The sequence below is a fragment of the Serratia liquefaciens ATCC 27592 genome (genome assembly GCF_000422085.1).
Lineage (GTDB): Bacteria > Pseudomonadota > Gammaproteobacteria > Enterobacterales > Enterobacteriaceae > Serratia > Serratia liquefaciens.
On record NC_021741.1, the window covers coordinates 1,093,444 to 1,148,949 of the forward strand.

The following is a 55,506-nucleotide window of genomic DNA, read 5'->3' on the forward strand; positions in this document are numbered from 1 at the left end:
GCGACGTCAGGAGTTGGTGGTGTATCGCACGCTGGGCGCAGGCAAGCGTCTGTTGCGCAGTACGCTGTGGTGTGAATTTGCCCTGCTGGGGCTGGTGGCGGGCATCGCCGCTGCGGTGGGCGCTGAGGCGGCACTGTGGCTGTTGCAAAGCCAGGTGTTTGACTTCCCGTGGGCACCGACACCGGTGCTGTGGTGGGCACTGCCGTTGCTCAGCGCGCTGTTGCTGTCGCTGTGTGGCGGTTGGCTGGGCGTGCGTTTGCTACGTGGTCAGGCGCTGTTCCGCAGCTACGACGGCTAGTTCATTCAGGTTATCGACCGGCCCATTGTCAGGGGCCGGTCGACATTACTCTCCGCACGACCCGTTTCTCGTTAACACTACCGCTTTCAATCCCTGCCTCTATCTGTCGGCCATTCTCTTGGCCGAATCCTGTGTGAAATCGGTTACACTTTGACTTCGAGTTACTCAATTTATTGGAAGCGGCCAAGGTAAAATGATATTGCTGTCACCGCCATATTAGGGCATGAATGCTTATGTTTAGCCTTTAAAATCAGTGGTGAGTGTTGGTTTTAAGGTTGTGTTTCTGTTTTTATCTAAACAAATAATAAATGTAATCGTTTCCACTAATGTGATCACACTCACTTCTCTCTGGCGAATTGCCTCCTATCATACGGGCAACTTAAGCACGTTATCGTTTGGAGGCTGTATGAGTACTACCGTCAAAGTGTCGGCGGCTGAAAAGAGCCAGAGCAATGCAGGGATGACTTTTTTCGTCTGTTTTCTGGCCGCACTGGCTGGGTTGCTATTCGGTCTGGATATCGGGGTTATTGCGGGTGCTCTGCCGTTTATCACCGACTCGTTTAACATCACCAGCTCCCAGCAGGAGTGGGTGGTCAGCTCAATGATGTTTGGGGCGGCGGTTGGCGCCGTGGGGAGTGGCTGGATGAACTTCCGTATCGGGCGTAAATACAGCCTGATGATTGGCGCCGTGTTGTTTGTCGTTGGTTCACTGTGCTCAGCTGCGGCTCCCAACGTGGAAATCTTGCTGATTTCTCGCGTGCTGCTTGGGCTGGCGGTGGGGGTGGCTTCTTATACCGCGCCGATTTATCTGTCTGAAATTGCCCCGGAGAAAATTCGCGGCAGCATGATCTCGATGTATCAGTTGATGATTACCATCGGCATTCTGGCGGCCTACCTGTCGGATACCGCATTCAGCTATACCGGCGCCTGGCGCTGGATGCTGGGCGTGATCACCATCCCTGCGGTATTGCTGTTGATCGGCGTGTTCTTCTTGCCGGATAGCCCGCGCTGGCTGGCTTCGCGCAATCGCCATGAGCAGGCGCGCCAGGTATTGGAAAAGCTGCGTGACACCAGCGCTCAGGCGCAGCACGAACTGAATGAAATTCGCGAAAGCCTTAAGCTGAAACAGAGCGGCTGGGCGCTGTTTAAAGACAATAAAAACTTCCGCCGTGCCGTGTTCCTTGGCGTCCTGCTGCAGGTGATGCAACAGTTCACCGGAATGAACGTCATCATGTACTACGCACCGAAAATTTTTGGCCTGGCGGGCTTTGCCAGTACCGCACAGCAGATGTGGGGGACGGTGATTGTCGGCCTGGTTAACGTGCTGGCGACCTTTATTGCCATCGGGTTGGTTGACCGCTGGGGGCGCAAACCGACGCTGACGCTGGGCTTTGTCGTCATGGCGGTGGGCATGGGCGCGCTGGGGACCATGATGAATGTGGGCATGACCTCGCCGGCCGAGCAATACTTTGCCATCATTATGCTGCTGATGTTTATTGTCGGTTTTGCCATGAGCGCCGGCCCGCTGATTTGGGTGCTGTGTTCAGAGATCCAGCCGCTGAAAGGCCGCGATTTTGGCATAACCTGTTCTACCGCCACCAACTGGATTGCCAACATGATCGTCGGGGCGACGTTCCTGACCATGCTCAATTCGCTGGGTAGCGCGCACACTTTCTGGGTGTACGCAGCGCTTAACCTGGTATTTATCTTCATCACGCTGGCGTTGATTCCGGAAACCAAAAATATCTCGCTGGAGCATATCGAACGCAATCTGATGGCCGGTAAACCGTTACGCAACATTGGTTCGCGCTAGCCGACAGGCTGGGCATAGGATATTCGTTCAGGCATCTGGCGTTAACGCCAGATGCTGACGACAGGAGGATATTATGGCGATTTTGGTGACCGGCGGTGCCGGATACATTGGTTCGCACACCGTATTGGCGCTGCTGGAACGGGGTGAAGATGTGGTGGTGCTGGACAATTTGGTCAATGCGTCTGAAGAGTCCTTGCGACGCGTAGCCCAGCTGACGGGCAAAGCCGCAAAGTTCTATCGGGGTGATATACAGGACGCAGGCTGCTTGCAGCGGATCTTTAACGAGCAGCAGATTGCTTCGGTGATCCACTTCGCCGGTCTGAAGGCGGTAGGGGAGTCGACCCAGAAGCCCCTGGAGTATTATCAAAACAACGTGACGGGCACGTTGGTCCTGCTGGAAGCGATGCGTCAGGCCGGCGTTCACCGGTTTATCTTTAGCTCCTCCGCCACGGTGTACGGTGAAAATGCGCCGGTGCCTTATCGCGAGGATATGCCGATTGGCGGCACTACCAGCCCTTACGGTACCTCAAAATGGATGGTGGAGCAGATCCTGCAAGATTTTGCCAAGGCCGAACCGACATTTTCGATTATCGCGCTACGCTACTTCAACCCGGTAGGCGCCCATGAGTCGGGGCTGATTGGTGAAGATCCCAGCGGCATTCCCAATAACCTGCTGCCGTATATCGCGCAGGTCGCTATTGGCCAGCGTGAAAGCCTGAGCGTGTTCGGCGGCGATTACCCGACCAAAGACGGCACCGGCGTGCGTGATTACATTCACGTGATGGATGTTGCTCAGGGTCACCTGGCGGCGATGGACCACTTAAAACAGATCGCCGGTTTCAAAGCCTATAATTTGGGCTCGGGGGTAGGGTATTCGGTGTTGGAAATGGTGCAGGCGTTTGAGAAAGCCTCGGGGGTAACCATTCCCTACCAGATTTTACCGCGCCGTGCGGGCGATCTGCCTGCCTTCTGGGCCGATGCCAGCCTGGCGAAACAGGAGCTGGGCTGGCAAGTGCAACGCGGCCTTGATCTGATGATGCGTGATACCTGGAACTGGCAAAGTAAAAACCCGCAGGGCTACCGCCAATAGTTTTTCATCGACAGTAAAAAAGGGTTCAGCTTGCTGAACCCTTTGTTTTTAGTGCGGCGTAACGCTTAAGCCAGCTTTTGTTGCGCCCAGGCCAAACCGCTTTGGTATTCGGCCGGTAACAGCGGCGCCAAAGCCTGCAATGCCTGTTGCAACGCACCGGCGTCGGGATCGTTCAGGTTGAGATGCCCAACCTTGCGGCCCTCGCGCACCTCTTTCTCGTACCAGTGCAGATGCACCAGCGGTAACGCCAGCCACTGCTGATTTACCGCGGTACCGATCAGGTTGACCATCACCGACGGGGTGCTCACGACCGGCTTCGGCAGCGGCAGGGCGAGAATGGCACGCAGGTGCAGTTCGAACTGGCTGATAGACGCGCCGTTTTGCGTCCAGTGGCCGCTGTTGTGGACCCGAGGCGCCAGTTCGTTAATCAGCAGACGATCGCCAACGATAAAACACTCCATCGCCATGACGCCGACGTAGTTCAGTTCATCAAGGATCGCCGTCAGCATCTGTTCAGCTTGCTGTTGCAGCGCAGGATTGGGCTGCGGCAACGCCACGCTGGTGCGCAGAATGCCTTCTTCATGCAGGTTATGGGTCAGCGGATAGAACACCGATTTACCGTCGTGTCCGCGTGCGCCGACCAATGAGACCTCGCCGGAGAAGTTAATCCCCTGTTCGACGATGCATTCGCCATAGGCATCGGCCGGCAGTTCGGCTTCCTGACCTGGGCGCAGGCGCCACTGGCCCCGGCCGTCGTAACCGCCGACGCGACGTTTAACGATAGCCAGTTCGCCCAGGGTCGCGAAAACCTGCGGCCACTCGGCGACGTCGGTCAGCAACTGCCAGGGGGCAGTGGCCAGGCCGAGCTGATCGAGTAACTGTTTTTGCGTCAGGCGGTCCGCCAGACGGGGGAAAATATCGCGGTTAACGAAGCTGTTGTGGGTCGCCAGCTCACGCGTCAGCGCGGTTTCCGGCCAACGCTCGATTTCGGCGGTGATCACGCTGTTTTGATAAGGTACCGCTTCCGGCTCAGCGTCGAGGCCAACCGGATAGACGGCGATCCCCAGCGGCTCACCGGCCTGACGCAGCATACGCCCCAATTGACCGTTACCCAGTACGCAAACCGGCTTCATGCTTCCTCCCGCGGGTCCGGGTTATTCAGCACCTCGTCAGTCTGCGCCTGACGCCAATCGGCCAGGCGTTGCGCCAACTCAGCGTCATGCAACGCCAGAATTTGCGCTGCCAGCAGTGCAGCATTGGCGGCGCCGGCCTTGCCGATCGCCAGGGTGCCTACCGGAATACCGCGCGGCATTTGCACGATGGAATACAGGCTGTCCACGCCGCTCAAGGCAGCGCTTTGCACCGGCACACCCAGCACCGGCACCAGGGTTTTCGCCGCCAGCATACCCGGCAGGTGCGCAGCACCGCCCGCACCGGCAATGATCACGTCGATACCCTTGGCGCTTGCCTGTTCGGCAAAGCTGAACAGCTTGTCTGGCGTGCGATGAGCGGAAACGACTTCGACATGGAACGGGACGTCGAGTGAGGTCAGGACTTCGGCCGCAAACTGCATGGTGGCCCAGTCACTTTTCGATCCCATTACAATTGCGATTTTAACCTCAGCGTGAGTGGCTGAAGCGGCGTTGGCTCCCATGGGTGTAAGGCTCCTGTAATTGTACAAACGACGGCCGATTGCCTGCGGCGGGAGGCCGAATGAGGGCGTAGAGCATACCATGAGCGAACGGCAAGGAAAACGGTTGCGTCGCCGGTTTTGATCGTCAAAAGCGCGAATTTTTATACCCGCGCGTTAAGTCAGAAGCTTAGAAAGGGAATTGGATCAGTTCGACGGCGTCGGCGCTGACTTTGATCATCGAGCCTTCTTCATGCCAGGCACCCAGCACTAAACGGTGAGCTTTACCGTTGCTCAGCGTCAGCTCATGCACGGCCGGACGATGCGTGTGGCCATGGATCATCCAGTGAACCTGGTGGTTCAGCATGGTTTGCTCAACCGCCTGCGGGTTGACGTCCATGATGGCGTCCGATTTGTATTGGTTGCTTTGCCGGCTGCGGGCACGCATTTTAGCGGCGATCTTAAGGCGCCAGCGTAAAGGCATTGCCAGGAACAATTTTTGAATCAGTGGGTTGTGTACTTTTCGGCGGAACTGTTGGTAGGCCCGATCGTCGGTACACAGCGTGTCACCGTGCAGGATCAGGATTTTGCGGCCATACAGGTCCAGCACCTTTTCTTCCGGCAGCAGTTGCATGCCGCTGGCACGGGCAAAGCGCTTGCCCACCAGAAAATCACGGTTGCCGTGGATAAAGTAGCAGGGCACGCCTGCCTGTTGCAGCGTTTTCAGCGCCGCAGCGATTTCAGCATGCAGCGGTTCGGGATCGTCATCGCCGATCCAGGCTTCGAACAGATCGCCGAGTATGTACAGGGCTTCGGCGTGTATGGCATCTTGCCGCAAAAAACGCAGAAAACCGGCAGTAATTGCCGGTTCCTGTGCGCTTAAATGCAGATCTGCAATGAACAGCGTGTTCATTCAGCTGCGATTACTCGCTGACGGTAACGCTGGTGACGATCACGTCTTCTACCGGTACGTCCTGGTGCATGCCGCTGCGGCCAGTTTTCACGGCTTTGATCTTGTTAACCACGTCCATGCCTTCAACCACTTCAGCAAATACGCAGTAGCCCCAACCCTGGGCGTTTTCGCCGCGGAAGTTCAGGAAGTCGTTGTCTGCAACGTTGATGAAGAACTGTGCGGTCGCGGAGTGTGGATCGTTGGTACGCGCCATTGCCAGGGTACCGATGGTGTTTTTCAGACCGTTGTTGGCTTCGTTCTTGATGGTGGCTTTGGTGTCTTTCTGGCTCATACCTGGCTCAAAACCGCCGCCCTGAATCATGAAGCCATTGATAACACGGTGGAAAATGGTGTTGTTGTAGAAACCGTCACGGCAGTAGTTCAGGAAGTTTTCAACGGTAACCGGTGCTTTGTCCGCGAAGGTGTTGATAACGATGTCGCCGTGATTAGTGTGGAAAGTAACCATAGTTTTAGTCCTAACAAGATGAAGTGAGATGTCACATGGAGCGAGTGAACTATCAGACCGCCGTTATAACATATCTCCTGTAATGAGTCAGCAGCGGCTAAACCGCGCTCAGGCTGTGGTAAATGGCAATTTGTTATATTATAACATCTGTGGCAATCGCTGATTTATCACCGTTTTCCACCTCTGAGCTCAGCAAAGCGCGGCCTTAACCTTGCATTAGATCAGGCTTCGGGTTTCAATACGCTGCTGGGTGAACAACCTTAACCCTGGTTATCATTTTTGTTATCACGCACACCACGGAATGTCCCGATGCTAAAGATTTTTAATACCCTGAGTCGTCAAAAAGAGGAATTTAAACCCATTCATGCCGGTAAAGTGGGCATGTACGTGTGCGGGGTAACCATCTATGACCTGTGTCATATCGGACATGGGCGTACCTTCGTTGCTTTCGATGTGGTGGCACGTTATCTGCGCTATCTCGGCTACTCGCTGAACTATGTGCGTAACGTCACCGACGTTGACGACAAAATTATCCGCCGCGCGACTGAAAATGGCGAAAGCTGCGATCAACTGACCGCACGCATGCTGGCGGAGATGCACGCCGACTTCGATTCTCTGCTGATCGAACGACCGGACATTGAACCGCGTGCGACCCAGCATATCGCCGAGATTATTGAGATCACCCAGCGCCTGATCGATCGCGATCACGCGTATGTGGCCAGCAACGGCGACGTGATGTTCTCCATCGACAGCGATCCGCAATACGGTTTGCTGTCACGCCAGGATCTGGATCAGCTGCAGGCCGGTGCGCGCGTAGAAATCGACGACGTGAAACGCAACCCGATGGACTTCGTGCTGTGGAAGATGTCCAAGCCGGGCGAACCGAGCTGGGCGTCGCCTTGGGGCGCAGGGCGTCCGGGTTGGCACATTGAATGTTCTGCCATGAACTGCAAGCAGCTTGGCACCCATTTTGATATCCACGGTGGCGGTTCCGATCTGATGTTCCCGCACCACGAGAACGAAATTGCCCAGTCGAGCTGCGCCCACGACGGCCCGTACGTCAATTACTGGATGCACTCCGGCATGGTAATGATCGACAAAGAAAAAATGTCGAAATCCCTGGATAACTTCTTCACTATTCGCGACGTGCTGGGTTACTACGACGCTGAAACCGTGCGTTACTTCCTGATGTCCGGCCACTATCGCAGCCAGTTGAACTACAGCGAAGAGAATCTGAAGCAGGCCCGTACCGCTCTGGAACGCCTGTACACTGCGCTGCGTGGCACTGATGCCAACGCCCAACCGGCCGGCGGCGACGTGTTTGAAGCCCGTTTCCGTGAAGCCATGGACGACGACTTCAACACGCCGGAAGCTTACTCGGCGCTGTTTGATTTGGCGCGTGAGGTTAACCGTCTGAAAGCTGAAGACATGACGGCGGCGAACGGCATGGCTGCAGAGCTGCGCAAGCTGGCGAAGGTGCTCGGTCTGCTGCAGCAGGAACCTGAACAGTTCCTGCAGAGCGGCGCACAGGTCGATGATAGTGAAGTGGCGGAGATCGAAGCCTTGATCAAGCAGCGTAACGATGCGCGTAAAGCCAAAGATTGGGCGTTGGCGGATGCCGCGCGCGATCGCTTGAATGAGATGAACATCGTGCTGGAAGATGGCCCGCAGGGAACCACCTGGCGCCGTAAGTAATCCGCTTTAGGCTACAAACAAAAAAGGCGCTGAGTTAATCTTCAGCGCCTTTTCTATGGAGCGGGGTTTACGGCTTAACTACAACCTTACCGCCGTTAAACTCCACGACCTGATCGGCAACGATTTTGCAGCGTTTGCGCGTTTCGACTTTGCCGTTCACTTTCACCTGCCCATCGGCGATGACTTCTTTGGCGGCACCGCCGCTTTCACACCAGCCCTGGAATTTGAGCAGGTCGCACAGTTCGACGTGCGGGTGATTATCCAGATTAAAAGTTTCCATACTGCCTTACTTATTTAGGTTGAACGTCGTGATATTCCTCGCAGGCCTGCAAGGTATTTTGGATCAGTGTAGCAACGGTCATTGGACCCACGCCACCCGGAACCGGAGTTATGTAGGCGGCGCGTTCGCTTGCGGCGTCAAAATCCACGTCGCCGACCACTTTACCACTTTCCAGACGGTTAATGCCGACGTCCACCACGATAGCGCCAGGTTTTATCCAGTCGCCCGGAATAAAGCCTGGTTTGCCGACCGCGACGACCAGCAGATCGGCGTTTTCAACGTGGTGGCGCAGGTTCTTGGTGAAACGGTGGGTTACGGTGGTGGTGCACCCGGCCAGCAGCAGCTCCATGCTCATTGGGCGGCCGACGATGTTGGACGCGCCAACCACTACGGCATTCAGGCCATAGGTATCGATGTTGTAACGCTCAAGCAGGGTGACGATACCGCGTGGGGTGCAAGGCCGCAGTTTTGGCGCACGTTGGCACAGGCGACCAACGTTGTACGGATGGAAACCGTCGACGTCTTTATCCGGATGAATACGCTCCAGCACTTTGACGTTGTCGATACCGGCCGGCAGCGGTAGCTGCACTAAAATGCCGTCGATCTCACCGTCGGCGTTCAGCCGATCGATCAGCGCCAGCAGTTCAGCCTCACTGGTGGTGGCAGGCAGATCGTAAGAGCGGGAGAGGAAGCCCACTTCATCACAGGCGCGGCGCTTGCTGGCGACGTAAATCTGTGAGGCGGGGTTCTCGCCAACCAATACGACAGCCAGGCCCGGAGCGCGTTTTCCGGCGGCCAGACGTTGTTTAACTTGCTCAGCCACTTCGTTTCTAACCTGCTGCGCAATCGTTTTACCATCAATAATCTTTGCTGACATCAGTGAGGAAATCCATCAATTAAGAAAAGCGGGGGATGACGCTATTTTGTCAGAAGCGGAGCGCGCTGTCAGGCGCTGAATCGCGATCGGCGGTGTTTGCCAGGTGTGATTTACGCTTTTTTTATGCCAACGACAGGATCCTCTACGCCTTTTTTACCGCTCGCTGCGTAAGCTGTGGCTATTCACACTGAGGACGGGAGTCAAAATCATGATGCTCATTACCCGGTTGCACTTTTTACACCTGCCTGTTGATAGCCAGGCATGCCAACCAAGACACGTGGGGGAAACGGTATTCGATTCGTCCTTGCATCCGGCTGACGTTGCGCAGCTGATTGCCCTGCATCAGCTTGCCGCACACAAAACGCCGCCTTCATGGAGAACGCGCCTGGGCGCATTGTGCCGGAGGTTGCGTGCATGAGAAACATCAAAGGGATGGGTTTTATGCTGCTGGTATGGGGGCCAATGGCGCAGGCTTCGTTAAATGCCGCACCGGTTAGCGCAGCCTTACTGCAGCCGTTATCGGCGGCTTGCAACCTGTTGGCGGCTCAGCATGCCGATTGGGGAAACATCAACGCGATGGTGCGCTCGGCTCGAGTTTGCCTGCAGCGTCCGGCAGAACAGCAACAGTCGGATCGTATGCCAGAACAGGCTGATGCCGGCCTGGTACAGCGTAACAGCAGCCTGTTACCGGACTTAACCCAAGGGAAATGACGCGGTTAACTCAATGCGGGGCGGCGGTAATGACTGAAAATTCATCATAAAGCACGGCTGCTGACGTAACGTCATGAAAAGGCATTGACTCAATGATCTCTGACCGTATAATCCAACCCGCAACTCCCGGTTGCCGCATCCCAATGCGCCCTTAGCTCAGTTGGATAGAGCAACGGCCTTCTAAGCCGTAGGTCACAGGTTCGAGCCCTGTAGGGCGTACCATTTAAAATCAATCACTTACGCTTATTCTCCAATAGCTACATTTTCCCAAAGTGCCAGATTAGTGACATTGCCCGCCAAGACTTCGTCAATTTTTCTCGCATGTTCGGTTAAATGGGAAGGGGAAAGGTGAGCGTAACGCTGTACCATCTCTATGCTCTCCCAACCCCCCATTTCTTGTAGTGCTGAAAGTGGTACCCCTGCCTGAACTAACCAGCTTGCCCAGGTATGCCTCAAGTCATGGAAACGGAAATCAGTAATGCCTGCACGTCTTTTTCCTGTGTTCCACGCTGAGTTATCGTCAACGCGCATTTTTCTGACAGCTGGTGTCATACCTCCGTCAGGACGTTTGCGTGCCGTCGTATGCACAAACACATATCGGGGGTGACGACCGATCTGATCCCTTAGCGTTTTGCATGCGGTATCATTTAGAGCAACACCTATGGCTTTACCGGCTTTGGCGTTCTCTGGGTGTATCCAGGCAACCTTTCTTTGCATATCAACTTGCGACCACTCCAGATCAATGATGTTAGAGCGACGAAGCCCTGTTGCCAGTGCGAACACGACAACAGGACGGAATTGCTCAGGCATGCATTTGAGCAGGGTGGCCGCTTCATCCTTGGTGAGCCACCTCACACGTTTACTTGTTGGCTTTCTGACTTTGATGACCGGGGCCTGGCGTAACCACTTCCATTCATCCGCGGCAATCTTCATCAGACCGCGCATAAATGATAGGTGCTGGCTACGAGTTGCTGCTGATACTGGTTTGGGCTCATAGGCCGGTACAGGTTTCCCTCGAAGTTCCGCTGCGGCTTTCCTTAACTCCCAACGCTGCTGGTGCTTCCTGTTCGGCATTTTGGCGACCGCTGCCATAATCCTATCTTCCGTGATCCATGAGAGATTTTTCCCAGCGAAATACTGAAGGAAAAACTCTATTTTCGTGCGGTCATCGTCCAAAGAGCGTTTTTCTTCTTTCTCTGTAAGCCAGCGTAGGCAGGCTTCATCAAAAGTATGCTCCGCAATTTCCCCTAACTTGTTAACCCGCCAGGCTTCGGCTCTTAACTGATCGTAGAGTTCTTGCGCTTGTTTCCTGTCTGCCGTATTAAGGCAGCGTCTAATTCTTTTGCAACTGCCCGGTTCGACATAGTCGCAGTACCAATTGCCGTAACGTTGTTTAAGGGCCATCCGTTGTTACCTTTTTGTTGATGGCCGTCTGCATTCACGGCCTGATTCTGTGTCTCCCTGCCGTAATAGGCAAGGCATTCTGATTTGAGAATTTCATAACGTCCCTTTCCATGTGGGCCACTTTTGTTTGCGGTTAGCAGTCCAGACTTGATTAGGGTTCTTACAGTTCGCGGTGACTTTTTCAGGAAGGCAGATGCCTCCGGTAAGGTGAATGGCACATCATCAATGTTTATCTCTGCCATGGTGGGTCTCTACTTTTTATTCGTATCAATCCGCATACAGGCGCAACTTAGACGCATCCAGGCTGGCGGTTTGGCCGGCCAATACGGCGCGATCTTTGCTGCGTGTTTGTCGAGGATCTCACGGTAGGAAAATTTATTGGTGGGGGAGCGGTATTCGGTCAGGGCTTCTACGGCGGTGCTGCGTAGTAGGTCATCTCTGAGCGCCACGGTACTCACCCAGCAAGCGGTCAAACAATTGACGCCGTAGGATGGCGTTTATGGTTTCCTGATGCTCCCCATTGAGGTAAGTCCATCTTGGTTTGGTTGTCTCTTTTCCAAAACCTGCCGCAGATTTAGAGTAATTGGCGAATTTTGGTGAGACGGATACGACCTTGATCCCCATATGGATTACTGCCGTAGCGCAGCCAGTGAGGTGTCCTGCGACGCGTGTAACGATGGCTTCATTGATGCCGAGGTATTCACGAACAAAGTTCACACGCCATTCCCAGCCAAAGAAATTGTTAAAGCTTCGCGGCAGTGGGGCGTAGAAGGATTTAGACCGTCTGAGTATGAAGTTCATCGTGAATTGAGAGAGCGGGTGAGGGTGCTTTGCCCGAAATGCAACGGCAAGCGAGTAATCAAGACGTCGTGCAATGACTGTCGTGGCCGGTGCGAGGTAATTGATAGAGAAGAGTCAGAGCGGCAGGGCGTGCCTGTGAAGAGGCCGTGCAAGCGTTGCTCTGGTCGGGGTTATGAGCGTATCCCATCAACTGATGCTTTCAGAGCGATAGGCGGCATTACCGAAAGCATATCGTTGGATACTTGGAAGAAATCTGTGAAGCCGTTCTATGACGAATTGATAATCCATTTGGAAGTGGAAGAGTCGATAGCTGATGCAGCGCTAAGGATGACAACTGAATAGTGCGCTAAAAAATAGTGAGCAATTTTATCGCAAGCTATTTACTTTTCCCGAAACTGTGGTAGTTTTCTTCTAACGATGGGTGTTGTGTGCCTGACGTTGATTAGCCCGCCGATGTGCGGGCTTTTTCACATCTAATGGTTGCGTTATGAGCTGATTCAGTTATCTTGTACATGTACAAGTGAGAGGTCATTATGAAAACTATTAGCTACACAAAAATGAGAGAAGAACTTGCCGATATTCTGGATGCGCTCCGTAACGGAGAGAGCATCACTGTTACTCAGCGCGGACGTCCTGATATTACAATAGCTGCCGCACAAGAGCCGCGCCGCTACATGGGCAAGGAAAGTAAAAGCCTAATTAGCATGGTGTTCAAATCTAACAGTAAACGTGTCAGTTTTGATGAGGCCAAGGAAAAGACTAAAAAGAAACACGCTGGCATCATCAAAGCGCTGGAGGATAAGTGATGGCGATTGACTTTCTTACCACGGAGCAGGTTATTGAGATTCAGTCGTCTACCTTACCTAACAGTGGCCCACCTAATATGGACCTCCTGGAAGGTGCGTTGAATCGCATTCATACATTGCATCAATATGAAGAGTGCGACGATGTTTTTATGTTGGCGGCTATGTACTTGGTTGCTATCGCTAAGGCTCACGCATTTAACGATGCAAACAAGCGTACAGCGTTTCAGGCTGCTTCTATCTTTTTAATGATGAATGGTTTTGAGCTAGGAACATCGTTTAGGTTAGTTAAGCTTACAGTTATGGCTGCAATGGATAATGCAAACATGCGTGACGTTGCGTTTTCCTTAATGCTTCTTTCTGACTATGAAGATCATCTGATGGCTGATTATCCGGAAGAATATATCTAGTACGAACAGCAGAAGGGCGCATTTAGTTTTGATACGCACTATCGAACCCTTTGGTGGGGGCTAAGAGCGTCCCTCGATGTGAAGTGACGATAGGGCAAGACCTGTAACCATTCGAACCCTGGCCTAATCGCCGGGGTTTTTTACTGATAGGTAAAACCTTCTTGCTAGCTGAATATCACAGGTGTACTGTATGTTTATACAGCTATATTGAGTTGTATATAAATCCAGTACGCAGAGTGTGTGTTTTTTTATTATCATCCTCTGACATTGATAAGAAATCATGAAGGTTGATATGGAAAGCAAAACTGTAAAATGCGTAGGATGCGGGCGAGAAAATGATTCAGCTGATGATGCATGCGTATGTGGGTATGATGAGTCCCTAGAGCAAGAGGAGATCGTCTATAAACCGCATAATGCTATAACAGCGAGGTTAGACCTAGTCCCTGGCGCTGCAGGTACAGAATTCAAGGCGACGACTGGTGAAATCTGGGGATTGGACGCGGAGGATGTTAAATCTTTCATACTGCAGGCTGAGAGAAAATTCAGATTAAAGCGGAAAAATCATGGATTTATTACAAAAAATGACCTGCCAAACAGCACTGCATCAGCGTTACGAAGATATATCAATGGAACCATAGATTTTAAGTCATTTGTAAATGCATTTATGCAGAATATAAAAATTGAAGCGGCTCTTAATAAGCGACGCCCTGCTGGTGGCTCGATAATTTTCATACATTATCACACAGACAATGAAGTTGAAAGTTTAGGTCGACTTTTTATTATTATGGTTGATAATAGTAGTGTGTTTAAATTTAATGAGCAGTTGGTACCAGAAGTATTACCTTCTATAGATATGGATGCTCTACGCCAAGCAGTATTAACTGATTTGACCCTTTTTGATTCTATATACTCAGAAAATAATGGGGAACCATATCTGCAGTTTATAGCTGGGAAGTCAAGTAGCAATTTTTTCAAGAAAGCTATAGGATGCGAGGAAGACCTAGATAATAACCGCAGTGTTGAAGAGGCTGATAGGGCTGTTAAAGATTTCATTGTGCATATGAAATTAAAAACAGTTGAGAAAATGAAGGTCTTAGATGCAGTCAAACAATTAATGCATGAAAAGCTTAAAAGTAAAACAAATAATAAAATATCAACATTAGACATCGAAGCGACTATTGATAAGGTTTTAGATGAGCAGTCTCCTGCCAAGGGTAAGTTCGCAAAATTTGCAGCTATTGGTGAATATAAAATTAATGAGTATTTTGAACCAAGCATAAACTCTGAAAAAAAATTCGGAAAGGTTGCTCTTGCTGATGAAGAAAATGACTATACTTGTAGTATTTCTGTAAATGCTATAAGTACTGATGATACAACTAAAGCTAAAGCTATTTATAAAAAAGGCGATGGGTTATTAGTCATTAGATTATCTGAACCAGATATTGTTAAAATGGATCAAATATTCCAAGACGAGAAAAAATAACTTGAGGAGGGAGAGTGGATACTAACAATGAATTTGACAGTTTTGTTGCAACATTTCTCTCCTCAACTGTTGTGATAAAGGATGGCTATGCTTGTATTGAAATTAATGATGACGTTGCACCAGACATTTTTTTAAGTTGGTTGAGAAAATTTGGTATAAGTGCCGATACAGATATAAATGTGAATGAGAAAGAGTTTGCTTTTTCTATTGGCGTATCTAGTTTTCGTGATAATTCCTTCATATATCCATCAATGAATTCTTTGTGGCGAGAGTCTTGCGCATTATTAAAAGTACCAACTAGCTTTCTTGTCTTAAAGGAGCAGGTTTCATCGCTGTTTGAATGTGAAGAAATTAGCTCCATCAGACAGTTTGTTACATGGCGGGCTGTTTTAAAAGAAATTCAAAGCTATGAGTTTAGCAATAAAATAATATGGTATCTTCCAGGTGATGATGGTGGGAAAGAAATCGTTGTTGGTGTACATGAAAACTATGCTCGGGCTAAAGATATTGCCTTCAGTCAAAGTTCATTAAGTAGTGCCAATAAACTATTAAGCGTGATGGAGTTGAAGGATGCTCAAGAGGGGGAAAGAAAGTTAATTCTAAAAAAAGCTGTTAGTGATTTTGTTGGTGACAATGGTTCAATTGATGATGTTATCTCTGCTGGAGAGAGAGTATACAATCGTTATAATGACCTGCTTGACTTATACACTAAGCGGTTTTCAGTAAATAAAATTCTTTCTGAAATAGAATCGAAAAATCTTGAATATACAACAAAAATAAATGATTTTATTTCATCAAGTCAAAGTAAAGCGTTCACGATCCCTGGTGCTCTAATTGCTGTTGGAGCACTGGCAAAAACTAGTGGCTTTTGGGAGGGAACATTGGTACTGATTGGTTTGTGGATGATTCATTACATAACAAGAACTTCAAATGATGTTCATAGGGAATCATATGAAAATCTTAAGCTAGGTCTTGGTGAAGCCTTTGATAGATATAATCAGTTTGATGAAGGGGCTGAGGTTAGAAAAGCCGCAAAGAGAACACTTAAATCCTTAAACTCAAAAATTGATACGGCTGGTACCAGGTTAAATAATATTGATAACCTTGGCAGGGCAATGATAGTTATAGGTCTGTTGTATCTTGTTTTAAAATAACATTATTTATGTTTAAGTGTTTTATTTCTTATTTGTTTAATGTTTTGCATTGAATATTACTTTAATCGAATAATCTTAATTTAAATTTTAGAGCTGCGCTTATGCGCGGCTTTTTTTATGTCTCACGCCCGGCGTTCGCTGAGCGAAGCGAGCAAAGGAGCAAAAAATGACTGAGCCGGTAGGGACTGGTGCAGCGACAGCCACATTAACTAGTGTGACTGTGGCGGGGCTGCTATGAGTCACGTTCTGGGGTAAAGCTTCAGTATGTTGGCTTTGACGGCCACAAAATCCCGATCACAGAGGATGAGGCTGAGCTATTCGCGGCCCGGTTGGATAAATACGTGGAAGAGACTGGCGCTTATTTCGGCTTCATTGAGCAAGGGTTTATCCTGGGAAGCTTTTACGACGAAACAAAACCTCCGCCAGCATTCGTTACTTTCAGAAGGGAACCGCGCATCTGATATTCAAACGTCTGGATCTGGTGGAGAAGATGAACGACATCATCGCAAAGCACTATCCGGGGATGTTGGCAGCGCGGTAGTTCATCGTTACAATCACCGGGCTCGAAATCGCTGATGTTTTCAGCGAAGTACGATTGGGGGCCTAATTGGGGGCTCCGGTGTTTTTCGAACAGAGAAAAGTTCTGTAATAACAAGGGTTGTGTGGTCTGTATTCGAATCCTGTAGGGACCATTAAGAAACAATGACTTACAGCCATCACCCAAGCTTCTCAATTTCAATATGGGACAGTTTTGGGACTAAGCCTCCAAAAATCGCATCGATCTGCCTCACATGTTCAGTTAAATGATTGAGTGCCAAATGCGCGTTACGCTGAACCATTTCTATGCTCTCCCAACCCCCCATTTCTTGTAGCGCTGAGAGTGGTACCCCTGCCTGAACTAACCAGCTTGCCCATGTATGGCGAAGGTCATGAAATCGAAAATCAGTTATTCCAGTCCGCTGCTTACCTGTATTCCATGCTGAGTTATCGTCAACGCGCATTTGCTGGTGCCATACCTCCGTCAGGACGTTTGCGTGCTGTAATATGTACAAAAACATACCCCTAGTAGCGACCAATCTGATCCCGCACGTTTGTAAGCAGTATCATTAGGAGCTGTACCAATGGTTTTCATCGACTCGTTTACGTCTGGGGCGGAACCCTATTGTCATGGCATTATGATCTTGTTTTTGTATCAGAGAGGGCACAACTCAACTAAATGGTAGGAAGACTAGGGTTTGTTTAACTTAAAAATGCAAGTTAACAATGAATTATCAAACATAGTTTATTAACTAATCCTAGTGAGGCTCAACATGAATAATATCTTTTCTGGCTTTGACGCTAAAATCTTGGCCGAGGCATTTGGTGTAAGCCGCGAAACAGCAGTGAAACTCCAACTGGAAAGCACCAAGCAAGGTAATTTGCTGACAGTTGTGCAGGCGTTGGTTCTTCAGAATCCGATTGGGCTGTAAGCAACCAAGAGTCAGGGGGCTGCGTGCAAATGAAGGAAGAATGCATAAAATTTCCCAAAACATAATTCAAGGCCGCATAAGCGGCCTTTTTCATTTCTATCACCCTGCATCGGGGCAGAGTCCCGGGAGGGGAAGTTATGGAAATGCCAAATGGTCACCATAGCTGGGATGACATCAGTGACATTCTCGCAGCTTTCTCACCGGCGGGAACTGGCTTGGTAACAAAACGCCGAGCAGGGAAATATGCTTGTGCAGCAGTCAGGACCGATCACCATCTTGCACACGGAAGACACCCGAAATTGCGCAATCATGGCAAAACATCAGCAGAGAGAGCAGCCATTACATCAGGAGAGTGAAATCTATCAGCGGAAATCAGGATGCGATCAAAAACAATAAATGCGCTGCTGAGCGCATCCCTGATGAATGAGTGGAACGGATATAAACGTCGCCAGCGCCAATCGTCTTTCTGCTCCCTGAATTACTATTCAGCCTTACGAACAATCAGCGTTGCAAGGTGATATCAGGGTAATATCGGCAGTTATACGTTGGAATTGATACCAGCTTTATAAATCTCACCAACCCAGTATCCAGTCTGATCCAATGGTGTGAGAATCGCACACATTGAAAAGAGCGTTCTATTAAATTGCAATATGATTTCTCTGCACTTGCCAATATGAATTATACGAATATGAATAATTAGCTTCTGTAAGGAGGGGGTCGTGGGATGCATTGTTTGTGAACTAAAGAGCTCAAATAACTATGAAGTGAAAACAGAAGAGGATTATAGGTTAGCTCTATCTCTTGCATCGGCAGGGTTGATCACTCTTTCATTTGGTGGGGAAGGGGCTTCGTGTTTAAAAATAAAAAATAAGCTCATCCCTGTATATATTTGTTCGGCGACTTATAAGTTAAAGATGATTTTGGGAAAAGACTTGATTTAGCGTTTAAATTTAGCATAAACAATTACTTGCATTTGGACGACGTTCTGCGATTAGCCTGATGGTATTGCAGGGGCATTCAGTGCGTGTCATCGACAATGCTGACGTATAATCCTCCTCAATAGTAGGATCCTATGTCATACAATCTCGGAAATTAACCAAAAGAAGAATATGGACAAGGTGAACCTGGATCTTACGGCGCCAGGTTTAGCGAACAAAGAGCGTATTAACCAGCCAGTGATAGCTATTAGGTGGAGAGAGCAGCCTAGAGATCTGCATGAATACTTTCTTGAGCGTGTGGCACATTGGACTACCTAGAGGTGAGTATAAGGCTATCAATAGGATCCGAGCCGATTTATCAGAAAATGGCAGAAGCCAACCATAATAAATAACAGAACCCGCTACGGCGGGTTTTTAAATGGGAGCAATTCATGGAAAAAAAGAAAAGGATGAAAGCCATGAAAGGGCCATATCCGCCACTGCAGTTTATTTAAGGCCATCAGCTTACTCCATATATCGGCCAGATTTCTACGAACAAGGTGCGTGAGTGGGGGCAACGATAATTCTTCAGCGATAGTTGAGCCGTTGTTCAGTCGTGGTTAGTGGTCGGTTACGAACGGAACTGCGTAATACGTTGCTGTATTTTTCACCGGGGCTTTATGTACAAATAACCATATATGATGATTGCCAACCTGTCGCCGCAGAATTGCGCGATAGGTGTCGTTGAGAGCGACAACTATCGCGCGGCCAGATTTGCTACCCTCTGAGCACCAGCCTTGGCAGCATGAACCTTGCTGCAAGTGTTCAGTCCCCTAGACTTCTCGCACGAGCGCTAGCCAATACGATCCACAGAAAATGAATCTATAATGGCCCCCTGAGCGGCTCATGATGTGTTAGTGCATTCAGACGCTTGCCTGCGGTTTGCCGGAGAATACTGACTAAGGGTTTTTTCTATTATCCAGACTAAACCCGCCAGCCCCTAAGAGAAACAGGGCGATAAAACCACCGGACATCGTGATGTTTTTCATCAGCATCAACTGACTTTGTAGGTCGGGACCACTGTGAAAAATCAGTCCTGAGATGATACAGAATCCGAAGAACAGAATGGCGACAATCCTCGTCTGAAAGCCCAGTAAAAGAGCCACACCGCCGCCTAGCTCGGTTAATATCACCAAAGGCAATAATATTGCTGGTACGCCCATCGACGCCATATACTCAGCTGTCGCGTTATAAGCCGAAATTTTGCCTATTCCAGCAATAATGAATACAGATGAAAGAAGTACTCTCATTAAAACTGACACCAAACCGAAGAATAATTTGTTGTCGATGATATTGTCAATTTTGCCTTTTATAGACATTAACGCTTCCTCAAAATATCAAATAATATAGAAGTTGAAAATTAACGACCGGTTTGTAATTACACACCGGGCCGCGTATTCAATGGCTCGCTGATGGTGGTGGCTAAACCCTGGGCTGGGGGAGTAATGGTTGTGGCCTGAATAAAAGTAAAGAGTGCTTAAACAGCAAACTAACGACGTTATTATCCCCCCGCATTACGCTCACATCTTCTTATTCTCATTGCCCGCCTGCTTATTCATGATATCGTGCTCAGCGGGAGGGTTGCCATATAATTGACGTAAGGATTTTGGTATATGCCCATTGTTATCGATTATATTATAATGCTCACCCACTTCAGCCGTCAGTAATGTACTGCCGGATAAGGCCTTTAAGTTAGGGTCGCTAAATAGCGCCCAAACCACGCGTCCACAGAATTCAGGGCTCTCAAATCCCAATGTGTCACGGAGAGCGCGCGTTTTCGGGTCGGAGTTGGCAAGCTCAACCATCGTCTCTGTGGCTACGAAACCTGGCCATAGGGATACGGCGGAAACGTTAAAGGGGGCGAAGTACTCGGCGTAGGAAGCGGCCAATTTATCCAGGCCTGCCTTTGAAGCGTAATAGGCTGGATCATGCACCTTCGCATCGGCATAGAAAGATACGTTGACGATTAACCCGCGCCCACCGGCAAGCAACAAGCGCGCCGCATGCCAAGTCGCAACATGATGAGAACGTAAGCCAACATCCAGTATATCGGCAAGATGGATGGTGGCTTCCCAAAAGGGTTTCACTCCCATTTGGCTGTTAAGCGTGGTGGCATTATTGACGAGGATATTGAGATAACCGTGCTTCTGCTCCACCTGTTTAAATAGGCGTGCTATCTGTGCATCGTCAGACATATCGCAAACAACCGCTACTCCTTGCCCCCCCGCGTGGGTTATTTCACTGACCACCTTTTCGACTGACTCCTGGTCACGACCCGTAACATAGACAATCGCACCTTGCCGTCCCAGTTCCTTTGCTATTCCCTTACCTATTCCCTTGCTTGATCCTGTAATAACGGCGATGACATCTTTTTCTGTTTGCATTATTTGCTCCTGATGACAAGGGCCAGGGCCTTCATCTTCGCTTAAACGGTGACAACAATTTTGCCTAGCTGGGCGTTCGCTTCTAGATATTGATGTGCCGCAACTATCTGATCAAACACAAAGGATTTCGCTATAACCGGCTTTAATTCGCCACGACTAAGCGCCGCCAAAATAAAGGTTTTAGCGTTGGCGAGGCGCGCCGCATTTCCTACAATTTCGCTGTAAGCAAATCCCCTGATCGTCAGGCCTTTCGGGATCGCCAAACTTGCCGGGAAAGGGGTGTTTTCACCGCTCAGATTGCCGTACTCTATCAGCGTGCCTCCGGGCGCCAAGATCTCGCATAGCGTGGGCACACCTTCCCCCCCAATACAATCGAAGATAACTCGCGGCGGCCTATCGCCGGTGATTTCTTTAACTTCAGCTACGCTTTTCTCACCCTGGGAAGTGACAACCCATGATGCACCGATATCGAGTAACGCCTGGCGTTTGGATTCGGTTCTTGAGGTTGCTATCACCCGAGCGCCAAGCATGTTGGCAATTTGAATCGCGGCGATACCAACGCTACTGGAAGCGGCAGTGACCATGACATAGTCGTCAGAGGTCACTTCTGCAACGTCAACCAGTGCCCCATATGCCGTGATGTACTGCATCCACGCCGAGGCCGCTTGCTCCCAGGATAAATTTTCCGGATGCTTAACCACGTAACGGGCTGGGTAGTGAATAGTTTCACCATAGGTAGGCCACCGATCCATAGCCAGTGAAGGGATAACACTCACCGCGTCGCCAGGGATAAGGCCTTGCACTTGTGCACCAACGGCGTCGATAATCCCGGCCGCTTCATACCCCATTCGCTGCGGAAATACCGGAGGAAATGCATACTTACCGCGACGCAGTAGCGCCTCCGCCCGATTTAAACCTATAGCTTTCACCTTAATACTGACCTCATCGGCGGCTAAGGCAGGGAGATCCACGTCCACAATTTTTAATACATCTGGTTCACCGACACGATCAAACTGGATAACCCGCGCCATTTTGTTCCCCTTTATATAAAACACGTAAACTAATACGAATTTATGACTGGAGTTTTTGACACAAAAATAAGTGTAATTTTATGCCTGTTCCATTATTTCATGCGTATGACGGTTTTCCCCCGGTATCCTCCGCTCTTGACGGAGTCCAGCGCTAACGAAGTATCCTTTAAATAAAATACTCGCGGAGGCGTGAAGGGAATCTCACCTTTGGCAATCTCTTTCGCAATAGAATTCAATTTGGCAGGGTCAAATTTCATTTGAAAAAATGTCCCTTTTCCTGGTTGGCTGTCAGGTGTTTTTTCTGCGATATCAACGGCAACTGAACTTACAATTCGGCCGTTTGGTGCCAGAGTGTTCCAGAGTGCTGCCAGGGAGCGTCCACCGACCAAGTCAAGAACGAGGTCAACTCCCTTTATCATCGATAAGGCATGAGCGTCGTTATAGTCAACGACATCTGTGGCACCCAATGACTTGACATAATCTCTGTTTTTTTGCGAAGCCGTAGCGATGACCTTTGCCCCTGCGCGATGAGCCAAAGGAATAGCCAAAGAGCCTACTCCACCAGCCGCGCCCTGGATCAAAACGGTTTGCCCAGCCGTTAATTCCCCGATATCAAATAACCCCGTCCACGCCGTCGAGCCGGCAACCGGCAGGGTTGCTGCGACGGTTTCGTCCAGATCATCGGGGATGGGGATTAACAGATCCGGCTCAATTTCTATCGTTTCGGCAAATGCCCTGCGGTTCACAGGCTTCCCTATCACGCGATCGCCGACGTTGAAGGTGGTGACGCCAGCCCCCACTTCAACAATCTTTCCTGCGAACTCGCCACCCAAAATACAGGGAAAAGTTAATGGGAATATATGCTTAAGCAGGCCATCACGCAGTTTCCAGTCTAATGGATTAACCCCTGCGGCGGCGATCTCCACAATGACCTTGCCCGGTGAGACCTGGGGCCTGTTGATGGGCTGAATTTTGATCGTGCCCTCAGCGCCATAACTATACATAACTGCTGCTAATTGCTGATTCATGTTGATCTCCTAAGCTATTTTTTCACTATATCTGTACCAATAATAATTAATAAGATGCTAAATTATGGACGCCGCGGACCAAAAATGAGACAGCTCATGAATATGAATGCATTGCAGGACTTCATAAGTGTGATTACACACGGCAGCTTCAGCGCGGCAAGTCGCGCAACGATGACGCCTAAAGCCTCTATTTCACGACGGATCCGTCAGTTGGAAGATGAACTGCAAACGCGCTTGTTTGAACGTACGAATACCGGTTTTACCTTGACCGCCGAAGGAACCCTGCTATTCGAGCGAATAAAGCCTTTGGTTAACGAGCTCAACGACATCAAAACTGACATGATGGAACAGACCGGTAGCCCCTCAGGAAAATTACGGATTAGCGTTCCTCCCGTTATCGCATTTGATACCTTGGGTAAACTGGCTGCTCGTTATAGAGCGCTTTACCCATTGGTCGAACTTGAACTTATTGCTGACAGCAGATTGGTTGATCCTATTAGAGAAGGTTTCGATGCCGTTATTCGTGTAAATCCGATGGCGGATGAAGAGATGATAGGTATAAAAATATTCAAAGAGACATTAATATTTGTTGCGTCACCGCAATATAGGGAACAACTGGCCTTGGGAGACCCGCTCACGGAACTTCCTTTCATCAGTATTGGAACGCAGTGGAAACCGAATCAAATTAGTACCGTTTTGGAGGGGGAACCACGACATTTCAATGTGAACACGGAGTTATATATCTCCTCTCCGTTTATCACCCGTTCCACCCTCATTTCGGGAGTCGGTTCCGCACTGCTACCGGAAGCTTTGGTCGCCGATGACATCAAAGCCGGCAGGTTGCTTCACCTGGGGGTAAGTGAACAGCCAGAGCTGATTTTATGGTGCCTTTATCCGAGTAGGCGCTATGTCACCGGAAGATTAAGAGCCTTTATTGATTTATTGAAGGAAACATTTTCACAGGAAAGCAGTATTCATCATTAACGGTTCGAAAAACAAAACCGGCGATCCTGTCGGGTAAGCAGTGAATGATGGCTGCACTTAAGCGTGCAAGCAGCCATTGAACCGCCTGCAACGCTGTCCTCCAGTCCCTGGCTCGAAAATCCATTTAATTACCCGGCTAACGACTATGTTGGCTGCCGACGCTGTGCTAGTTTCTGTAGCAAATCATCAGAATGCAGGACATAACATGTTGAGTTTGTTTGTTTACGGGACGTTAGGGCCAGGGCGGCCAAACGCGCACATCATGGAAAGCATCGGCGGAAGTTGGGAAGAGGGCAGTGTGGGGGGAACGCTGCTGAATGCAGGGTGGGGCGCCGAAATGGGCTATCCGGGCATCGTGCTGGATAACAGCGGCAGCCGGGTTCAGGGTTTTCTGTTTCGTTCCGACAATCTTGCCGCCCACTGGCAAACCCTCGATGAATTTGAGGGAGAAGGTTATGAGCGGGTGGCCGTCAGTGTGACTACGGCAAGTGGCGACGTCGTCGATTCGTTTATCTACATGCTGAAGCAATAACGCCGCTGCCGTTGCCGGTGTTTAGCTCGGGAACGAGCCATCTCGTTCCCGAAATGCGGCGATTACCGGTTCGGCAAACAGAAAAACGACTGCGCGTTCTCACCCAAAATCTGACGCTTACTTTTCTCCGGCAAGGCAGAGCTGCTGACCAAATGGCCAATCTGTTGTTCCCCCAGCGGGAAGGGAGCATCGGAGCCCAGCATGACCCGTTCCGCACCCAGGGTATCCACCAGAAGCTCTAGCGCCCGTGGATCGAACACCGCGGAGTCGACGGAGAAGCGATCCAGATAGCTTGACGGTTTATGCGGGCAATCTTCACGCACGATATCGCGCTGCTCCCAGGCGTTATCGACCCTCCCCATCAGGTAAGCAAAGCTGCCGCCCCCGTGGGCAAAGCAGAGTTTCAGGCTGCGCGGCAAGCGTTCGAAGGCGCCTGAGAGGATCAAAGAGAGGATCGCCAATTGCGTTTCCGCCGGCATTGCCACCAGCCAGGGCAGCATCCATTTCTTCATACGCTCCGCGCCGCCCATCATATCCCAGGGATGTACCAGCACCGGGATACCCTCGTGGGCGCAGTGGGTCAGAAAGACGATCAGCGATTCATGATCCAGATCCTTTGCCCCCACGTGATTACCTATTTGCACGCCAATATGACCACACTCTTTTGCTCGGCTGGCTTCGCGGCAGGCGGCCTCGCTGTCCTGCAGGGGAACCTGCGCCAGCACCTTCAGCCGTCGCGGGTTGGCAGACGCCATCTCCAGCGCCCGATCGTTCATCAATTGGACCCAGGGCAGGGCGCGATCGAGAGCGACGTCATAGGCAAACATGACCGGCGTGGCGCACATGATCTGAATATCGATCTGCTGTTCATCCAGCTGTTCCAGGCGGCGTTCGGCATCCCACAGGGCGTCATAGACCGGCCGGAAAGGCTTATCATTGAGCATGATCTGGCCTTCGCGCCCGTGGGTTGCCAACCAGGGAGCCCGCTCAACATCCAGCCTGGCAGCCTCTTGTTGGCTGATTTTAGGGAAAAAATGCGAGTGGATATCTATTTTCATCGGTTTTCTGTTGCCTTCAGTGTGCGATGCCAGGTTTGTGCATCGCGGCTTGGGTGGATCTCGCCGCACTGGCTGCAGCGGCGTTCTTCATCGCTGGTTGCATAAAATTGTTCATAAACCGGGGGGAGATCCGCCACGATGCTCTTGAGGTTCATTTCATATCTTTTGATCAGGTTGCCGCAGGCCGCGCATGACCACTGTATGGCGTCCGGCTCATTTTCCGGGCGCATCCGTTCCAGCACCAGGCAAAGGCTGCCCTCTTCCGGGCGTTGAGGAGAATGAAGCACATGGGGTGCCATCAGGAAAATGTCCCCTTCACGCAGGTCGATGCGGTCGTAACGGCCGTCATCCCAGATGTTCAGATAGGCATTCCCTTTAAACTGGTAGAAGAACTCCTCTACCGGGTTATCGTGAAAATCGGTGCGCTGGTTCGGCCCGCCGACGACGGTGACCATGTAATCGCTGTCCTGCCAGATCTGTTGGTTATTGACCGGGGGCTTGAGCCGATGCGCGTTACTGTCTAGCCAAGTATTGAAGTTGAGCGGAAATCCATATTTGAAGTTAGACATTGTTATTCTCCGATTCGTAGGGCAGAGGATATGCACAGGTTATTTTTGGGGCTTATAGGCGATGGCCTTGATTTCAATTAACAAGTGCGGGTGGGGCAGTTGATGGACCGCCACGGTGGTGCGGGTCGGACCGTCGTAGTCAAAATAGTCGGCATAAACCGCGTTATAGCCAGCAAAATCGTTCATATTGACGAGAAAAGCACTGATCTCGACAACATCATTCAGGTCGGCTCCGACACTACGCAGGATGTCGCGAATATTATCGAGCACCGCGCGAGTCTGAACGTCGATAGCCAGGCGGGTTGCACCCATGGCATCGGCTTCGGCCCCGGCAATACTGTTGTCCGGCAATCTGGCACTGGTGCCGGAGACAAACAGAAAGTCGCCGGCCCGTTTCACGTGTGGAAAACGTCCGCGCGGGGCGGCTTTTCCTTTAACAACCACAGCCTGGTTAGTCATAGCTGACCCTCGGTATGAAATGCCGTTCGCCCAAAACCGGAAATATCGACGCTGACGTGTAGCCCGGGGCGTAAAGCTTCTGCTGCGGTTGCCGCACCAGCGAGGATCACCGAACCGGCAGGCAGTACGCGTTCTTGTTGATGCAGCAGGCTGGCGATCTGTACCAGTGCACGCAATGGATGCCCAAGAATAGCTGCGGTGCTGCCAACCTGCACCGGACGCCCATGAAAGTTCATCACCACACCAAGGTTATCGATGGCGCGCTGCGGGTTCTGCAAGGCCCCCACGACGAATTTGGCGGATGAGCAGTTGTCGGCAATCACGTCTTCAAGGGTGAAGCGGAAATCGCGGTAACGGGAATCGATAATCTCCAGCGCAGGGCATACCCCTTCAAGCACCCGGCCGGCTTCGGCCAGGGACAGCGGGCCATTGATCTCTTTGCCGGTGATAAAACAGAGTTCAGGTTCCACGCGCGGGTGGATCAACTCGCGCAGATCCAGTGTTCCTCCTTCTTCAATCTGCATGGCATCGGTCAGTTCTCCCCAAATAAGATGGTCAACGCCCATTTGCTGCATTTTGGCGCGGCTGGTGAAACCCAGCTTCAGGCCGACGCGACGCTCTCCACGCTGCTCGCGCAGCCGGATCCCTTCAGCCTGAATCCGATAGGCCGTGGGAAGATCCAGAGCCTGCTGTCCGGTTAACTGTGCGGTGGCTTGCTGGCTGAGTGTGGCCTGGTCTAGCTGAGTGGCCAGTGCGGTAAGATCCATGATTTTGCTCATGCAATGTTCTCCTGAAGCCTGTTTCGCTGGGCCAGCAAATCCAGGGCGACGTCAACGATCATATCTTCCTGGCCGCCGACCATACGCCGACGGCCGACCTCCAATAAGATATCGGCGGTTTTAAGTTGATACTGCTCCGCCGCCTTTTCGGCATGGCGCAGAAAACTGGAGTAGACGCCGGCATACCCCAGCGACAGGCTCTCTCGATCGACGCGTACCGGACGATCCTGCAATGGACGCACCAGATCGTCTGCCGCGTCCATCAGTTGCAGTAGGTCGCAACCGTGGTTCCAGCCCAAACGTTCGGCGGTGGCGATAAAGACCTCAAGCGGCGCATTGCCGGCACCGGCGCCCTGACCGGCCAGCGAAGCGTCGACCCGCTGACAGCCTTCCTCCACTGCGACAATCGAGTTGGCGACCCCAAGCGCTAAATTATGGTGAGCGTGCATGCCGATTTCCGTGTTTTCATCGAGCACCTCGCGCAGAGCGCGGAAGCGATCGCGGATATCCTGCATCAGCATGGTGCCGCCAGAATCGACCACGTACACGCAGGTGGCCCCGTAGGACTCCATCAGTTTCGCCTGCTGTGCCAGATGTTTGGGTTCAGCCATGTGGGACATCATCAGAAAACCGACGGTGTCCATCCCCAGCTCACGCGCATAGCTAATGTGTTGGCGCGAAATATCCGCTTCGATGCAGTGAGTGGCGACGCGCACTACCCGTGCGCCGGCATCATAGGCATTACGCAAATCGTGAACGGTACCGATACCCGGCAACAGCAGCGTCGCGATCCGGGCATGGCTGACCGACTCTGCGGCAGCGGCAATCCACTCGACGTCGCTGTGCGCGCCGAAGCCGTAGTTGAAGCTGGAGCCGGATAGCCCATCACCGTGGGCCACTTCGATCGAGTCGACCCCAGCGCGATCCAACGCGGTGGCGATTTGTCTGACCTGTGGCAGCGAGTAACGGTGGCGTACCGCGTGGGAACCGTCACGCAGAGTGACGTCGGAGATATAGAGTTTTTTCATCTTCATGCTCCCTGACCTTGCAGCAAACGCCTTGCGATATGCTCACCGCAGGCCAGTGCGGCTGACGTCATGATGTCGAGGTTGCCGGCGTAGGCCGGTAAATAGTGAGCGGCCCCTTCGACCTCCAGGAAGATGGAGACTTTCAGGCCACCCTGCGGACCCAGATCCGGGTAAAGGTGCGCATCGGCCGGGGCGATGGTTTCAAACTGGACTTCCTGCTTGAGTCGATAGCCGGGAACGTACTCTTGCACTTTGGCGACCATGGCAACCACCGCCTCGGTGATTGCTTGCCGATCGCTCGGTGGCGTCAGGCAGAAAACGGTATCGCGCATCATCAAGGGCGGTTCGGCCGGGTTGAGGATAATGATGGCCTTGCCGCGCCTTGCGCCGCCTACGCTTTGCAGTGCCAGCGCGGTGGTTTCGGTAAATTCGTCGATGTTTGCGCGAGTGCCGGGCCCGGCAGAACGGCTGGAGACCGAAGCGACGATCTCGGCATAGTAAACATCGGTGACGCCGGCGACGGCGGCCACCATCGGAATGGTGGCCTGTCCGCCGCAGGTGACCATATTCAGATTGGGGGCGTCGCCCAGAGTTGCCAGATTGACTACCGGTACCACGTAGGGGCCGATGGCTGCTGGGGTCAGGTCGATTACCCGTACACCGTACTGTTGCAACAACTTATTGTGGTGCGCGTGCGCCCCGGCCGAAGTGGCGTCAAAAACCACTTTGATTTCGCTGAAATCGGGCAGCGCGAGCAGGCCATCAATGCCTTCGGACGTCGTCGCCACGCCCAGCCGATTCGCACGAGCCAGGCCGTCGGAGGCAGGATCGATTCCGACCATCGCAGCCATTTTCAAGTGCTGACCGTGGCGCAGGATCTTAATCATCAGATCGGTGCCGATGTTGCCCGAACCGATGATTGCAGTGGCAATTTGCGCTGAGTTGCTCATTGATCACCTCCTGCGGCAGGGGCGAAGCGGCCGCTGACCTGACCGAGGCCCTCAATGCGGGCGCTAAACACATCCCCAGCGCAGGCCGCTACCATCGGCCCCAATGCGCCAGTGAGGATGATATCGCCGGCACGCAAAGCGTTGCCGCGTTGCGCCAGCGTGTCCGCCAACCACAAGGCGGCAAGCAGCGGATTGCCCAGACAGGCGGCTCCGGCACCCACCGAAACCGGTTCGCCAGCCCGCTCCAGCACCATGCCGCAGCCCAGCAGATCGACGTCCTTCAACAGCACCGGGCGGTTGCCCAGCACGAACAGTCCGCAGGAGGCGTTATCGGCAATGGTGTCCGCCAGCGAGATATCCCAGCCGGCGATGCGGCTATCAACCACTTCGAGAGCGGGCAGCAGATAGGCGGTGGCGCGGATCAGGTCGGCGAGCGTGTTTTTTTCATGGGGCAGATCCCGTTCAAGTACCAAGGCGATCTCGGCTTCCACCTTGGGCTGTATCAGCCGACCGGCGGCAATCTCTTCACCGTCACACAGCGCCATGTCGGCGAACAGCTGGCCGAAATCCGGTTGATTGACCCCCAGTTGGCGCTGTACCGCCGCCGACGTCAGCCCGATTTTGCTGCCCACCGGCCGGTGTCCCTTTTGGATCCGCTCTTGGTTATTGACCCGCTGTATGGCATAGGCGGCATCGATATCCTGTGAACCCACCAGGTGGCGAACCGGCGCGCAGGGGCAGCCACTCTCGGCGGCCTGCCTGAGCATTTTGGCCGCTTCATGGTGTTCAGGCTTCAGTGAATTTGACACATGACTCTCCTGTTATGCGCCACGCGTGAACGTGGCCGTTTTCCCTGCGGCTGGGTATTGTCGTGAGTCATGCCCTTGAAGAAAGAGAGCGTTGGCGACCACGATTTAGCCAGCCAGCGAGAGTGGATACAGGGCAGTCTAATCAGATGGCCAATAAGCGAAAAATGAATAAAGTGGCTTTTGCTATTCCTTAAAGTTATGCCATAGTCGCCAGACTTGGTGCCTGGGCCAGACGATTTTTGGGAGTAAACGACAATGAATGAACGTTCCCCTTTTAACGTGAGCGATATGATCCTGAACCGGCTCAAGCTGCGTCCACTGCTGATTTTTGACCGGGTATTACGCAATCAGTCGATTGCGCGTGCGGCTCGGGAACTGAATCTGACCCAGCCCGCCGTGACCAAAGCGATCCGCGAACTGGAACAACAGCTGGATACCCTCCTGTTCGATCGTAATAATCGGGGCGTGACCCCAACGGACTGTGGTGTCTTGCTGGGAGAGCGGGTTAAATCGGTGATTGCCGAGCTGCGCTACCTGACCGATGAGCTGAACACCTTCAAGGGCGGCGTTACCGGCCATGTTGTGGTGGGAACGCAGATCTCGGCCAGCGCCCGTTTGTTGCCGCGCGCCATCTTGTTGCTGAAAGAACGAGCACCCAAAATTCTGGTCACCGTACGGGAAGGGCCGCAGGATTACTTATTTCCTGCATTAGCAACCGGTGAGCTGGATGTGGTGGTAGGGCGTTTGCCCGAGCCCGATGCGCCTCTGACTGCACGCATGGCGCTGAGTCACCGGGCATTATATTGCAACAGCCTTTGCGTGGTGGCCGGCAGCCGCCATCCGCTGGTGCAAGAAGCCAATCTTAACCTTCAACACCTTGCGTCATGGCCGTGGATCCTGCCGCCGCTCGACTCGCCGGCCCGGCGTGTGGCCGATCAATTCTTCAAGGAGTCCGGGCTGCCGGCCCCTGAAAATATCGTGGAGTCATTGTCGCTGCTGACCAACGTCAACCTGCTGGTGGATTCTTCATTCCTTGGCCTGATGCCGACCGCCGCGGCGCGGCGCTTTATTGCGGCCGGTCTGCTGTTCCAACTGCCGCTTGGCGACGTGGGCCCTTCCACCGAGGTCGGGTTTTCCATCCGTGAAGATAAGCCTTTGACGCCGGCGAGCAGGCAACTGATTGAATGCCTGAAATTGGCGGTTCAGGAAGACAATGCGTTGCCTGGCTATAACCAAACGGCATAGCAAAGCCCGCTTTATTCATTTTCACCTTATTTCTACGGCTCCCTACACTGCGTAACGATACCCGGACGAAGCTCCCTTCCAACGGCGTTGTTTTCAGACGCCAATGACAGGTTTCTTCGTGCCGTTTTGTGACTCAGGAGGAACAGTGCCGTGGCAATTTATCAATCCGCGCCGGATTTACCCTTGTATATCGACGGCCAGTTTGTCGATGGGATCCGGCAGTTCGACAATATCAGCCCCGTTGATGGACACCTCGTTTCGCGAGTTGCCGAAGCGGGGGAAGCGCAGGTAGCGGCAGCGGTCAAAGCCGCCCATGCCGCACTCTCCGGGCCTTGGGGGCAACTGAGCGTGCCGGAACGTGTGGCGCTATTGCACCGGGTGGCCGAGGGTATCGAAGCCCGTTTTGACGAATTTGTCGCGGCAGAAGTGGCGGACACTGGACGCCCCGAGAGTCTGGCGCGTACGCTGGACGTTCCCCGCGCCATTGCCAACTTCCGTACCTTCGCCGATCTGGCTGCAACCTCGGTCAATGAATGCTGCGAAACGCCGCAGGCCGATGGTGGCCTGCTGTTCAACTATACGGTCCGCAAACCGCTTGGGGTGGTGGCCGTGATTTCTCCCTGGAATTTGCCGCTGCTGCTGCTGACCTGGAAACTCGGGCCAGCGTTGGCCATGGGTAACACCGTGGTGTGCAAACCGTCGGAAGAAACGCCCTCTTCAGCAACGCTGCTGGCGCATGTAATGCATGAGGCCGGTTTGCCTGCCGGGGTATTTAACCTGATCCACGGTTTCGGACCGGGTTCCGCAGGCGAGTACCTTACCCGCCAGCCGGAGATTGCCGCCGTTTCCTTTACCGGCGAATCTCGTACGGGCAGCGCCATCATGAAAGCGGTGGCGGATGGCGTAAAAGAGATCTCTTTCGAATTAGGCGGGAAAAATGCTGCGGTGGTGTTTGCCGATGCTGACTTTGAGGCGGCGGTCGCTGGCGTAACACGCTCCTCATTTTTCAACACTGGGCAAGTGTGTTTGTGCTCTGAACGGGTTTATGTCGAGCGCCCGATCTTCGATCGTTTCGTCGCGGCATTAAAAGAACGGGCCGAAGCCTTGAAAATAGGTTATCCCGATGAGGAGGGCGTGGATCTCGGCCCGCTGGTGTCGCAAAAGCATCGGGATAAAGTGCTTTTCTATTTCGCGCTGGCGCGTAGCGAAGGAGCCACCCTGATCACCGGCGGTGAGGTACCGGTATTCGGTGACGAGCGCGATAACGGCTCCTGGATCCGCCCAACCATTTGGACCGGCCTGGGCGACGACGCACGCTGCGTGCGCGAAGAGATTTTTGGACCGGTATGTCACATATCGCCTTTCGATAACGAAGAGGAAGTGCTGGCGCGGGTCAACGACAGCCAATATGGTCTGGCCTGCGCGTTATGGACCAGTCAGGTCGGGCGGGCGCATCGCCTGGCTCGGCGTGTTCATACCGGCATCGTCTGGGTTAACAGCTGGTATGCCCGCGATCTGCGCACCCCGTTTGGCGGCAGCAAACTGTCCGGCATGGGGCGCGAGGGCGGGCGTCACTCTTTGGACTTTTACTCTGAAATCAGCAATGTCTGCATAAAACTATAATCGCTCACCGGCTGCCGCCAGCCCGTGGCAGCCCGCAGAGTCCCTCTATTCGCTGACAGGAGCCTGACCTCATGTCTCATGGTGCATCTCTGGATATTGAAGCCTTTATCGATCAATCGCCATTTTCCCCGTTCCAATGGCTACTGCTTCTGCTGTGTTTTTTGGTGATTTTCATGGACGGTTACGATATGGCTGCGATTGCCTACGTGGCCCCTTCACTGCTGGACGAATGGGGAGTGCAGAAAGCCGAACTGGGGCCCGCCATGAGCGCGGCGTTGTTTGGCCTGGCGTTTGGTTCGCTGCTGTCCGGGCCGCTGGCAGACAGGGTGGGCCGCAAACCGGCGGTGATCTATTCCGTATTGTTGTTTGGGGTGTTCAGTCTGGCAACCGCCTGGTCAACTTCGATAGGATCATTGACCCTGCTGCGTTTTATTACCGGATTAGGGTTAGGGGCTGCGATGCCCAATAGCATCACGCTGCTGTCCGAATATTGCCCCAGTAAGCGGCGCACCATGATAGTCAGCGCCATGCTGTGCGGTTTCCCGCTGGGGGCGGCTGTCGGTGGCCTGCTGGCCGGTTACCTTATCCCTTCATTTGGCTGGCGTTCAGTGTTGGTGGTAGGGGGCGTGGTGCCTATCCTGCTGTGTGTAGCACTGCCGTGGCTACTGCCGGAGTCGGTACGCTATATGGTGCTTAAGGGCTATCCCAGCGCCCGTATTCGCGCCGTTTTACAGCGCATAAAGAAGGAAGGGGTCGAGCGGGCTGAGCACTTCGTCATTGCGGAAAAAATAGCCGACGGACATTCCGCTATCCGTGCCATTCTGACTTCTCCGCATCGCACCGTCACAGGGTTGCTGTGGCTGAGCTGTTTTATGAGCATGCTGGTGTTTTATATGATTGTTAGCTGGATGCCGCTGTTGCTAAAAGAGGCGGGGCTGTCGGTGCTGCAATTTTCCCATATCAGTGCGCTGTTCCCGTTAGGCGGTGGGGTGGGGTCAATAGTGATAGGTTGGGTGATGGATCGCCGTGAACCCAATAAGGTCCTGGCGCTGACCTATCTGGCCGCCGGGGTATTGGCCTATGGCGTGGGCCTGGCGGTTGGTAACGTCACTCATACACTGCTGTTGGGTTCACTGGTGTTCTTTATGGGATTTGCTTCCGGTGGCGGGCAATCTGCGCTGGCGTCACTGTCTGCTTCGTATTATCCCACCAGCTGCCGCGCCACCGGGGTGGGCAGCATGTATGGAGTAGGGCGTTTTGGCGCTATATTCGGCGTGCTCGCCGGTGCGGAACTGCTGCGTTACCAGTATCCCGCCGCGGCCATTTTTAGCCTGTTGCTGATCCCTGCCTGGTTGGTTTGCCTGGCGCTGATGCTGAAGTATTTCAGCGGACGGCGGCGAGAACTGCTGTTGGCTCGCTTGCCGGATAAACAGTGACGTTACGCTTGCGTTTGCGTTTGACACTGCAGCAGAGAAAGAGAAAGGCGTTACTTGTCGTCAGGAAGGAAATAGTGCCCGCATTTAGGGCAGATCATGGTGATGTTTTTACGCATTTTGCGACTGTTTTGTTCAGATACGTGAGCGCATTTCGGGCAGGTCACTTTTACTGATGAGTCGCTGAACATCTTAAGGGCATCAAAGATAGACATATCTTTCACCGGGTAGATGTAAGGAGCCTCAGTTTAGCATTGCTCGGGGTTAATAGCCCTTTATTGATTGTTTATTAATCATTTCTGCGAGGGCGGTGCCGGGACTTTGGCGCCGATGAACAAGCGGCGCCGCAGTAAAAATGTCACATTTCCATCCGAGGTTACATCTGTCGGAGCAACCTTACGCAGGCATGACAGTTCTATACATTGTGGCTGGTAATTTAACAGCTACCCGATGATGTTGTGTGTTATCCATTCCCTGTAGTGTATTACCCCATCCCTGTTAAGTTTATCCCGCCTTGTGCGGGATTTTTTTTACCTGCGCTCAATCATTTGCCCGCCAAACATAATGTCGCGCGTGGCCTGCAACGCCAGAAAATCATGGGGGAAACCGAGCTCGATGGCACTGGCAGTTTCCAGCCGTTGCCATTGCTCTTCTGTGAGCCGGACGTCTAATGCCCCCAGATTATCTTCCAATTGCGCCAGCGTACGTGCGCCAATAATGGGGGCGGTCACCGCCGGGTTACGCAGCGTCCAGGCCAGGGCCACTTGCGAAGCGCTGAAGCCGGATTCGTCGGCCAGCGCCTGTACCTGTTCGGCAATCACAAGATTGCGTTCGGTCAGCATACCCTTATTGCGTACCATTGCGCGTCTTGTCCCGTTCTCTTCCCCCATGGGCTGCAAATCACGTCGGCTGTATTTACCGCTCAAGATACCGCCGGACAGCGGTGACCAAGGGATCACACCGAGGCCCATTTCCTGTGCCATCGGGATCAGCTCACGCTCTACGGTGCGTTCCAGCAGGCTGTATTCGATCTGCAGGCCAATCAGCGGTGACCAGCCACGTAAATCCGCCAGCGTCTGCATTCTGGCAGCCTGCCAGGCGGGGAGATCCGAAACGGCCAGGTACAGCACCTTGCCGGCGCGCACCAGGTCATCCATGGCGCGCATGATCTCTTCCACCGGTGTGGTGAAATCCCAGGCATGCAGATACAGCAGGTCGATATAATCGGTATTCAGGCGCTGCAGGCTGTCTTCCACTGAGCGCACCATACTCTTGCGATGGTTGCCGCCGGAGTTGGGATTATCAGGTTGCATGGGCAGCGTGTATTTGGTGGCGATTACCAACCGATCGCGGCGTCCGGCGGCGAACTCCCCGACAAAACGCTCGGCGCTGCCTTCGGTGTAGCGGTTGGCGGTATCGATGAAATTGCCGCCGCGCTCGACGTAAACGTCAAACAAACGGCGGGCCTCCGCCTGTTCCGCCCCCCAGCCCCAGTCGGTGCCGAAGGTCATGGTGCCGAGTGCCAGCGGCGAGACGCGCAGGCCGGAACGGCCCAGTAGACGGTAGTGGTTTAGGGCCAGTAATGTATGCATCGTGCATTCCTCTGTGGTTTTTCCCCAGAATAGGCCCCGCGATACTCTGATTGAATACGCTATAATCTTCATGAATTATTAAGCGCAGGAGGCATAATGAGAGGAAGTGACTTTGCAGAGCTGCGCGCTTTTGCTGCCATTGTGGAACATGGCGGTTTTGCCCGCGCCGCAGCGCAACTGGGTATGTCCGCTTCCGCACTCAGCCAGACTCAGCGTAATCTGGAGACCCGACTTGGTGTTCGTCTGTTGAATCGTACCACTCGCAGCGTGGCCCTCACCCAAGCGGGGGAGCAGCTGTTAGCGCGCCTTTCGCCAGCATTGGCGGAGATTGAGGCCGCCGTCACCCAGACGGCTGCGCTGCGTTTACAACCGGCGGGCACGCTACGCCTTAACGCGTCCGGTTTGGCGGCGATTTATTATCTGGCCCCGTTGTTAACGCCGTTCAATGCACATTATCCCGATATTGTGGTGGATCTAAGCGTGGACGATCGGCTGGTGGATATTGTTGCCGCCGGTTTCGACGCGGGCGTACGTTTGCATGAGCGGCTGGAAAAAGACATGGTGGCGGTTGCGCTGGGAGGCGAGCAACGCATGTGCGTGGTCGCCTCGCCGACATACCTGGCTCGTTACGGCGTACCACAGACGCCGGAGGCGCTACGGCAGCATCGTTGCCTAAATACTCGCTGGCCGACCAACGGCAGTCTCTATCGCTGGGAGTTCGAGCGCGGTAGCGAAAAGCTGGAGATTGCAGTGGAGGGGCCCTTGATCGTGGATGAACCGCAGGTTCTGGTGCGTGCTGCTATGGATGGGCTGGGGATTGCCTACTTGTTCGAGAGCCAGGTGGCTGAAGCCCTGAGGGACGGCCGGTTGCTTTCGTTGCTCACGGGCTGGACGCCGCCTTTCCCCGGATTTTACCTTTATTATCCCGCTAATCGGCAAATGCCGCGGCCGCTGCGTGTGTTTATTGACTTCGCCCGGCAGCAGGGCTAGCTGGTGGTGGTGAGCTGACGAGTATCCGGTTTTTTTGAATAACTCTGTCAGATAAATTTGGTATTCACCCCGGAGACAGTTGATTAGATTGGATCAGAGTATCCCCGGATGCCATAGGCATCCTTATACAACGATCAGGGAGTTTCTAATGGCGAAGACAGTGGTAATTTTTCACTCCGGCTACGGCCACACCGAACGTTTGGCAAACGTGGTTGCGCAAGGTGCCGAAGCTGAACTGATCGCTATCGATCAGGAAGGCAATATCAGCGATGAAGCCTGGCAAAAACTGGATGAGGCGGATGCCATTATCTTTGGTTCGCCGACCTATATGGGGGGCCCGTCCTGGCAATTCAAAAAATTCGCCGATGCCAGTTCAAAAGCCTGGTTTACCCGCAAATGGCAGGACAAGGTTTTTGGTGGCTTCACTAACAGCGCCAGCCTGAACGGCGACAAGCAGGTGACGCTGATCGCGCTGCAAACGCTGGCCTCTCAGCATGGTGGTCTGTGGGTCAGTCTGGGGCTGATGCCGGCCAATACCAAGGCGGCGCAACGTACCGATGTGAACAACCTCGGCGGGTCCGTTGGTCTGCTGGTGCAGACCCCAGCAGATGCCGGCGTGGATGAAATGCTGTCGGGCGATCTGGAAACGGCTACGCTGTACGGCCAGCGCGTTGCGGCATTTGCCGCCAAATTGGCTTAAGCATTATCCCCTTGCACGCGCAGGGGGGGGGGAGATTAGCCAGGTACGCTTTTATTCATACGCACGCTTTGGGGCGCTCATTTTTTCTACACAATTGGGGCGTAAATTAGTGTGCGTTATTAGCCTGCTTGGGCTAACACTGCATTTCGTACAAATATTCCCGGTTCCTAGGCCGGGTTTTTTGTTGCTAAGGTGGGCTTAAGCTTCCGGCGATACAATGAGCGGCAACAGGGTCATGCAATGATCGTGTCGTAACTGTCAATTAGCTGCTCTTCAAGCGAGCCCGCATTGCGCGGGCTTTTTTTATGAATTGCGCTTCGTTGCGTCTTACCGGAAAATAATAACCGGCAGCATGGCTTGAGCGGTAGGTAAAATACCCATCTTATTATTATGGTTTTGGCGTTGTGATCATCGGTGATGGTTTACGCTATGCTGTTAGATATCCTTGAACATTATTTTCGGGCGGGTGAAAATCCGCTTCGCATTGCAGGATACCGGTGAGCGATGGCGTTAAGAGCATTCTGTTAATTAAAAACGAATCTATCTTTGTTGCTGATCTGTCTGTATTTTTTAATTTTAACTCTGATTGTTATGTCTTCCTCATCATGTCGGGCGAGGGAATATGCATAGAATTGCTCTGGTGATTATAAATATATGGGTAAGGCGATGAACGCCAGAATAAACGCCAAGCAGGGATTGCCGGTCGCCATCCAGTTGATCACGCTTTTTCTGCTGGCCTATTTACTTTCCCTGCTGGGTATTTTTACACGTCCAATAGGTTCGCTTTCTCTGTTTTGGCCGGTGAATGCGATTTTACTCGGTCTATTATTACGCAAACCGGCCTATGCCAGCCCTGCGGGGTGGTTGATCACCTATCTGGGGATGATCGCCGCCGATTTGACCAACGGCGAAAGCCTGTCGCTGGCGCTGTGGTTGAATGCCTGCAATATGTCCCTGATTGCTACCGGTTACGGTGTGATGCTGCTGTTGCCGCAGTCGCAGCGCCGAATGGGCAAACCTCAGGCGATCCTCTATATGTTTACTGCCAGCCTGAGCGGTGCGGCAGTGGCATCGACACTGTCGATACTGCGCAATGACAGCCTGTACAACAACACGGCGATTATCGCCTGGCTGGCGTGGTTCAGCGAACAGTTCTCGACCAACCTGCTGTTGCTGCCGGTATTGCTGGCCGCCCCGCGGCTTAAACAACTGCTGCGCCTGCAGATCAATTGGCAGCTGCGTGCCAGTATGCCGCTATTGGCGCTGCTGTTTTCACTGGTATTTAGCGTGTATATCGGCGGGCCGGGGGCGATTGCTTTTCCGATCCCTGCGTTGCTGTGGTGCGCGGTCCGCTATCAGTTGTTCACCGTGACGCTGCTGACATTGCTAACCGGCATGACCGAGATCAGCAGCATTTCGGCTAACCTGATGCTGTATGAAACGCCGAACAACCATAATGCCTACCTCGATACGCTGATGTCAGCCCGTCTGGGCATTGCCATGTTGGTCATGGGGCCGCTGATCCTTTCCAGCTCAATCGCGGTTAACCGTAAGCTGCTGCGGCGCCTGGAACACAGTGCCAATCATGATTTCCTTACGGGCGTCTTGGCGCGTAATGCACTGACGCGCAAGGCCGGTGAAATGCTGGAGCACAAATATAAATCGAAAGAAGCGGTGTCGCTGCTGTTGATCGATATTGATCACTTTAAACAGATCAATGATACCCACGGCCATTTGGCCGGCGATCAGGTATTGGCTTCGTTCGCCCATATCATTAGGCGCGAGCTGCGTCACGATCAACTGTTTGGGCGTTTGGGCGGTGAAGAGTTTGCCATTATGTTGCCGCGCGCGCTGGCGGCGCAGGGTGTGGCGTTGGCGGAGCATTTACGGCAATTGGTGCAAAAAACCGAGTTGTATCCTGGTGGCAAGGTTCCGCTAAAAATCACTATCAGCGTTGGCGTCGCCAATCTGGCGATGAATGAGGTGAAATCGCTGGAACAGCTGATGAATATGGCAGATATCGCGCTTTATCGCGCCAAGTCGCAGGGGCGTAACAGGGTGGAGTCGTTTAATGTGATCAGTGGCAACAGCGTGGACCACATTCTGTTTAAATAAAGGCGTCAGTTCTGCTTGGGTTCAAACTCGGTGCCGCAGTTTGGGCAGATCAGCATGACTTTTTGCCGCAGCATCGAGCACTTTTGAGTCGTCACATAGGCGCATTTCGGGCAGGCGATTTGGGTTGAGCGGTTGATGAAACCTTTAACACTGCTGGTATCAGACATAATAAATGGCCTGTGTCAGGTGAAAACCCACGCTAACACAGGTGATATCAAATTGCTTTGAATGTTTTTTAAACGCCTGGAAAGGGATTACAGGCTTTTAAGCACTTTCAGCGTTTCGTCCATGTCGATCTCGTGCTCGGAGAAGGTATGGGTGTCGTTCTGGAAGGTGGTGATGGTCAGCATGCGCAGCGTTTGCATGGTCTGGGACGCGTCCTCAGACTGCGGGCGGATGCGGTTCATCAGCAGGCCAACCGACAGCACGGTATTTTCTTTATCCACGTCCGCTTTCACCGGCACTTCCTTGGTGAAAGTATTAAAGGATTTGATGCTGGTGATTTTGATTCTTTCGTTGGCGATGATGATGTACTTGCTCGACGCCAGCACCTTGACCGCAAATGCCGACGGGCCTTTGGTGTTGTTGGTCGGTTCGAAAGTCACCGCCGCGTTTTTCTTAATCAGCTCCGGGTTTTGCACTTTAATCACGTGAAAATAACGATTTTCCCCGTTCTCATCGGTAATAAAGCCGAAGCCTTTGTCTTCAAAAAAAGTCGTTATCTTGCCGTTCATCATCATTCTCATAAAGTCGTTCAATACAGTGCTTATGATAGCGCGGAATGCCTTGCAGTGACAGATTGCGTGCCCGGCATTTGATAATGCGATAACGGCATTTAGCCGCGTGGTGGCCGCATGCTATTTTCAGCCTGACTTTATTCATTTCTGAAAGGGAAAATCGATGGGAATTAAACGGCTTAACCACGCGGTGTTGTATGTCAGTGACGTGCAGCAAAGCGCGGACTTTTATCATCAGGTGCTGGGATTCAAGCTCAAACCTTCAGGCAGCCCCGATAAAGCGGTGTTTACCCAGGCGGCCGATTCGGATAATGATCACGATTTGGCGTTGTTCAGCAAGAACCTGGGGCAGCAGCGGGCCGGTGTTTTTCGCGCCAACGGCGAGCCGCCGGCGGAAAACGAACCTCCGGCCGGGTTGTATCATCTGGCCTGGGAAGTCGATAGCCTGGACGAACTGGAGCGCATTCGCGATCAATTGGCGCAGCGGGGCATTCTTGGGCTGGAGGAAGACCATGGCGTGCACAAGAGCATTTACGGTCACGATCCGGATGGGCTGTTGTTTGAAGTGACCTGGTTTATTCCGTCGGCGTTGCAGACAGAAGAAGATCGCAACCAGCGCGGCATCAAACCGCTGGATTTCGTCGCCGAAAAACGCCGTTTCGCGCAGGCATGATAGAACGGGGCGCCGTTGGGCGCCCTGCAGTTACAGAACCTTATTGAGAAAGTTGACGGTGCGGTGATGCTGCGGATGGTTCAGTACCTGTCGCGCATTCCCCTGTTCGACGATTTGCCCATCGACCATAAAGACAATCTGATCCGCCGCTTCGCGCGCAAAGCCAATTTCATGGGTTACCACCACCAGCGTAACTCCCAGATCCGCCAGTCCTTTGATGACGTCCAACACTTCACCAACCAGTTCAGGATCCAGCGCCGAAGTCGGTTCATCGAACAAAATCACCTTTGGATTCAGCGCCAGAGCACGAGCAATGGCGATACGCTGTTGCTGACCACCGGACAGGTGACGCGGGTAGGCATCCGCCTTGTGCCGGAGGCCGACGGTATCCAACAGTTGATAAGCGACCTCTTTGGCCTGGGCTCGCGAGTAAATCTTATGTACCACCGGCGCTTCAACGATGTTTTCCAGGACCGTCAGGTGAGGGAACAGGTTGAAGTTCTGGAACACATAGCCAACGTTGATGCGCTGCTTGAGAATGGCGTTTTCTTTCAGCTCATACAGCTTGTCACCCTTGCGTCGGTAGCCGACGTAGTCGCCGTCGATACGGATAAAACCTTCGTCGACGCGCTCGAGATGATTGATGGCCCGCAGCAGGGTGGACTTGCCGGAACCTGAGGGACCAAGAATAACCGTGACGGTTCCCGGCTGCAGCGTCAGGCTGACGTCGTCCAGCGCTTTATGCTTGCCGAAATATTTGCTCACGTTGCTGATCTCAATCAGGCCGCGGGCCGGTACCGGGACAATGTTGCGCACCGGCGCTTCGCGCAGGGCATAATAATCAATGGCTTCGGACATGGGATCCTCCTAACGTTTTAACCAGCCGGCCAGTTTCTGCCATGGCGTTGGCGGCAGTTCGCGGACCGCGCCCCGGGCGAAATAGCGCTCAATGTAATACTGAATGACCGACAGTGCGGTGGTGATGAACAGGTACCAAATCGTGGCGACCATCAGCAGTGGGATCACCTGCTGAGTACGGTTATAGATCACCTGAATGGTGTAAAACAGCTCAGGCAGCGCCAATACGTAAACGATGGAAGTGCCTTTCGCCAGGCTGATGATTTCGTTGAAACCGGTCGGAACGATGGAGCGCAGCGCCTGCGGCAGAATGATACGAAAGGTGCGCCGATAACCCGGCAGGCCAAGCGCCGCCGCGGCCTCATGCTGGCCGTATTCCACGCCGAGAATGCCGCCGCGGATGATTTCTGCGGTATAGGCCGATTGCACCAGCGTCAGCCCCAGCACCGCCACGGAGAACTGGCTGAGAATATCGATGGTCGGATAGCTGGCGAACACCACCGAAGTAAAGGGAATACCTAACGAAATCGCATCGTACAGGTATGAAAAGTTATACAAAATAATCAGCACCAGAATCAGCGGCAGTGAGCGGAACAGCCAGATATACCCCCACGCCAGCGAGGCCAGCAGATAAGAGCGTGACAGCCGCGCCAGCGCCAGCAGGGTGCCGAAGATGATGCTGAACAGGGTGCCAAGCAGCGTCAGCAGCAAGGTCTGCCCCAACCCCGACAGCACCGCCGGTGCAAAGAACCATTCGGCGAACACGCCCCATTCCCAACGTTCGTTAGCCGCCACCGACTGGACGATGGCCGCCAGAATAAAGACTGAAAACAGCGCGCCCACCAGCCGTAGCGGGTAGCGTGCGGGAACCACTTTTAACACTTCTTGTTTGGACATTGCAGATCTCCTGAAACAGATAAAAAAGGGTTAAGAAGGGGGCTGTCCCCTAGGCAATCTTCCTTTCCGGCGCGCAACAGAGTGCGTCCGCTGTTGTCAGGTTTTTGCGAAACGGCAGTCGGCCGTCGTAGGGCGGGCGGCTGTAAACCTCACTGTCGACGCTGGGATCGAACTGTGGCTGATAGCCGTTGCTCAAATACAGGCCCACGGCCTCCGGCTGGCGAAAGCCGGTGGTCAGATAGAGCTGACGATAACCCTGTTCCAGCGCCAGCGTTTCCAACTGTTGCAATACCCGCTGCGCCAGCCCCTGTCGGCGCAGGTCTGTTCGGGTCCAGATACGCTTGAGCTCGGCAGTTTGCGGATCGTAGCGTTTGAAAGCGCCCATGGCGATGGGCTCTCCGGCCCGCAGCAGCACGATAAAGGCACCCTGTGGTGGGGCGTACAGATCCAGCGTTTCCTGCTCCTGGTCACCAAAATAGTTGCCGTAGCGTCGGCGGTACTCGTCGAACAACCCTGCGATCACCGGTTCGATCAGCGGATCGTCCGGCAGCGTTTGGATAAAAACGTCATTTGCCATCTGTATGCTCCTAATCGCCCAAGCCCTGTGGGTTGATCTCCGAGTGCGGAATGCGTTCGACGCTCTCACCCCAACGATTCAATACCTGATCGTATTGCCCACCCTGGATCACCCCGTTCAGCGCTTCGTTCACTGCGTACACCAGGCCATTGCCTTTTTTGGTGGTGACGGCAATGTGCGCCACTTTTGGCCAGCCGCCGTCTACCGTGCCCGCCAGTTTGGTACGGCCATTGAGCGCAGCCTTGTAGGCACCCATCACATTGGGACCGAAATAAGCGTCGGCGCGTCCGGACTGGAGAGCCAGCGTGGCGGCGGCATCATCGGTGACGTAGACAGGCTGCAGCGGTTTCAGCCCTTGTTGTTGGTTCTGTTTGTCCCAGTCCAGCAGGATAGCTTCCTGGTTGGTGCCTGAGCCGACGATGATCTTCAACCCGGCGATGTCTTTGGCCTCTTTAATCGAAGTGATCTTGCCGCCCGATTTCACGTAGAAGCCGAGGGAATCGATGCGATAGGTGGCGAAATCAAAGCGTGTCTTACGCTCTTTGGTCACGGTGACGTTGGTGATGGCGGCGTCGTATTTGCCAGAGGCGACGCCCAGCGGCCAGTCTTCCCACGAGGTTTGCACCACGTTCAGTTCCAGGCCCAGACTGTCGGCGACCAACTGTGCGATGTCGGATTCGCTGCCAATCAACGTTTTATTGTCCGAGGCGAACAGCGCCAGCGGCGGGGTATTGAGCGCGGCAATCGCCACGGTGAACTTGCCCGGTTGCACGAAATGGAAACCTTGCGGCAGTTTGGCGATCGCCTGCGGGTTTTTAGCCACATGAATGCGGGTTTCATTGGCTTTTAAATCGATGCCGGTGCCGGCTGCAAGCGCCGTGCCGGCCAGGCTTAACGAAGCCAGGAGTGCGGCAACGACGGTGACGGTAAAGGTATTTCGCATAGCAGCTATCCCTGAAAATAATATTATTGTTATTGGGTAAATTGGTTCAGTGGCTGCTTCAGGCCAAGGTGATCGCGCAGCGTGTCGCCGTTGTAATCACTGCGGAACAGGCCGCGTTGTTGCAAAATGGGCACTACGCGGTCGACAAAGTGGCTGAATGAATTTGGCGTACCGCCGCTGATGATGAAACCGTCGGCGGCCTGGGTGTCGAACCAGTTTTGCAGGCCGTCGGCCACCGCTTCCGGCGTACCGCCGAATACCGGACGTGGCGAGGCCGCCTCCAGCGCCACTTCACGCAGCGTCAGATTGCGCTCACGGGCGTTGCGTTTGATGGCGTCGGTGGTGCTGCGAAAGCTGTTTTGCCCCAGGTCGCCAATATCTGGGAAAGGTTCATCCAGCGGGTGACGCGAAAAGTCATAATGCTCAAAGTAGCGGCCCAGATAATTGAGCGCATTTTCGATGCTGACCAGGCGCGCGGTTTCCCAATACTGACGCTCCACGTCTTCATTATCGTCACCGACGATCACGCTGACGCCCTGGAAGATCCGCAGGTCATCCGGTTCGCGCCCTTGTTCCACCAACTGTTTTTTGACGTCCTGATAAAATGCTTGTGCCTGTTGTTGCGATTCATGATGAGTGAAGATGGCATCGGCGTGTTTGGCCGCCAATTGCTTGCCGTCTTCCGAAGCGCCCGCCTGGAACAGGATCGGACGGCCCTGCGGCGTACGGCCAATATTCAGTGGCCCCTGAACAGAGAAGAACTCTCCCTGATGGTTTAGGGTATGCAGTTTTCCGGCACTGAAAAATTCGCCGCTCTGCTTGTTGCGCACGAAGGCGTCGGCTTCCCACGAGTCCCACAGCCCTTTGGTTACGTCGAGGTATTCGCTGGCAATGCGGTAACGCAGGCTGTGTTCCGGATGTTCGGCGCGCGAGAAATTTTTCGCGGATCCTTCCAGTGGCGAGGTGACAACGTTCCAGCCCGCCCGGCCTTTGCTCAGGTGATCGAGGCTGGCGAACTGGCGAGCCACGGTAAAGGGATCGCTGTAGGAGGTGGATAATGTGCCCACCAGGCCGATTTTGTCGGTCGCTGCGGACAGGGCGGCAAGCAGGGTTAGCGGTTCAAAACGATTGAGAAAGTGCGGGATGGACTTCTCATTGATATATAAGCCGTCGGCAACAAACACGAAATCCAATTTACCCTGTTCGGCTTTTTTCGCCGTGGCAATATTAAAATCGAGATTAATACTGGCGTCGGCGGTGGCATCCGGATGCCGCCAGGCAGACATATTTCCCGACGCGCCATGCAAAATGGCGCCAAGACGTAATTGCCGTTGATTATTCGCACTGTTGCTCATTGCTTTCACCCTGTTAAATGCCGGTGTGGCGCTCTCTTTAGAGCTCCACTATTGATTAGCGTCATCAGGATGTAAAACAACAAAACAGCATATTCAAATGTTGAAAATAGCAAATATAACGGTGAGGGAAATAATAAATCGCAGCGCAGAATACTCTACGCCGCGAAATAATAATCAGACAGGTTTACACGTTGCTGATGGCTTTTTCCGGCACCGTGGTTAATTGTTGCAGCGTGCGCTCCGCCAACAGTTCGAAATATTGCGAAGCGGGGAAAATCGCCTGTTCATCCGGATTGAAACGCGGATGGTGCAGGCCGAACTCGCTTGCCGAACCGATGCTGACGAACACGCCCGGGACATGATGCAGATAAAGCGCGAAGTCTTCGCCGCCCATTTGTAACTCGGCTTCTTCCACCCGGTAACCCGCTTCGGCGGCGACGGTTTTGCTGAACGCTGCCCAGCGTGGGTCGTTGATGACCGCCGGTGGCCCAGCCTGCCAGCGCAATTCTGCTTCTGCGCCAAGCGAGGCGGCCACGCCGTTAATCACCTGGCGGATTTTATCCGGTACCTGACGGCGAACCGCATCACTGTGGGTGCGCACCGTGCCCTCCAGCTCTACGGTCTGCGGCAGAACGTTCCAAGTATTGCCGCCCTCGATACGCGTGACGCTCACCACCAGGGATTCCAGCGAACTGAAGCTGCGGCTGGGCAGGGTTTGCAATGCGGTAACGATCTGGCTGGCGGTGACGATGGTGTCGACCCCTTGCTCCGGCTTGGCAGCGTGCGCGCCCTTGCCGGTGATCAGAATTTGGAAACGATCGACGTTGGCGTAAAACGGGCCTGCTCGGGTGGCAAAGGTGCCGGTCGGCAATTCGGGGGCATTGTGCAAACCGAACACTGCCGCCACGTTATCCAGCGCACCGGCGTCGATCAGGTGTTGAGCTCCGTTGAAGGTTTCTTCTGCTGGCTGGAAGAAAATACGCACCGTACCGGGCAGAGTCGCCTCACGCGCTTTCAACAAGTGCGCGGCGCCGAGCATGACCGACGTGTGAAAATCATGTCCGCAGGCGTGCATCACGCCGCTGTTTTGCGAGCTGAACGGCACGCCGGAAATTTCTTCGATCGGCAAGGCGTCAATATCGCCACGCAGCGCAATGATCGGCCCCTTGCCACTGCCGATTTCGGCCACTACGCCAGTCTTCAGCCCGAGCGGCAAAATACGGATACCGGCCTCTTCCAGCCAACGGGTGAGGCGGGCGGTCGTGGCAAACTCCTGGTTGGACAGCTCAGGGTTCTGATGCAGTTCACGGCGATAGGCGATGATTTTTTCGGCCAGTTGGCTGGTCATAGTCTTGGCTCACAGTGGTTAACAAGTTTTAACCCTAGTGCAGCGCGGCCGGAAGCAAAAAGACTATATGGTTATATTTCATAGCGATTGTGTCTGCATCACGCCGTCAATACGCGTTGACGCCCCATCAAACAGGCGTTCGACCGCTGTTCGCTGGGGTTTAGAGAGGATTGGACTGCCCGTGGTGGCAATGGCCAAGGGGGTAGGCGGTTTACAGCGGCGGAGACGGATTTTTTCACTTTTTATCGGTTTTATGTGATCCAGGTTGTGGACAAAATCCCGTCTAATTGCTGTACTGTACTGGACACACGTTTTGTGTCTTACATTCACGTTAAAGGTAAGTTTGATGTCTAAGATTAAAGGTAGCGTTAAGTGGTTTAATGAATCCAAAGGCTTCGGCTTCATTACTCCGGAAGATGGTAGCAAGGACGTTTTCGTTCACTTCTCTGCCATCGCTAGCAATGGTTTCAAAACTCTTGCTGAAGGCCAGCGTGTAGAATTTGAAATCACGAACGGTGCCAAAGGGCCATCTGCTGCTAACGTTATCGCTATCTAAGCTACAGTAGCCGAAATTCTTAAAACCCGCTCTCAGAGCGGGTTTTTTATTGCCTTTTTACGACGATTTACGCCTGCGGTTTACGTACCAGCAGCTTAAACAGCAGGATGGCGATGGCATAACAGCCGACGATGGTTAGCGCCATCGACACGCTGGAGGTGCCGCCCAGGCCGGTAAGTGGCACGCTGCAGGCACCCAAAGCAAACATGCTCACGCCAATCAATGCGGAGGCGCTGCCGGCTTTGTCCCCTTGGCTTTGCATCGCCAAAGATGACGCCGTAGGGCCCACGATGCCGATCACCGCTACCGAGAAGAACAGCGGCACCAGCAATAGCACCAGCGGGGCATGCAGGCTGGCAGCCAGCAACAGCAGCAGCGAGGAAACCGCAGCCAGCGTTAAGCCGCCTTTCAGCACCTTTCTTTCTCCCCAATGTATGCTCAGGCGACTGGATATTTGCGCCGAAATAATCAGCCCGACGCCGTTGATGGCGAAGCACAGGCTGAACATCTGCGGGCTGAGGCCGTAAATCTGTTGCAGCACGAAAGGAGAGGCGCCGATGTAGGCGAACATCCCGGCCATGACGAAACCTTGCGTCAGGCACAGGCCCATAAATTGGCGTTGGGTCAGCAAGCCGCCCAGCGACTGCAACATTGCCAAAATCCCGCCCTGGCTGCGACGTTCCGCGGGCAGTGACTCGCTGAGCTTCAAACTGGCTAGCGTAAACAGCAGCACTGCGATACCTGCCAGCACGCCGAAAATTCCTCGCCAGTCCATGAACTGCAGCATGGCTCCCCCCAGCACAGGCGCAACGATCGGTGCCAGGCCGTTAACCAACATCAGCAGGGCGAAGAAGCGTGTCAGTTCATGCCCGGAATAGAGATCGCGGGCTATAGCGCGCGAAATGACTGCACCACCGGCACCGGCCAGCCCTTGCAACAGGCGGGCAATCAACAACTGGTCGATATTCGGCGCCAACGCGCACCACAGTGACGCGAACAGCAGCAGCGCTAACGACACCAGCAGCGGACGCATGCGGCCGAGCTTGTCGCTGTAAGGGCCGAAAATCAGCTGGCCGACGCCTAACCCCAGCAGGCCGGCGGTCAGGCTGAGCTGTGCCGTGGCGGTAGAGGTATTCAGCTCTCCGGCCATCTCCGGCAGAGCGGGCAGGTAGAGATCGATGCACAGCGGCCCCAGTGAGGCAAGCAGGCCAAGCACGAGCGCGTACACCAGACGTTGTCTGGCTAATGGTCTGGTCATAAGGATTAAGGTTTCCTGAACAGGTGAGAGATAGCTTGTTGATATAAGCCGTTCAGCAAGCTGACGTCGGCTTTTTGTGTGGTGAGTATGCGATAGCCGGTGCCTTCGCTTAATACGGCAATAAATTCCACCCTGGCGGCAATTTCCTGCTCGCTGAAATATGGGTAGAGCCGACGCAGGCTTTGGCAAACATGATGAAACAAGCGCGTTTCCGCATCGCTGAGCATTTTCGCCACCGTCGGGTTACGGGTGGCTTCAGCGGTCACTTCCAGCATCAGCATGTGATCGGTTTCAGTTTCGCCCGGTTGCTGAAACAGGCTGCGTGCTGCCAGAGTGCCGGCGATCAGGTTGATATGGTCGCCGAGATCTTCCAGGCGGCGCATTTTACTGGCGATGATGCGGTTGACGATCTCTTCGATGATGGCGTCTTTATTGTCGAAATAGCGGTAGATCTGGCCAACGCTCAGCTGCGAGGCATGCGCGATTTCCGCCATGCTGGCGGCGTGGAAACCGTGCTGGCGAAAGCAGAGTTTTGCGGCGTCGACAATCTGATCGCGGCGGGCCTGCACTTTAGCCTGCTTGCTGTCGCTGGTGGATATCATGTCCCGATCCTTTGCCAAGAAATGTGTTGTTCACCTTCTGGGTGTGAACGTTCATTCTCAATTGTAATGCAACAACGGCAATAGGCAATAGGGCAAGGGTAAAGGTGGGGAAGCGCTGCGGTTTAGGCGAACAGATATACCTTGATAAAGGCGACAACAACCAGCAGGCATAGCAGGGTTGCGGCAACTTCAGTGACGGTTCTTGGCAGGCTTGGCATCTGAGTTCTCATCCAGTTGGGGTGACTGGATGAGATTATGCGCACGGGAGATTAAGGAAACATTAAGGCAGCGAAATCACTTATTGCCCGTTGACCCAGATGACCAGCATAAACGCCAACAGGGTCATCGCCAGCGATCCCGCCAGGTTGAGCAGCATATTGCCCAACGCCCAGGCGAAACGACCATCCTGCAGCAAATACACCACTTCCAGAGAAAAGGTGGAAAAGGTGGTCAGGCCGCCGCAAAAACCGGTGGTGATCAGCAGTTTCCAGGTCGGATCCAGGTGTGTCATCCGGGTGAATATCGCCATAGCCAGGCCGATGATAAAACCGCCCAGCAGGTTCACCGCTAGCGTACCCAGCGGGATGTGCGCATTGAGCGGGTTCATCTTCATGCTTATGGCCCAGCGCAGCACGCTGCCGACACCACCGCCAATAAAAACTGCCAGTAAAGAACTCAACATGGTCGAAACTACCTTTCATTCAAGGGGAAATAAAACTCAGAAAGGTTCAGGCGTAACGCTACGCACCCCTCTGAGAGGTTACGTAGACATCATCAGCCTGTGAGGGCGGTTATGGAGGAATGTCATCTCCGTTGTTCGGCACGGCTGTTTGGCTGTGCATAGGGGATGTTACACCCAGCGCAGCCCGTTTTGTAGTAGCAAAAGTGACAGAAAAAGCGGAAGTCGTCACTCTGGGCGTCAATGGCCGGGTACGGCCAGCTCCAGGCGATTGCGGCCGTTGTTCTTGGCGCGGTACAACGCATTGTCTGCGGCTTTCAACCAGTCCAGATAGCCGCTCATCTCGCCGTGATAATCCGCAATGCCGGCGCTGATGTTGAGCCGCAGTTGCGGGGCTTCGCGAAAAATGACCTCATTGAGCCGTTCCTGAATGCGCAATAACGCAATGCTGGCCTGCTCGGCGCTGGTGTTGGGCAGCACTGCGCCAAATTCGTCGCCGCCGTAGCGTCCGACAATATCTACGGCGCGCAGACCAATTAACAGTTCTTCCGCCAGCACCGCCAGCGCTTCGTCCCCCAACGCATGGCCGAAGGTGTCGTTGATGGTTTTAAAGCGATCGATATCCATCAGAATCAGGGTTGCGGTGTGCTGATAACGGCGACAGCTGTCAAATTGATGATGCAGCAAATGCTCCCAGTGGCGGCGGTTGTACAACCCGGTAAGCCCGTCACGCATGCTGATGCGCAGCAGCTCCTGTTTCTTTTCCGCCAGCCGTTTGGCGGTGCGGTAGGTGACTAACCCCAGCAGTATCGGATAGAGGTAGATCATTGGCAGGCACAGGTAGACCTGCGACGCCGTACTTTCCGGCTGAAAGGGAAAGCCCATCAGGGCGCCGATCGTCAGAGCGCCGGCCAGTTGTGCCCCCAGGCCTTTGAAGAACAGCGGCTTACCCGCAGCGGCTATGTTGTTCATTCCCATCATCGATAAGATTACCACCGACGGCAAGGCGTTGAAGGCCATCATCGCCACCCACAGGCCGCCGAAAAACGAATCGATCAGCAGGTTACGGATTTCGGCCTTGAACGGCTGGGAGGAACGTCGTGCCCATTGATAGGCGAGGTGTGGCCAGATAAAGCCGTGCAAAATCAGCAGGACCCACAACAATGGGGCGGTGTTTTGGGTGTAGAAAACTGAAAATACGCACAGAGAACCTATGCCCAGGCCGACGATGCGCGGCAGATAGGTGCGTCTGGCAAAGCTAAGGCCGGATTTTCGGGTATCTATGACTGATGGCTTGTACATCCGGCAACTCCATGATGAGCAGGGTGACAGCGTACCACGCGGCTTCTAAACTCAGAATAGTCTGATTAATGCCCAGTGCGGATAAAATTGAGCCGTGGTGGGGATCTCACTCTGTTACATGTTGCTGTTGTCTTGCTCCGGAGAAAGTAGGTAAATACCCGCAGGCAAGGTTTGTTTTCTCGCTGCATTCGCAGCGCTATATGAATAAGAAGGTGAGTATGGAAGGGATCAGTATTACCAAACTTCTGGTGATTGCGGTGTTGATCATCTTGCTGTTCGGTACCAGCAAACTGCGCACGTTGGGCGCGGATTTAGGTGCGGCGCTGAAGGGCTTTAAAAAGGCCGTGGGCGACGATACCACCCCACCGCCAGCCAACACGGCAGAAAGCCAGGCCAACCCGCAGAGCGTCGAAAAGAAAGACGTTTAATCACGCTTTCTGCCAGGCAATAAAAAACGGATGCCGCGAGGACATCCGTTTTTTGTCGTTTCCGCAGGGGGAAACGTAACAAATCATTGCTGCAATTACTTCACTTCCATCCCTTTTGCCTGCAAATCGGCATGGTAGGAGGAACGAACAAACGGACCGCAGGCTGCATGGGTAAAGCCCATTGCCATCGCTTCTTCTTTCATTTCATCGAATTCGGCCGGGCTGACGTAACGCTGCACCGGCAAGTGATGACGGCTTGGCTGCAAATACTGGCCCAAGGTCAACATGGTGACGCCATGGCGACGCAGATCGCGCATGACCTCAACGATTTCCGCATTGGTTTCCCCCAGGCCGACCATCAGGCCAGACTTGGTTGGGATATGCGGATGCGCTTCCTTGAACCGCTCCAGCAGCTTCAGTGACCACTCGTAGTTAGCGCCCGGACGCACCTGGCGATAAACACGCGGCACGTTTTCCAGATTGTGGTTAAACACATCCGGCGGCGTTTCGGTCAGAATTTCCAGTGCGCGATCCATACGGCCGCGGAAGTCAGGCACCAGGGTTTCAATCTTGATGGTCGGGTTTTTCGCGCGGATGGCAGCGATGCAGTCGGCAAAGTGCTGGGCACCGCCGTCACGCAGGTCGTCGCGGTCAACCGAGGTGATCACCACATAGCGCAGGCCCATATCGGCGATGGTCTGAGCCAGTTTCTCCGGCTCGTTGGCATCCGGGGCTACCGGACGACCGTGGGCTACGTCGCAGAACGGGCAGCGACGAGTACAGATTGCGCCCAGGATCATAAAGGTCGCGGTGCCGTGGTTGAAACACTCAGACAGGTTCGGGCAGGAAGCTTCTTCGCACACCGAATGCAGACCGTTTTTACGCATTGCGGCTTTAATGCCCTGAATGCGCGTAGAGTCGGCAGGGAGTTTGATTTTCATCCACTCGGGTTTACGCAACAGCTCCTGCCGTTCGGTGACCACCGTTTTAATCGGGATCAACGCCATTTTGTCTGCATCGCGGTATTTGACGCCGCGTTCCATCTGAATTGGTTTACTCATAATCGTGCAGGTTCCAGTTACGAAGCTCGACCTTCGGGTAGCCGAGTAAATGAACAAATTCCTGTACCAGGACGGGGTGTACGTCTTCTATGCCGACGCCGGGCGCCAGCGCGCTGACCTGCGCCATCTGCATGCCGGCGTAACCGCAAGGGTTGATACGCTGGAAAGGGGTGAGATCCATGGCCACATTCAGGGCCAGGCCGTGGAATGAACTGCCTTTGCGGATCCGCAAACCCAACGAACAGATCTTTTGCTCCCCCACGTAAACACCGGGCGCATCCGGACGGGCACGCGATTCAATGTGAAAGTGGGCGAGGGTATTAATAACGGTATCTTCGATAGCCGTGACCAGTTGGCGAACGCCAACCTTGCTGCGTTTCAGATCGACCATCACGTACATCACCTGTTGCCCCGGCCCGTGGTAGGTTACCTGGCCACCGCGATCGCTCTGGATCACCGGAATGTCACCCGGCATTAACAGATGCTCCGCTTTACCGGCCTGGCCCTGAGTAAATACGGGCTGATGCTGAACCAACCACAGCTCATCGGGCGTGGCTTCGGTTCGGCGATCGGTGAAGTTGTGCATGGCTTGGGATACAGGCTCGTAGGGCTGCAACCCCAGCTGACGCAAAATGATCTTGTCTGGTTGCAAAAGAGTCATCGTCAGGTTACAGAAGTGGTAAAGCCATTATACCGGGCGCTCTGGCCCGCGACCAGCATTTATACCCTTCATGCTTGAAGCTGCCTCTGTGTTGGCCACGCTTTCTCACCCGAATCACTTACTTAAGTAAGCTCAGCGGGATTCGGCCGCTTGCCGCCTTGATGCAGCTCCAATCATTTTGGGATAGCTGACCCAAAATGCGCAACCCGGGCAGAGGATGCTCTGGCCCGGGTTGAAAAGCAGAGGATTGTGCTGGAATTACAGCACCATGCGGACAATTTCAAGGTTGCCCAACTCATCATATAAGGTTTCCACCTGGTCAATATGGGTGGCATTGATGGTGATGGACACGGAGTGGTAATTGCCTTTGCTGCTAGGTTTAACCTGCGGGTTATAGTCCCCAGGAGCGTGGCGCTGCACCACTTCAACCACCTGGTCTACCAGCTCGGGTTGTGCCAGGCCCATTACCTTGTAGGTAAATGAGCAAGGGAATTCGAGCAGTTCGTTCAGTTTAGTTTTCATGTGCGCTCCAGAGTGCGGCTATCGATATAGCGAGTCTATAAATTATAACTCCCGCCGGAGCGGGAGTTAATGTTAATCAGTATATGGGGGCAATTTTGCCCATTTCAACTGTTAACCGAACCAGTGGTGGAACATCAGTTTGATGTAATCGACGATACGGCTGAAGAAACCGCCTTCTTTCACTTCGTTCATCACTACCAGCGGACGCTGGTCGATGGTTTTACCGTCCAGCTGGAAGTTGATGCTGCCGACAACCTGGTTTTTAGCCAGTGGCGCATGAATTTCCGGGGTGTTCAGCACGTAGCTGGCTTTAAGATCTTTCATGCGGCCGCGTGGGATGGTCAGGTAAACGTCTTTGTCTACGCCCAACTCAACGCGATCTGCATCGCCGAACCAGACTGGCTCAGACGCAAACTCTTTGCCTACTTTCAGTGGCGCAACGGTTTCGAAGAAGCGGAAGCCCCAGGTCAGCAGTTTCTTGCTCTCGGTTTCGCGGCCCTTGTAAGTACGACCGCCCAGCACTGCGGAGATCAGACGCATCTGGCCTTCGGTCGCAGAAGCCACCAGGTTATAGCCCGCGGCGTCGGTATGGCCGGTTTTGATGCCGTCCACGTTCAGGCTGGTATCCCACAGCAGACCGTTACGGTTCATCTGGCGGATATTGTTGAAGGTGAACTCTTTTTCTTTATAAATCGCGTATTCGTCCGGCACGTCGCGGATCAGCGCCTGGCCGATCAACGCCATATCGCGTGCGGAGCTGTACTGACCCTGTGCGTCCAGGCCGTGTACCGTTTGGAAGTGGGTGTTCTGCAGGCCCAGCTTGCTGACGTAGGTGTTCATCAGGTTAACGAATGCGTCCTGGCTGCCGGCCACGTAGTCGGCCATGGCCACACAGGCGTCGTTACCTGACTGCAGGTTGATGCCGCGGGTCAGCTTGGAGACCGGTACGCGGTCGCCAGGCTTGAGGAACATCAGGGAAGACCCTTTGAATACCGGGTTGCCGGTTGCCCAGGCGTCTTGACCTACGGTCACCAGATCTTCCTGGCCGATTTTGCCTGCTTTCAGCGCTTGACCGATGACGTAGCTGGTCATCATTTTTGTCAGGCTGGCAGGATCACGGCGCGCATCGGCGTTCATTTCCGCCAAAACTTTACCGGAATTGTAATCAATCAGGACGTAGGATTCCGCATCGATCTGCGGCACGCCTGGGATCATGGTCTTGATATTAACGTCATCGGCATGCGCAACGGTGGTTGCACTCATCGCGATAACGGTGCCGAGCGCTATGCTCTTGATTAAGCGAAAAGAAGTTACTTGTTTCATGATCGAGACTACAACATCCATGAGGGTAAAGTTAAAAAACGAGCCACACTATAACAGATGAGATCCTGGCAGGCATTAGTCAATCCTCTGACTTATCACGCTTT

At 53.4% G+C, this 55,506-nt stretch carries 61 protein-coding genes, 1 tRNA gene, 3 pseudogenes and 1 riboswitch (1 of these 66 only partly in view); of the genes and pseudogenes, 26 read left to right on the forward strand and 39 right to left on the reverse strand.

The window, feature by feature from the left end; all coding sequences use genetic code 11:
- The 3 genes from ybbP to galE form a co-directional block, all read left to right on the forward strand.
- Positions 1–298 carry the 3' end of a putative ABC transporter permease subunit YbbP gene (gene ybbP, locus M495_RS05005; RefSeq protein ID WP_020825557.1) on the forward strand. It extends 2,135 nt beyond the left edge of the window, so only the last 298 of its 2,433 coding nucleotides appear in the window; its start codon lies beyond the left edge, outside the window; it ends in the stop codon at positions 296–298.
- Between the two features lie 406 nt (positions 299–704).
- Complete coding sequence (locus M495_RS05015) at positions 705–2,111, forward strand: sugar porter family MFS transporter (protein ID WP_020825558.1); 1,407 nt, start codon at positions 705–707, stop codon at positions 2,109–2,111.
- Positions 2,112–2,184: 73 nt separating this feature from the next.
- Entirely contained in the window at positions 2,185–3,201 is a 1,017-nt protein-coding gene (galE, locus tag M495_RS05020; protein WP_020825559.1) for a UDP-glucose 4-epimerase GalE, read from the forward strand.
- A gap of 65 nt (positions 3,202–3,266) precedes the next feature.
- Here the strand turns inward: galE and purK are convergent, their stop codons facing one another.
- The 4 genes from purK to ppiB form a co-directional block, all read right to left on the reverse strand.
- Entirely contained in the window at positions 3,267–4,334 is a 1,068-nt protein-coding gene (gene purK, locus M495_RS05025) for a 5-(carboxyamino)imidazole ribonucleotide synthase (protein WP_020825560.1), read from the reverse strand.
- On the reverse strand, positions 4,331–4,855 hold the full coding sequence (purE, locus tag M495_RS05030; protein WP_020825561.1) for a 5-(carboxyamino)imidazole ribonucleotide mutase: 525 nt from the start codon (positions 4,853–4,855) through the stop codon (positions 4,331–4,333). The genes purK and purE overlap by 4 nt, the downstream gene beginning before the upstream one ends.
- A gap of 166 nt (positions 4,856–5,021) precedes the next feature.
- Positions 5,022–5,744, reverse strand: a complete 723-nt coding sequence (gene lpxH, locus M495_RS05035) for a UDP-2,3-diacylglucosamine diphosphatase (protein ID WP_020825562.1) — start codon at positions 5,742–5,744, stop codon at positions 5,022–5,024.
- Between the two features lie 10 nt (positions 5,745–5,754).
- Positions 5,755–6,249, reverse strand: coding sequence for a peptidylprolyl isomerase B (ppiB, locus tag M495_RS05040; protein WP_020825563.1), 495 nt, complete (start codon positions 6,247–6,249; stop codon positions 5,755–5,757).
- Positions 6,250–6,558: 309 nt separating this feature from the next.
- On the opposite strand from ppiB, the gene cysS reads away from it, so the two are divergent.
- Entirely contained in the window at positions 6,559–7,944 is a 1,386-nt protein-coding gene (gene cysS, locus M495_RS05045; protein WP_020825564.1) for a cysteine--tRNA ligase, read from the forward strand.
- A 67-nt stretch (positions 7,945–8,011) separates the two neighbouring features.
- On the opposite strand, the gene ybcJ is transcribed toward cysS, so the two are convergent.
- Positions 8,012–8,224 (reverse strand): ribosome-associated protein YbcJ, encoded by a 213-nt coding sequence (ybcJ, locus tag M495_RS05050; RefSeq protein WP_012005606.1) that lies wholly within the window; start codon positions 8,222–8,224, stop codon positions 8,012–8,014.
- A 10-nt stretch (positions 8,225–8,234) separates the two neighbouring features.
- Positions 8,235–9,101, reverse strand: coding sequence for a bifunctional methylenetetrahydrofolate dehydrogenase/methenyltetrahydrofolate cyclohydrolase FolD (gene folD / locus M495_RS05055; protein ID WP_020825565.1), 867 nt, complete (start codon positions 9,099–9,101; stop codon positions 8,235–8,237).
- Positions 9,102–9,309: 208 nt separating this feature from the next.
- On the opposite strand from folD, the gene M495_RS24835 reads away from it, so the two are divergent.
- The 3 genes from M495_RS24835 (at position 9,310) to M495_RS05065 (ending at position 10,034) form a co-directional block, all read left to right on the forward strand.
- On the forward strand, positions 9,310–9,519 hold the full coding sequence (locus M495_RS24835; protein WP_071844575.1) for a hypothetical protein: 210 nt from the start codon (positions 9,310–9,312) through the stop codon (positions 9,517–9,519).
- The gene (locus M495_RS05060; RefSeq protein WP_020825567.1) at positions 9,516–9,812 is read left to right on the forward strand and encodes a hypothetical protein; all 297 of its coding nucleotides are present in this window, start codon (positions 9,516–9,518) and stop codon (positions 9,810–9,812) included. The genes M495_RS24835 and M495_RS05060 overlap by 4 nt, the downstream gene beginning before the upstream one ends.
- Before the next feature lie 145 nt (positions 9,813–9,957).
- Positions 9,958–10,034: transfer RNA gene (locus tag M495_RS05065), tRNA-Arg, on the forward strand.
- 21 nt (positions 10,035–10,055) lie between these two features.
- Here M495_RS05065 and M495_RS05070 read toward each other — a convergent pair.
- Together M495_RS05070 and M495_RS25745 are read right to left on the reverse strand one after the other, a co-directional pair.
- Positions 10,056–11,216 carry a tyrosine-type recombinase/integrase gene (locus M495_RS05070; RefSeq protein WP_020825568.1) on the reverse strand — a complete coding sequence of 387 codons (1,161 nt, stop codon included), beginning with the start codon at positions 11,214–11,216 and terminating at the stop codon, positions 10,056–10,058.
- 432 nt (positions 11,217–11,648) lie between these two features.
- Positions 11,649–11,933 carry a hypothetical protein gene (locus M495_RS25745; RefSeq protein WP_169534185.1) on the reverse strand — a complete coding sequence of 95 codons (285 nt, stop codon included), beginning with the start codon at positions 11,931–11,933 and terminating at the stop codon, positions 11,649–11,651.
- Between M495_RS25745 and M495_RS26195 the strand changes: the two genes are divergently transcribed.
- The 6 genes and pseudogenes from M495_RS26195 to M495_RS24845 form a co-directional block, all read left to right on the forward strand.
- A complete protein-coding gene (locus tag M495_RS26195) occupies positions 11,841–12,359 on the forward strand; it encodes an antitermination protein Q (protein WP_020825571.1) in 519 nt (172 codons plus the stop codon). The genes M495_RS25745 and M495_RS26195 overlap by 93 nt on opposite strands.
- A gap of 191 nt (positions 12,360–12,550) precedes the next feature.
- Positions 12,551–12,823, forward strand: coding sequence for a type II toxin-antitoxin system Phd/YefM family antitoxin (locus tag M495_RS05085; protein ID WP_020825572.1), 273 nt, complete (start codon positions 12,551–12,553; stop codon positions 12,821–12,823).
- Positions 12,823–13,230 (forward strand): type II toxin-antitoxin system death-on-curing family toxin, encoded by a 408-nt coding sequence (locus M495_RS05090; protein ID WP_020825573.1) that lies wholly within the window; start codon positions 12,823–12,825, stop codon positions 13,228–13,230. The genes M495_RS05085 and M495_RS05090 overlap by 1 nt, the downstream gene beginning before the upstream one ends.
- Positions 13,231–13,522: 292 nt before the next feature.
- Complete coding sequence (locus tag M495_RS05095) at positions 13,523–14,713, forward strand: nucleoid-associated protein (protein WP_020825574.1); 1,191 nt, start codon at positions 13,523–13,525, stop codon at positions 14,711–14,713.
- Between the two features lie 14 nt (positions 14,714–14,727).
- On the forward strand, positions 14,728–15,867 hold the full coding sequence (locus M495_RS05100) for a hypothetical protein (protein ID WP_020825575.1): 1,140 nt from the start codon (positions 14,728–14,730) through the stop codon (positions 15,865–15,867).
- Positions 15,868–16,291: 424 nt separating this feature from the next.
- Positions 16,292–16,408: pseudogene (locus M495_RS24845) on the forward strand (DUF4942 domain-containing protein); the annotation flags it as partial.
- Positions 16,409–16,583: 175 nt separating this feature from the next.
- Here the strand turns inward: M495_RS24845 and M495_RS05105 are convergent.
- A pseudogene (locus M495_RS05105) lies at positions 16,584–17,017 on the reverse strand (tyrosine-type recombinase/integrase); the annotation flags it as partial.
- Positions 17,018–17,177: 160 nt separating this feature from the next.
- Here M495_RS05105 and M495_RS25750 point away from each other — a divergent pair.
- A complete protein-coding gene (locus M495_RS25750; RefSeq protein ID WP_020825576.1) occupies positions 17,178–17,336 on the forward strand; it encodes a hypothetical protein in 159 nt (52 codons plus the stop codon).
- 1,109 nt (positions 17,337–18,445) lie between these two features.
- The gene (locus tag M495_RS24850) at positions 18,446–18,592 is read left to right on the forward strand and encodes a DNA polymerase III subunit theta (RefSeq protein WP_169534190.1); all 147 of its coding nucleotides are present in this window, start codon (positions 18,446–18,448) and stop codon (positions 18,590–18,592) included.
- A 338-nt stretch (positions 18,593–18,930) separates the two neighbouring features.
- Here the strand turns inward: M495_RS24850 and M495_RS25980 are convergent.
- The 5 genes and pseudogenes from M495_RS25980 to M495_RS05125 all read right to left on the reverse strand — a co-directional run.
- A pseudogene (locus M495_RS25980) lies at positions 18,931–19,038 on the reverse strand (hypothetical protein); the annotation flags it as partial.
- A gap of 174 nt (positions 19,039–19,212) precedes the next feature.
- Positions 19,213–19,632 carry a DoxX family protein gene (locus M495_RS05110; protein ID WP_020825577.1) on the reverse strand — a complete coding sequence of 140 codons (420 nt, stop codon included), beginning with the start codon at positions 19,630–19,632 and terminating at the stop codon, positions 19,213–19,215.
- 201 nt (positions 19,633–19,833) lie between these two features.
- On the reverse strand, positions 19,834–20,697 hold the full coding sequence (locus M495_RS05115; RefSeq protein ID WP_020825578.1) for an SDR family NAD(P)-dependent oxidoreductase: 864 nt from the start codon (positions 20,695–20,697) through the stop codon (positions 19,834–19,836).
- Positions 20,698–20,738: 41 nt separating this feature from the next.
- Positions 20,739–21,728 carry a zinc-dependent alcohol dehydrogenase family protein gene (locus tag M495_RS05120; RefSeq protein ID WP_020825579.1) on the reverse strand — a complete coding sequence of 330 codons (990 nt, stop codon included), beginning with the start codon at positions 21,726–21,728 and terminating at the stop codon, positions 20,739–20,741.
- A gap of 92 nt (positions 21,729–21,820) precedes the next feature.
- Entirely contained in the window at positions 21,821–22,756 is a 936-nt protein-coding gene (locus tag M495_RS05125; RefSeq protein WP_020825580.1) for an NADP-dependent oxidoreductase, read from the reverse strand.
- 96 nt (positions 22,757–22,852) lie between these two features.
- Here M495_RS05125 and M495_RS05130 point away from each other — a divergent pair, with 96 nt between their 5' ends.
- Together M495_RS05130 and M495_RS05135 are read left to right on the forward strand one after the other, a co-directional pair.
- Entirely contained in the window at positions 22,853–23,740 is an 888-nt protein-coding gene (locus M495_RS05130; RefSeq protein ID WP_020825581.1) for a LysR family transcriptional regulator, read from the forward strand.
- Positions 23,741–23,945: 205 nt separating this feature from the next.
- Positions 23,946–24,272, forward strand: a complete 327-nt coding sequence (locus M495_RS05135; RefSeq protein ID WP_041414293.1) for a gamma-glutamylcyclotransferase family protein — start codon at positions 23,946–23,948, stop codon at positions 24,270–24,272.
- 62 nt (positions 24,273–24,334) lie between these two features.
- On the opposite strand, the gene M495_RS05140 is transcribed toward M495_RS05135, so the two are convergent.
- From M495_RS05140 to M495_RS05170, 7 genes are read right to left on the reverse strand one after another with little or no spacing between them, the layout of a single operon-like run.
- On the reverse strand, positions 24,335–25,330 hold the full coding sequence (locus tag M495_RS05140) for an amidohydrolase family protein (protein ID WP_020825583.1): 996 nt from the start codon (positions 25,328–25,330) through the stop codon (positions 24,335–24,337).
- Complete coding sequence (locus M495_RS05145; RefSeq protein WP_020825584.1) at positions 25,327–25,899, reverse strand: 3-hydroxyanthranilate 3,4-dioxygenase; 573 nt, start codon at positions 25,897–25,899, stop codon at positions 25,327–25,329. Before M495_RS05145 ends, M495_RS05140 begins: the two co-directional genes overlap by 4 nt.
- 39 nt (positions 25,900–25,938) lie before the next feature.
- Positions 25,939–26,358 (reverse strand): RidA family protein, encoded by a 420-nt coding sequence (locus M495_RS05150; RefSeq protein WP_020825585.1) that lies wholly within the window; start codon positions 26,356–26,358, stop codon positions 25,939–25,941.
- Positions 26,355–27,137, reverse strand: a complete 783-nt coding sequence (locus M495_RS05155) for a 2-keto-4-pentenoate hydratase (RefSeq protein WP_020825586.1) — start codon at positions 27,135–27,137, stop codon at positions 26,355–26,357. Before M495_RS05155 ends, M495_RS05150 begins: the two co-directional genes overlap by 4 nt.
- Entirely contained in the window at positions 27,134–28,171 is a 1,038-nt protein-coding gene (gene dmpG / locus M495_RS05160) for a 4-hydroxy-2-oxovalerate aldolase (protein WP_041414295.1), read from the reverse strand. Before dmpG ends, M495_RS05155 begins: the two co-directional genes overlap by 4 nt.
- Positions 28,168–29,115 carry an acetaldehyde dehydrogenase (acetylating) gene (locus M495_RS05165; RefSeq protein ID WP_020825588.1) on the reverse strand — a complete coding sequence of 316 codons (948 nt, stop codon included), beginning with the start codon at positions 29,113–29,115 and terminating at the stop codon, positions 28,168–28,170. Before M495_RS05165 ends, dmpG begins: the two co-directional genes overlap by 4 nt.
- Complete coding sequence (locus M495_RS05170; protein ID WP_051150521.1) at positions 29,112–29,882, reverse strand: 2-keto-4-pentenoate hydratase; 771 nt, start codon at positions 29,880–29,882, stop codon at positions 29,112–29,114. The genes M495_RS05165 and M495_RS05170 overlap by 4 nt, the downstream gene beginning before the upstream one ends.
- Positions 29,883–30,179: 297 nt before the next feature.
- Between M495_RS05170 and M495_RS05175 the strand changes: the two genes are divergently transcribed.
- From M495_RS05175 to M495_RS05185, 3 genes are all read left to right on the forward strand, one after another.
- On the forward strand, positions 30,180–31,169 hold the full coding sequence (locus M495_RS05175; RefSeq protein WP_020825590.1) for a LysR substrate-binding domain-containing protein: 990 nt from the start codon (positions 30,180–30,182) through the stop codon (positions 31,167–31,169).
- A 150-nt stretch (positions 31,170–31,319) separates the two neighbouring features.
- Positions 31,320–32,792, forward strand: coding sequence for a 2-hydroxymuconic semialdehyde dehydrogenase (locus M495_RS05180; RefSeq protein WP_020825591.1), 1,473 nt, complete (start codon positions 31,320–31,322; stop codon positions 32,790–32,792).
- Between the two features lie 71 nt (positions 32,793–32,863).
- Positions 32,864–34,228 carry an MFS transporter gene (locus tag M495_RS05185; RefSeq protein ID WP_020825592.1) on the forward strand — a complete coding sequence of 455 codons (1,365 nt, stop codon included), beginning with the start codon at positions 32,864–32,866 and terminating at the stop codon, positions 34,226–34,228.
- Between the two features lie 50 nt (positions 34,229–34,278).
- Here the strand turns inward: M495_RS05185 and M495_RS25985 are convergent, their stop codons facing one another.
- The gene (locus M495_RS25985) at positions 34,279–34,440 is read right to left on the reverse strand and encodes a YnfU family zinc-binding protein (RefSeq protein ID WP_216641657.1); all 162 of its coding nucleotides are present in this window, start codon (positions 34,438–34,440) and stop codon (positions 34,279–34,281) included.
- A gap of 315 nt (positions 34,441–34,755) precedes the next feature.
- The gene (locus M495_RS05190; RefSeq protein WP_020825593.1) at positions 34,756–35,817 is read right to left on the reverse strand and encodes an aldo/keto reductase; all 1,062 of its coding nucleotides are present in this window, start codon (positions 35,815–35,817) and stop codon (positions 34,756–34,758) included.
- A gap of 96 nt (positions 35,818–35,913) precedes the next feature.
- Here M495_RS05190 and M495_RS05195 point away from each other — a divergent pair, with 96 nt between their 5' ends.
- From M495_RS05195 to M495_RS05205, 3 genes are all read left to right on the forward strand, one after another.
- Entirely contained in the window at positions 35,914–36,807 is an 894-nt protein-coding gene (locus M495_RS05195; protein WP_020825594.1) for a LysR family transcriptional regulator, read from the forward strand.
- A gap of 148 nt (positions 36,808–36,955) precedes the next feature.
- Positions 36,956–37,507 carry a flavodoxin family protein gene (locus M495_RS05200; protein WP_020825595.1) on the forward strand — a complete coding sequence of 184 codons (552 nt, stop codon included), beginning with the start codon at positions 36,956–36,958 and terminating at the stop codon, positions 37,505–37,507.
- A 666-nt stretch (positions 37,508–38,173) separates the two neighbouring features.
- Positions 38,174–39,622: a GGDEF domain-containing protein gene (locus M495_RS05205; RefSeq protein ID WP_020825596.1), complete on the forward strand. Its 1,449-nt coding sequence runs from the start codon at positions 38,174–38,176 to the stop codon at positions 39,620–39,622.
- Between the two features lie 5 nt (positions 39,623–39,627).
- Here M495_RS05205 and M495_RS25755 read toward each other — a convergent pair whose 3' ends face one another.
- Both M495_RS25755 and M495_RS05210 read right to left on the reverse strand, forming a co-directional pair.
- Entirely contained in the window at positions 39,628–39,789 is a 162-nt protein-coding gene (locus M495_RS25755) for a YnfU family zinc-binding protein (protein ID WP_020825597.1), read from the reverse strand.
- Between the two features lie 87 nt (positions 39,790–39,876).
- Positions 39,877–40,356 (reverse strand): cold-shock protein, encoded by a 480-nt coding sequence (locus tag M495_RS05210; RefSeq protein WP_041415242.1) that lies wholly within the window; start codon positions 40,354–40,356, stop codon positions 39,877–39,879.
- 166 nt (positions 40,357–40,522) lie between these two features.
- On the opposite strand from M495_RS05210, the gene M495_RS05215 reads away from it, so the two are divergent.
- The gene (locus tag M495_RS05215) at positions 40,523–41,032 is read left to right on the forward strand and encodes a VOC family protein (protein ID WP_020825599.1); all 510 of its coding nucleotides are present in this window, start codon (positions 40,523–40,525) and stop codon (positions 41,030–41,032) included.
- Positions 41,033–41,062: 30 nt separating this feature from the next.
- Here the strand turns inward: M495_RS05215 and M495_RS05220 are convergent, their stop codons facing one another.
- From M495_RS05220 to M495_RS05245, 6 genes are all read right to left on the reverse strand, one after another.
- Entirely contained in the window at positions 41,063–41,890 is an 828-nt protein-coding gene (locus M495_RS05220; RefSeq protein ID WP_020825600.1) for an amino acid ABC transporter ATP-binding protein, read from the reverse strand.
- A 9-nt stretch (positions 41,891–41,899) separates the two neighbouring features.
- On the reverse strand, positions 41,900–42,787 hold the full coding sequence (locus M495_RS05225) for an amino acid ABC transporter permease (protein WP_020825601.1): 888 nt from the start codon (positions 42,785–42,787) through the stop codon (positions 41,900–41,902).
- Between the two features lie 49 nt (positions 42,788–42,836).
- Complete coding sequence (locus M495_RS05230) at positions 42,837–43,364, reverse strand: GNAT family N-acetyltransferase (RefSeq protein WP_020825602.1); 528 nt, start codon at positions 43,362–43,364, stop codon at positions 42,837–42,839.
- A gap of 10 nt (positions 43,365–43,374) precedes the next feature.
- Positions 43,375–44,307, reverse strand: a complete 933-nt coding sequence (locus tag M495_RS05235; protein WP_020825603.1) for an ABC transporter substrate-binding protein — start codon at positions 44,305–44,307, stop codon at positions 43,375–43,377.
- Between the two features lie 29 nt (positions 44,308–44,336).
- Positions 44,337–45,662 carry an LLM class flavin-dependent oxidoreductase gene (locus M495_RS05240; protein ID WP_020825604.1) on the reverse strand — a complete coding sequence of 442 codons (1,326 nt, stop codon included), beginning with the start codon at positions 45,660–45,662 and terminating at the stop codon, positions 44,337–44,339.
- A 184-nt stretch (positions 45,663–45,846) separates the two neighbouring features.
- Positions 45,847–47,010: a M20 peptidase aminoacylase family protein gene (locus M495_RS05245; RefSeq protein ID WP_020825605.1), complete on the reverse strand. Its 1,164-nt coding sequence runs from the start codon at positions 47,008–47,010 to the stop codon at positions 45,847–45,849.
- Positions 47,011–47,356: 346 nt separating this feature from the next.
- On the opposite strand from M495_RS05245, the gene cspE reads away from it, so the two are divergent.
- Complete coding sequence (gene cspE / locus M495_RS05250; protein WP_002210315.1) at positions 47,357–47,566, forward strand: transcription antiterminator/RNA stability regulator CspE; 210 nt, start codon at positions 47,357–47,359, stop codon at positions 47,564–47,566.
- Positions 47,567–47,633: 67 nt separating this feature from the next.
- Here the strand turns inward: cspE and M495_RS05255 are convergent, their stop codons facing one another.
- The 4 genes from M495_RS05255 to M495_RS05270 form a co-directional block, all read right to left on the reverse strand.
- On the reverse strand, positions 47,634–48,824 hold the full coding sequence (locus tag M495_RS05255; protein ID WP_020825606.1) for a multidrug effflux MFS transporter: 1,191 nt from the start codon (positions 48,822–48,824) through the stop codon (positions 47,634–47,636).
- A gap of 5 nt (positions 48,825–48,829) precedes the next feature.
- The gene (locus M495_RS05260; protein ID WP_020825607.1) at positions 48,830–49,426 is read right to left on the reverse strand and encodes a TetR/AcrR family transcriptional regulator; all 597 of its coding nucleotides are present in this window, start codon (positions 49,424–49,426) and stop codon (positions 48,830–48,832) included.
- Positions 49,427–49,724: 298 nt separating this feature from the next.
- Entirely contained in the window at positions 49,725–50,108 is a 384-nt protein-coding gene (crcB, locus tag M495_RS05265) for a fluoride efflux transporter CrcB (protein ID WP_020825608.1), read from the reverse strand.
- Between the two features lie 76 nt (positions 50,109–50,184).
- Positions 50,185–50,247: riboswitch (Fluoride riboswitch) on the reverse strand.
- Between the two features lie 98 nt (positions 50,248–50,345).
- Entirely contained in the window at positions 50,346–51,407 is a 1,062-nt protein-coding gene (locus tag M495_RS05270) for a diguanylate cyclase (RefSeq protein ID WP_020825609.1), read from the reverse strand.
- A gap of 218 nt (positions 51,408–51,625) precedes the next feature.
- On the opposite strand from M495_RS05270, the gene tatA reads away from it, so the two are divergent.
- Entirely contained in the window at positions 51,626–51,835 is a 210-nt protein-coding gene (tatA, locus tag M495_RS05275; protein WP_020825610.1) for a Sec-independent protein translocase subunit TatA, read from the forward strand.
- Positions 51,836–51,930: 95 nt separating this feature from the next.
- Here the strand turns inward: tatA and lipA are convergent, their stop codons facing one another.
- The 4 genes from lipA to dacA form a co-directional block, all read right to left on the reverse strand.
- A complete protein-coding gene (gene lipA / locus M495_RS05280) occupies positions 51,931–52,896 on the reverse strand; it encodes a lipoyl synthase (protein ID WP_020825611.1) in 966 nt (321 codons plus the stop codon).
- Positions 52,889–53,557, reverse strand: coding sequence for a lipoyl(octanoyl) transferase LipB (gene lipB / locus M495_RS05285; protein ID WP_020825612.1), 669 nt, complete (start codon positions 53,555–53,557; stop codon positions 52,889–52,891). The genes lipA and lipB overlap by 8 nt, the downstream gene beginning before the upstream one ends.
- Positions 53,558–53,815: 258 nt before the next feature.
- Positions 53,816–54,079, reverse strand: coding sequence for a DUF493 family protein YbeD (gene ybeD, locus M495_RS05290; protein WP_020825613.1), 264 nt, complete (start codon positions 54,077–54,079; stop codon positions 53,816–53,818).
- A 111-nt stretch (positions 54,080–54,190) separates the two neighbouring features.
- Complete coding sequence (gene dacA / locus M495_RS05295; RefSeq protein ID WP_020825614.1) at positions 54,191–55,402, reverse strand: D-alanyl-D-alanine carboxypeptidase DacA; 1,212 nt, start codon at positions 55,400–55,402, stop codon at positions 54,191–54,193.
- Positions 55,403–55,506: the final 104 nt, after the last annotated feature.

Coding starts and splice junctions, on each gene's coding strand:
- M495_RS05015 (WP_020825558.1), top strand. CDS start 705: ATGAGTACTACCGTCAAAGTGTCGGCGGCTGAAAAGAGCCAGAGCAAT.
- galE (WP_020825559.1), top strand. CDS start 2,185: ATGGCGATTTTGGTGACCGGCGGTGCCGGATACATTGGTTCGCACACC.
- purK (WP_020825560.1), bottom strand. CDS start 4,334: ATGAAGCCGGTTTGCGTACTGGGTAACGGTCAATTGGGGCGTATGCTG.
- purE (WP_020825561.1), bottom strand. CDS start 4,855: ATGGGAGCCAACGCCGCTTCAGCCACTCACGCTGAGGTTAAAATCGCA.
- lpxH (WP_020825562.1), bottom strand. CDS start 5,744: ATGAACACGCTGTTCATTGCAGATCTGCATTTAAGCGCACAGGAACCG.
- ppiB (WP_020825563.1), bottom strand. CDS start 6,249: ATGGTTACTTTCCACACTAATCACGGCGACATCGTTATCAACACCTTC.
- cysS (WP_020825564.1), top strand. CDS start 6,559: ATGCTAAAGATTTTTAATACCCTGAGTCGTCAAAAAGAGGAATTTAAA.
- ybcJ (WP_012005606.1), bottom strand. CDS start 8,224: ATGGAAACTTTTAATCTGGATAATCACCCGCACGTCGAACTGTGCGAC.
- folD (WP_020825565.1), bottom strand. CDS start 9,101: ATGTCAGCAAAGATTATTGATGGTAAAACGATTGCGCAGCAGGTTAGA.
- M495_RS24835 (WP_071844575.1), top strand. CDS start 9,310: ATGATGCTCATTACCCGGTTGCACTTTTTACACCTGCCTGTTGATAGC.
- M495_RS05060 (WP_020825567.1), top strand. CDS start 9,516: ATGAGAAACATCAAAGGGATGGGTTTTATGCTGCTGGTATGGGGGCCA.
- M495_RS05070 (WP_020825568.1), bottom strand. CDS start 11,216: ATGGCCCTTAAACAACGTTACGGCAATTGGTACTGCGACTATGTCGAA.
- M495_RS26195 (WP_020825571.1), top strand. CDS start 11,841: ATGGATTACTGCCGTAGCGCAGCCAGTGAGGTGTCCTGCGACGCGTGT.
- M495_RS05085 (WP_020825572.1), top strand. CDS start 12,551: ATGAAAACTATTAGCTACACAAAAATGAGAGAAGAACTTGCCGATATT.
- M495_RS05090 (WP_020825573.1), top strand. CDS start 12,823: ATGGCGATTGACTTTCTTACCACGGAGCAGGTTATTGAGATTCAGTCG.
- M495_RS05095 (WP_020825574.1), top strand. CDS start 13,523: ATGGAAAGCAAAACTGTAAAATGCGTAGGATGCGGGCGAGAAAATGAT.
- M495_RS25750 (WP_020825576.1), top strand. CDS start 17,178: ATGAATAATATCTTTTCTGGCTTTGACGCTAAAATCTTGGCCGAGGCA.
- M495_RS24850 (WP_169534190.1), top strand. CDS start 18,446: ATGGACAAGGTGAACCTGGATCTTACGGCGCCAGGTTTAGCGAACAAA.
- M495_RS05110 (WP_020825577.1), bottom strand. CDS start 19,632: ATGTCTATAAAAGGCAAAATTGACAATATCATCGACAACAAATTATTC.
- M495_RS05115 (WP_020825578.1), bottom strand. CDS start 20,697: ATGCAAACAGAAAAAGATGTCATCGCCGTTATTACAGGATCAAGCAAG.
- M495_RS05120 (WP_020825579.1), bottom strand. CDS start 21,728: ATGGCGCGGGTTATCCAGTTTGATCGTGTCGGTGAACCAGATGTATTA.
- M495_RS05125 (WP_020825580.1), bottom strand. CDS start 22,756: ATGAATCAGCAATTAGCAGCAGTTATGTATAGTTATGGCGCTGAGGGC.
- M495_RS05130 (WP_020825581.1), top strand. CDS start 22,853: ATGAATATGAATGCATTGCAGGACTTCATAAGTGTGATTACACACGGC.
- M495_RS05135 (WP_041414293.1), top strand. CDS start 23,946: ATGTTGAGTTTGTTTGTTTACGGGACGTTAGGGCCAGGGCGGCCAAAC.
- M495_RS05140 (WP_020825583.1), bottom strand. CDS start 25,330: ATGAAAATAGATATCCACTCGCATTTTTTCCCTAAAATCAGCCAACAA.
- M495_RS05145 (WP_020825584.1), bottom strand. CDS start 25,899: ATGTCTAACTTCAAATATGGATTTCCGCTCAACTTCAATACTTGGCTA.
- M495_RS05150 (WP_020825585.1), bottom strand. CDS start 26,358: ATGACTAACCAGGCTGTGGTTGTTAAAGGAAAAGCCGCCCCGCGCGGA.
- M495_RS05155 (WP_020825586.1), bottom strand. CDS start 27,137: ATGAGCAAAATCATGGATCTTACCGCACTGGCCACTCAGCTAGACCAG.
- dmpG (WP_041414295.1), bottom strand. CDS start 28,171: ATGAAGATGAAAAAACTCTATATCTCCGACGTCACTCTGCGTGACGGT.
- M495_RS05165 (WP_020825588.1), bottom strand. CDS start 29,115: ATGAGCAACTCAGCGCAAATTGCCACTGCAATCATCGGTTCGGGCAAC.
- M495_RS05170 (WP_051150521.1), bottom strand. CDS start 29,882: ATGCTCAGGCAGGCCGCCGAGAGTGGCTGCCCCTGCGCGCCGGTTCGC.
- M495_RS05175 (WP_020825590.1), top strand. CDS start 30,180: ATGAATGAACGTTCCCCTTTTAACGTGAGCGATATGATCCTGAACCGG.
- M495_RS05185 (WP_020825592.1), top strand. CDS start 32,864: ATGTCTCATGGTGCATCTCTGGATATTGAAGCCTTTATCGATCAATCG.
- M495_RS25985 (WP_216641657.1), bottom strand. CDS start 34,440: ATGTCTATCTTTGATGCCCTTAAGATGTTCAGCGACTCATCAGTAAAA.
- M495_RS05190 (WP_020825593.1), bottom strand. CDS start 35,817: ATGCATACATTACTGGCCCTAAACCACTACCGTCTACTGGGCCGTTCC.
- M495_RS05195 (WP_020825594.1), top strand. CDS start 35,914: ATGAGAGGAAGTGACTTTGCAGAGCTGCGCGCTTTTGCTGCCATTGTG.
- M495_RS05200 (WP_020825595.1), top strand. CDS start 36,956: ATGGCGAAGACAGTGGTAATTTTTCACTCCGGCTACGGCCACACCGAA.
- M495_RS05205 (WP_020825596.1), top strand. CDS start 38,174: ATGAACGCCAGAATAAACGCCAAGCAGGGATTGCCGGTCGCCATCCAG.
- M495_RS25755 (WP_020825597.1), bottom strand. CDS start 39,789: ATGTCTGATACCAGCAGTGTTAAAGGTTTCATCAACCGCTCAACCCAA.
- M495_RS05210 (WP_041415242.1), bottom strand. CDS start 40,356: ATGAACGGCAAGATAACGACTTTTTTTGAAGACAAAGGCTTCGGCTTT.
- M495_RS05215 (WP_020825599.1), top strand. CDS start 40,523: ATGGGAATTAAACGGCTTAACCACGCGGTGTTGTATGTCAGTGACGTG.
- M495_RS05220 (WP_020825600.1), bottom strand. CDS start 41,890: ATGTCCGAAGCCATTGATTATTATGCCCTGCGCGAAGCGCCGGTGCGC.
- M495_RS05225 (WP_020825601.1), bottom strand. CDS start 42,787: ATGTCCAAACAAGAAGTGTTAAAAGTGGTTCCCGCACGCTACCCGCTA.
- M495_RS05230 (WP_020825602.1), bottom strand. CDS start 43,364: ATGGCAAATGACGTTTTTATCCAAACGCTGCCGGACGATCCGCTGATC.
- M495_RS05235 (WP_020825603.1), bottom strand. CDS start 44,307: ATGCGAAATACCTTTACCGTCACCGTCGTTGCCGCACTCCTGGCTTCG.
- M495_RS05240 (WP_020825604.1), bottom strand. CDS start 45,662: ATGAGCAACAGTGCGAATAATCAACGGCAATTACGTCTTGGCGCCATT.
- M495_RS05245 (WP_020825605.1), bottom strand. CDS start 47,010: ATGACCAGCCAACTGGCCGAAAAAATCATCGCCTATCGCCGTGAACTG.
- cspE (WP_002210315.1), top strand. CDS start 47,357: ATGTCTAAGATTAAAGGTAGCGTTAAGTGGTTTAATGAATCCAAAGGC.
- M495_RS05255 (WP_020825606.1), bottom strand. CDS start 48,824: ATGACCAGACCATTAGCCAGACAACGTCTGGTGTACGCGCTCGTGCTT.
- M495_RS05260 (WP_020825607.1), bottom strand. CDS start 49,426: ATGATATCCACCAGCGACAGCAAGCAGGCTAAAGTGCAGGCCCGCCGC.
- crcB (WP_020825608.1), bottom strand. CDS start 50,108: ATGTTGAGTTCTTTACTGGCAGTTTTTATTGGCGGTGGTGTCGGCAGC.
- M495_RS05270 (WP_020825609.1), bottom strand. CDS start 51,407: ATGTACAAGCCATCAGTCATAGATACCCGAAAATCCGGCCTTAGCTTT.
- tatA (WP_020825610.1), top strand. CDS start 51,626: ATGGAAGGGATCAGTATTACCAAACTTCTGGTGATTGCGGTGTTGATC.
- lipA (WP_020825611.1), bottom strand. CDS start 52,896: ATGAGTAAACCAATTCAGATGGAACGCGGCGTCAAATACCGCGATGCA.
- lipB (WP_020825612.1), bottom strand. CDS start 53,557: ATGACTCTTTTGCAACCAGACAAGATCATTTTGCGTCAGCTGGGGTTG.
- ybeD (WP_020825613.1), bottom strand. CDS start 54,079: ATGAAAACTAAACTGAACGAACTGCTCGAATTCCCTTGCTCATTTACC.
- dacA (WP_020825614.1), bottom strand. CDS start 55,402: ATGAAACAAGTAACTTCTTTTCGCTTAATCAAGAGCATAGCGCTCGGC.